The organism is Acinetobacter sp. SwsAc5 (genome assembly GCF_013391485.1).
GTDB classification, from domain to species: domain Bacteria; phylum Pseudomonadota; class Gammaproteobacteria; order Pseudomonadales; family Moraxellaceae; genus Acinetobacter; species Acinetobacter towneri.
Genome location: NZ_JACAXD010000017.1, coordinates 1,205 through 58,319, shown reverse-complemented (window position 1 = coordinate 58,319; position 57,115 = coordinate 1,205). Strand labels below are relative to the sequence as shown.

The following is a 57,115-nucleotide window of genomic DNA, read 5'->3' as shown; positions in this document are numbered from 1 at the left end:
ACAACAGGCTGGATTCATCGTACAGGTTTAAAAAACCGTGACGTTAAAATGATTGCAGGGGCAAGTTATGACCTGATTGATGATCAAGGCTTGCACATCACCGTCAATGGTCAAAGTACAGTGCTCGAAGTTGATCATGTGGTGATTTGTGCAGGGCAAGAGTCTTACACCGCCATGTATGAGCAATTACAGGCAGCAGGCAAAAATGTGCATTTAATTGGTGGGGCGAAAGAAGCAGGCGAGTTAGATGCCAAACGTGCAATTCGTCAGGGTGCTGAATTGGCAGCGAAAATTTAATGTAATTCCTTCTCCCTCTCCTTTGGGAGGGGGCTGGGGAGAGAGTTAATAATCGCTTCTGCCCAGTGCAGCAGTGCTTCAGTCTCACTCAGGGACTCTGCATAGAAATGAAATATCAAAACAAAAAAAAGGAACTTAACATGACTTTGGAAACAACAAAATTAGCGGTACAGCGTTGGCATACAATGCTGCAAAACCATGATATGTCTATTTTGAGTGAATTGCTGGCAGATGATGTGGTGTTTCGTTCACCTGTAGCGTACCAACCTTATGCGAGTAAACAAGTGGTATTTTTTATTTTGACCAATGTAATTCAGGTCTTTGAAAACTTTACTTATCACCGTGAGTTTTATACTGAAGATGGTTGCAATGTTGTACTTGAATTTTCCGCCAATGTGGGAGATAAAAAACTTAAAGGAATTGATATGATTCAATTCAATACACAAGGACAAATTGTGGACTTTGAAGTGATGATTCGCCCGAAAAGTGGTTTAGAGGCATTGGCTGTGCAAATGGGACAACGTATGGCTGCCTTTATGCCAACCGAAAAATAAAATACCGCGTGTGTATGGCAATGAAGTTGTTTTATAGAAATCGGTTTCGGGTTGGCATGCTTGAAAGTGCATGTATTGCTTGGGAGTAAAATGATGTCTACATTACAAAAAATAGCGAAAATTACACAAGCGGTTTTAGATCAGGTCACAGGCGCAGATTTACCGACGTTGTATTATCATCCACATGGAGAAATCCGTCGGGTATTGGATTATTTACCACAGCTCAAAGAAAAATACCGTCCAACGCCGTGGCTGTCCAATACACATGCGCATCTTTTATATTTTGATTTAATTAAAAAGAAAACCATTCGTCAGCAGTATGATCGGGTTGATCAACTCACTATGCAAGATGGCGGTATCACCGCAGTTGCTTGGGTGGGTTATGACTTACCTGCAGATACTCCCACAATTGTTTTAATGCATACCATTACAGGTTCTTTGGAAAGTATGCGTGAGTTGGTGCGCGATTTACATCAACAGACACAGTGGCGTATTGCCTTATGTTTACGTCGTGGGCATGGCAATTTACCTATGCCTGTACCACAAATGAATCTGTTTGGTTCGACGCATGATTTGCGTGAACAAATAGTGTTTATTCAGCAACAATTTCCACAATCTGAATTATATGCTGTTGGTTCTTCCGCAGGGACAGGATTATTGGTGCGCTATTTGGGCGAAGAAGGCGAGCAAACCCCAATTAAAGCCGCGTTTGCACTGTGCCCAGGATATAACACTGAACTAGGCTTTCAGCATGTGCATCCTTTTTACAGTAAAGTGATGACCAAAAAATTATTCCAGTTTTTTATTCAGCCCCATCAGGACATTTGGCAAAACGTAAAATCTTTATCGCAAGTGTTAAGTGCGACTACATTGGCAGAGTTTGAAAAGGCGTATTTTGAATTGGCGGGTTTTGAAGATTATGACAGCTACACACAAGCCATTAACCCAATTTATGTGTTTGAGAATGTCAAAATTCCGCTTATGGTTTTAAATGCAGAAGATGACCCAGTGTGCCACATCAAAAACTTTGATCCTTATAAAGAAACCATACGGAAAATGCCAAATATTATGGTAGTGACGACCCGTAAAGGCAGTCATTGTGGTTTTTATGAAGGTGTCGGTTTTACTAAATCTTGGGCATCGCGTTTAATTTCTAATTATTTTAAAGTGCAATCGCAGTTGCTGCAGGCAAGTTAAAGTGAAGCGCACAAACCTATATAGAAATAGGTAGCTGTATTGCAAATGTATTCACGAGTTATCTCAGCGAAGACTCATCCAAATGAATAAAAAACCCAGTACACAATGACTGGGTTTTTTAACGTCAATTCAAATCTAAGATAAGAACTTACACCTTAAAACTGACTTTAACTTAAAGCTTAGTTTTAAGTGAGCACTTAGTTCTCAAGTGCTGGGGTTGCAGCAGCAATCGCAGCGGCAACAGCATCATCTTCAGATTGAGCACCTGTGTTATTGCTTGGACGTGCTTGAGTTGGTTTATCTTCTGCTACAGGAGCTGCCGCTTTCGGCGCAGGCGCAGGTGCAGCAGCAGGTTGTGCAGGTGTTTCACGACGGATTTCAGTTGTGGTGTTCGCTGTTTCAGTGCGCTCCACTTCTACCTGTGCAGGCGCTTCTGGTTCAGTATCTTGAATGTTTTCAACAGGTTCTAGTGGTTCAAATTGAGCAGTTTCAGTAGTTTGTTCAGTTTGAACCTCTACTTGTTCTTGCTCATCTTGCTTTGGCTGTTCTTTTTTTACACATGCAGTTAATAACAACGCCGTTGCAATTGCACCACAAATTAAAAGTTTCTTATTCATAATTGCACAAAATAAAAGATCGGATAGACGGACGTATTATAGCAATAAAATGACAGATGAAAATCCTCTCAAGAAGTTCTAATTTTTTATAGGAAATGCTGATAGAATAACCAATTGTTTATTGTTCTATGAATTGATGCGGAATGACTTTGCTTTATTGGTGCAGAGTAAAGTAAAATTGCGCAACATTGCAGGCCGATTTAGGCTCGATTGTACGAGAAACCCAATGACCCATTTTATTTTCGTGACTGGTGGTGTAGTTTCATCACTAGGTAAAGGTATTTCAGCTGCTTCAGTTGCTGCACTTTTAGAAGCCCGTGGTTTAAAAGTAACCATGGTCAAAATGGATCCATACATTAATGTCGATCCAGGGACAATGAGTCCTTTCCAACATGGTGAAGTTTTTGTCACAGAGGATGGTGCCGAAACTGACTTAGATTTGGGTTATTACGAACGTTTCTTGCGTCGTGCGAAAATGACCAAGTTAAATAACTTTACATCTGGTCGCGTGTATCAAGACGTTCTAAACAAAGAGCGCCGTGGTGATTACTTGGGCGGTACTGTTCAGGTGATTCCACACATTACCGATAATATTAAAGAACGTGTACTTCGCGCTGGCGAAGGCTACGATGTCGCAATCGTAGAAATTGGCGGTACAGTAGGCGACATTGAATCTCTCCCATTCATGGAATCTGTACGTCAATTGATGGTGGAATTAGGGCATAAGCGTACTATGCTCATGCACTTAACTTTATTGCCATATATCAAATCTGCGGCAGAGTTAAAAACCAAGCCAACTCAACACTCAGTTAAAGAATTGTTATCTATCGGTATTCAGCCAGATATTCTCATCTGCCGTACTGAACATGATGTTGATGCTGACACTACCCGTAAAATTGCGTTATTTACCAACGTAGAAGCACGTGCGGTTGTGGTATGTAAAGATGCCAAAACCATCTACCAAATTCCGCGTACATTCTATGAACAAGACGTTGATGATTTAATTTGTGAGCGTTTTGGCTTCAATGATCTTCCAGAAGCAGATTTATCTGATTGGGATAACGTAGTTGATGCATTATTGAACCCTGAATACAGCGTTCGTGTGGCGATGGTGGGTAAATATGTTGAACTGCCAGATGCCTATAAATCTGTAAACGAAGCATTATTGCATGCGGGTATTCAAAACCGCGTCAAAGTTGAAATTGACTATGTCAATGCAGAAGACCTTGAAAGCCAAGACGTTAATACTGTACTTAAAGATGCCGATGCAATTTTAGTTCCGGGCGGCTTTGGTGAGCGCGGTACCGAAGGTAAAATGCAAGCCATCAAATATGCACGTGAAAACGGTGTCCCATTCTTGGGAATCTGTTTGGGTATGCAATTGGCTGTGATTGAATATGCACGTAATGTGGCAGGTATTGCCGATGCAAGTTCAACAGAGTTTAACCGTTCGACTAAGTCGCCACTTATTGGTTTGATTACTGAATGGTTAGATGAGCGCGGCGAAGTTCAACAGCGTTCTGTCGATTCTGACTTGGGCGGCACTATGCGTTTAGGTGCACAAAAATCTGAATTGGTTGAAGGTACCAAAACTCGTGAAGTGTATGGTTCTGCAGAAATTGTAGAGCGCCATCGCCATCGCTATGAAATGAATAACCGTTATATTCCTGTGCTTGAAGAAGCAGGTCTTAAAATTTCGGGTTATTCACCAATTCAGCACTTGGTTGAAACTGTTGAAATTCCGCAACATCCTTGGTTTATTGCGGTACAATTCCACCCAGAATTTACCAGCTCGCCACGTGATGGACATCCATTGTTTGCTGGCTTTATCGGTGCGGCAAAACAACAGCATCAAAAAACCAAATAAGATGGCTTTAGGGATAAACTAGGAAGTTGAAATGTCACAATTAAAACCACAAGAAATTGTACGTTTGGGTGATATACAAATGGCGAATCATTTGTCATTTGTATTGTTTGGCGGCATGAATGTACTTGAGTCTAAAGACCTTGCATTTGAAATTGCTGAAACTTATGTGGATATTTGCACACGCTTAAATATCCCGTATGTATTCAAAGCCAGTTTTGACAAAGCCAACCGTTCTAGCCTGAACTCATTTCGTGGTCCCGGTTTAGAAAAAGGCATTGAATGGCTGGCTGACATTAAAAAGCATTTTAATGTGCCAATTATTACCGATGTGCATGAGCCGTATCAGGCTGCGCCTGTGGCAGAAGTGGCAGATATTATTCAGCTTCCTGCGTTTTTAAGTCGCCAAACCGATTTGGTTGAAGCGATGGCAAAAACTCAAGCCATTATCAACATCAAAAAAGCACAATTCCTTGCGCCGCACGAAATGCGTCATATTTTGCATAAGTGTTTAGAAGCAGGGAATGACAAATTGATTCTTTGTGAGCGTGGTTCAGCATTTGGTTACAACAACTTGGTTGTCGATATGCTGGGCTTTGACATCATGAAAGAAATGAATGTACCTGTGTTCTTTGATGTAACCCATGCTTTGCAAACTCCGGGTGGTCGTGCAGATTCGGCAGGTGGTCGTCGTGCACAAATTACCACCTTGGCACGTGCAGGTATGGCAACTGGCTTGGCAGGTTTATTCCTAGAAGCACATCCTGAACCAGAGCAGGCAAAGTGTGATGGCCCATGTGCATTGCGTCTATCACAACTTGAGCCGTTCTTGGCACAGCTTAAAAAATTGGATACCTTGGTAAAAGGTTTCCAAAAGCTAGATACACACTAAATTAGATCCATATTAAATTATAGACTCATTGATGCCTAAAGCATCACGTTATTAATCAACTGAGGAATTGTTCATGAGCCAAATCGTTGACATTCGTGCACGTGAAATTTTGGACTCTCGTGGTAACCCAACCATCGAAGCAGACGTAATCTTAGCATCTGGCGTAGTTGGCCGTGCATGTGCACCATCAGGTGCTTCAACTGGTTCTCGTGAAGCTCTAGAACTTCGTGATGGCGATAAAGCACGTTACTTGGGTAAAGGCGTTAAAACTGCGGTAAATAACGTCAATACTTTAATTCGTGATGCTTTACTTGGTAAGTCTGTGTTTGAACAAAAAGACATCGACAACACCATGATTGCGCTTGATGGTACTGAAAACAAAGAAAAATTAGGTGCTAACGCAACTTTAGCCGTGTCTTTGGCTGCTGCGCGCGCTGCTGCTGATGAAAAGAAAATTCCTCTTTTCCAATACATCGCAGACCTTCGTAACAACAGCATTTTAACCATGCCTGTACCAATGATGAACATCTTAAATGGTGGTTCACATGCAGACAACAACGTTGATATTCAAGAATTTATGATTGAGCCAGTAGGCTTTACTTCATTCTCTGAAGCATTACGTGCTGGTGCAGAAATTTTCCACTCATTAAAATCTGTATTGAATCAAAAAGGTTTAAACACAGCAGTGGGTGATGAAGGTGGTTTTGCGCCAAACTTACGTTCTAACGAAGAAGCAATCACAGTTATTCTTGAAGCTATTGAGAAGACTGGCTACAAAGCGGGTTCTGACATCATGTTGGCGCTTGACTGTGCATCTTCAGAATTCTACAAAAATGGTCAGTACATTCTTGCAGGTGAAGGCAACAAAGCATTCACAAGCAACCAATTCTCTGACTATTTAGCTGGTCTTGTAAATCAATATCCAATTATCTCAATTGAAGATGGTTTAGATGAGTCTGATTGGGAAGGTTGGTCTTACCTCACTTCGATCTTAGGTGACAAGATTCAATTGGTCGGTGATGACTTGTTCGTTACTAACCCGAAAATCTTACAACGCGGTATCGATGAAAAAGTAGGTAACTCAATCCTGATCAAGTACAACCAAATTGGTACTTTGACTGAAACGCTTGATGCAATTTACCTTGCGAAAGCCAATGGTTACACAACTGTTATTTCACACCGTTCAGGTGAAACTGAAGATTCTACAATTGCGGATCTTGCAGTAGGTACAGCAGCAGGTCAAATCAAGACTGGTTCACTGTGCCGTTCTGACCGTGTAGCAAAATATAACCAATTACTTCGTATTGAAGAATTGACGAATGCTGCATATCGCGGTAAAGCTGAGTTCAAAGGTTTGAACTAAGCGAAATCAGTAGATGTCATTATTAAATGTATTTGACTCCAAAGCGAGTAAAGCATTGTTGGGCCTTGCGATCTTTTTGATCGCAGGGTTTCAATATTTACACTGGTTTGGTGAAGGTGGTTATCGTGACCATGCTGCACTGACAGAAAAAATCCAACAACAAATAGAATTAAATACAGAGCTGAAGGAGCGCAATCGTGTACTTGCAGCAGAAGTTTATGATTTAAAAAATGGGGTAGAAGCCATTGAAGAGCATGCCCGTTTAGATTTAGGCTTAATTAAGCCACATGAAACCTTTGTGCAAATGAGCACCATCAGCACACAATATAAACCAATTTATATTCAACCAAATTCCACAGTAGATTTACGCACCAATGAATCACAACAACCTGCAGCAGCAACCGCCCCGACACCCTAAACTTTGGGCGGTTATTCCCGCAGCGGGTTCTGGTAGTCGTTTTTCTAGAACTGAACTTAAACAATATCAGTATATTCAAGATCAAACAGTCTTAGCGCACAGCATCGCACGTTTAAATCACTTGCCTTTAGCGGGTTATGTTTTGGCGATTGGTCAAGCAGATGATGTGGCGCAAAACCTAAACTTGGCAGAAAAAGAAAAAGCACATTTTTGCGTAGGTGGTGCAGAGCGAGTGGATTCAGTCTTGAATGCACTGCATTATTTATCTGAAATCGCCCATGTAGATGACTGGGTTTTGGTGCATGATGCAGCGCGTCCTTGTGTGACAGCTGCTTGCCTTGAACAGTTGTATCAGACTGCACTGGCAACAGATCAAAGTGCAATTTTGGCTATTCCAGTGCGTGATACTTTAAAAAAGGTAAGCCAAGGCACAAAAATTGAAACCACGGTAAGCCGTGACCAACTTTGGCAAGCGCAAACTCCGCAAATTGCTAAACTTGATGTGCTTAAAACAGCCATTGAATCTGCATTAAAACAGCAATTGACGATTACCGATGAGGCCAGTGCTTTAGAAGCAGCAGGGCAAATTGTAAATGTTGTGCACGGTCGTTCGGATAATATTAAAATCACCTATCCCGATGATTTAGAGCTGGCACGTTTAATTTTAGCCTCACAACAACATGGATGATAAAAATCTAGTGTAATTAACACCGCGTTAAACTTGAATCTTCAACGATTAAGCTTTAATGATTCACTCTGTGCCGCTTTGCTTCTATAATTGTCCATCCTGTCTATTTTAAATACCTTTGAGTCGCATGAATCCATCGCAGCAGTATCGTTTTTTACGTCACTCATTACGTGATGGTAGAAGCATTAAAAATGATTCCTCACGCTGGACTAAATTACATTTAGATCCATGGTTGCTGTGTTTTCTGATTTTAAATGCGATTCTGGGTTTAATGGTGGTATATAGTGCCACCGCGCAAGATATGGGGATGGTGCTGCGTCAAGCAACCAGTTTTGGCATTGGTTTTATCGCCATGATTATTTTGGCGCAAATTCCGCCTAAGGTATATCAAGCTGCCAGTCCATATTTTTATATCTTTGCAGTCATCATGCTGGCTTTGGTTTTGGTCATTGGTGAAACCCGTATGGGGGCAAAACGCTGGATCAGCTTGCCGGGTATTGGCAGTATGCAACCCAGTGAATTTATGAAATTTGCCATGCCATTGATGATGGCGTGGTATTTTTCGCGTCGTGCTTTCCCGCCTAAATTGATCCATATCATTGTCGCTTTAGTGATTATGATGATTCCTTTTGTCTTGGTGGCATTGCAACCCGATTTAAACATTGGTTTGATTATTCCCGGTGTCTTTGCGCTATTTTTAAGTGGCATGTCATGGCGATTAATCTTAGGAGCAATCACTGCATTGGCGCTCGCAGCACCATTGCTTTGGATGTTCTTTTTGCAGGAGTACCAAAAGAAAAGGGTACTCACCTTATTTGACCCAGAGTCGGACGCCTTGGGGGCAGGCTGGAATATTATTCAATCCAAAATTGCCATTGGGTCAGGCGGTTTTACAGGTAAAGGTTATTTAGAGGGAACACAATCGCATTTGGGTTATCTGCCTGAACATCATACTGACTTTATTATGTCGACCTATGCCGAAGAGTTTGGTTTTATTGGCGTGTTTTTACTGTTCAGTTTGTTTGCTGCCATTATTTTACGTTGTTTGATGATTGGGATGAATTGTTTCCATAATTTCGGGCGTTTGTATGCAGGCACGGTTGGTCTTACTTTCTTTTTCTTTGTATTTCTAAACTCAGGGATGGTGAGTGGTATTTTACCTGTAACGGGTGATCCATTGCCACTTATGAGTTATGGTGGAACGGCAGTCATTTCCATGTTGGCGAGCATGGGGATTGTGATGTCTATTCATACCCATCGTTAATTCAGAATCCATGTGAAAGGTGATGTGGGTGCAAGTTGCTATCATCATCTTTATCATGTCTGCGATTTTAAAATAGCCTAAGCAAATAGGATAAACACAAAACAATCCTTATAATATCCAGTAAATTTACTTTATTTATTAAGCAATAATTTAAAAAGAACAGCATAACAGTAACACAGAGCACCCCATGACCCATTTAATTTTTATTGCACTTTTCCCTTTGATTGCCTTAATTGCAATGGGTTATCTGCTTAAGCAATCACGTATGTTGGATGAGCCATTTTGGAAGGGTGCAGAAAAGTTAAATTACTATATTTTGTTTCCTAGCATGTTGTTTTTAAACCTCGCTACAGCAAACATTGAAGCGAAATCAATCGCACAGATTTTGTCGGTCGTAGGGATTATTGTGGCTTTAGTAAGTTGTCTGTTATATGCCTTGCGCGGCTATTTCAAAACACCCGCAGTCCGTTTTGGGGTGTATATGCAAAGCATGGTACGTTTCAATACGTATATCGGTTTGGCTTTGGTCGCAGCATTGTTTCAGGTGCAAGGCATGGCGCTGTTTGCGATTATTTTGGTGTTCTGCATTCCATTGGTGAATGTTTTATCTGTGCTGGCTTTAAGCGATACTAAGACTTTACAGGCAAAGCAAATCTTATGGTCATTAATGAAAAATCCATTAATTTTAGGGTGTATTGTTGGCGGTCTATTTAATTTATCAGGTTTGAGCTTGTGGGAAGGTGCAGCGCATTTTATTCGTCAAATAGCGTTATGCAGTTTGCCTTTGGGATTAATGTGTGTGGGCGCAGCATTACAATTTAATGGCTTGCAACGAGATGTATTCGCATTGGCATTGAATGTGTTCGGGCGTTTGTTATTTATGCCTGCTTTGGCTTGGCTAATTTGTCAGAGCTTAAATGTTCCAGTGTTGGAGTCGCAAATTTTAGTCTTGTTTTTTGCTTTACCTACTGCATCGGCAGCTTATGTACTTACACAAGTTTTAGGGGGAGATAGTCGTTTAATGGCTTCAATTATTAGCTTGCAAACCGTATTCGCCGCATTAACTTTGCCAATTGTGTTGTGGTTGCTCATTTAATCTGTCTAATACAATCTATTGTTCAGCATTAATCGTATAAACGATAGATGCCCGCAAAGCGTTCACAACCTTTTTGTTTGGTTTGAATTTTTAAGATTGCTTTAGAATAATTAAACTCATAACTGCAATCGTGCTCATTGTCGATGATTTTGTTTTTTTGATCAGGTGTTGTATAAGCTAAAAAGGCAATACTTTGGCTTTCAAGGCGGTTATTTGGATTGCGATAAGCAATACCTTCAATTTTAATGCTGTTTTTATTGAGTTGATGAATTTGTAAATGTACGGGTTGTGCAGCAAATTGACCATTTTCATATTTTAAATAATGTTGAGTCATGCTTTGATTCATTGAAGTGAAAAAATTCAGTTGATCAATTCTAAAATCAAATTGCTGAGTATAACAATTTAAGCTTTTGCATTGCTGTAAGCGTTGGATCCACAATTGCTGAGTATCTTCTAACAAGCGAATAGGCGCATCACTCATCAAATAAGCTGTTAAATGTTGATCACTTAATTTTTCACGCAATTCTGAGAAATTTTCTGTGCACACCTGCGCCAACTTTTTATTGGGTGTAGATCTACAATCAATCCCTTGTGCATAAGAGAAAGATGAATATAAACAGCCAAATAACAGCAGTGTACTTAAGTTTTTGATAAGATGAATCTCAGATTTCAACAGCATGATCGCTTATACTTTCACTATGTTGCGCTAGGTCTAATATAGCGAAATCGAAAGTATGAATACAAGATTTCAATGATTTATTTCTACAGGAGTTGAACATGGTTGCACAGATTCGTATTGGACAAGGATTAGATATTCATGCCTTTGAAGCGGGAGATTTTGTGACGCTTGCAGGTGTTCAAATTCCTCATACACAAGGTTTAAAAGCACACTCAGATGGTGATGTAGTGCTGCATGCATTATGCGATGCATTATTAGGTGCTTTGGCGCTGGGGGATATTGGGCAGCATTTTCCAGATACCGATCCAAATTATAAAGGTGCAGATAGTCGGGTATTGCTTAAACAGGTTTATCAACTCATTTTAGACCGTGGCTATAAACTGAATAACGCCGATATTACTGTGGCGTGCGAACGTCCTAAACTTGCACCGCATACGCTAGAAATGCGCCAAAGTGTCGCTGATGTATTGGATGTAGAGGTCACACAAATCAGTATCAAAGCGACAACCACTGAAAAATTAGGTTTTATTGGGCGTCAGGAAGGTATTTTAGCAACAGCGACTGTATTGATTTCTCATACAAAATAATCGCGTTAGAATTTTATCTATACAATCTGCTGAATTAAGAAAGTTCAGCAGATTCTAAAGCTTGTTGTAAATCTTGCGTGGCTTTACGACCTTGTAATTGCAAAGAAACGGCGTGAATTAAGCCTGTCCAAGTTTCATTGGGTTTCCAGATATCATGTAAAAAGTCTTGAGCCGTTGCAATATCCACATCCATAAAATATTGACGATACAAATACATCAAGCTACTGGCGTGATTATTGTTACTACAGTGAACCCAAACCATTTGGCTTTCCAGTAAATGATCCAGTAAATCTAAAAACAATAAGCACTGATCTGAAGATGGTGTTTCCAGTGAAATTGGCAACTGAATATAGTTGAGTCCAATATCCAGACAAACTTTATCTTCATGGGGAAGGGCGTGTTCGGCATCACTTTCAGCCAAATTAATTACTGTGCCAATGCCGTATTCTTTAATCAGTTTTAATTCGTCTGCGGTAGGTTGACCTGAAGTAAACAGGCGTTCATGAACAAACTGGAATTTTTTAATTTGGCTAAGTTGAGTTTCAAGTTCATTCATGGCAGGTCATTTCCTATGCAACAAATAGAAACGCCATCATGAAGATGGCGTTTTTAAATCTTAACGATTTGCTAAAACGTCTTTTAATGCTTCATGCATTTCAAGTAATGCTTTTTCTGTGGTTTCCCAGTCGATACAACCATCAGTCACAGACTTACCATACTCTAAATCGCATAAGTTTTCAGGAATATCTTGACGACCACCTTTCAGGTGACTTTCGACCATAATCCCAACAATAGACTTATTGCCATCTAAAATTTGCTCAGTGATATTTTTTAATACCAATGGCTGTAAGAATGGGTCTTTGTTTGAGTTAGCATGGCTGGTGTCAATCATGATTTTGGTGCTGACTTTGGCTTTGTTTAATGCATTTTCAGCATCTGCAACAGAGCCTGCATCGTAGTTAGGCTTGCCATTACCACCACGTAAAACCACGTGTGCATACGGGTTGCCGCTAGTACGAATTACTGAAACCTGACCTTGATCATTAAGACCCAAGAAGCTGTGACCGTGTTTTACCGACTGCATGGCATTGGTAGCAACTGTTAAGCCGCCATCTGTACCATTTTTAAAGCCGACTGGAGAAGAAAGACCAGATGACATTTCACGGTGCGTTTGGCTTTCTGTAGTGCGTGCACCAATTGCAGACCAAGAAATTAAATCTTGATAATACTGCGGAGAGTTTGGATCAAGTGCTTCAGTCGCACATGGCAAACCTTTTTCATTTAACTCAAGTAAAAGTTTACGACCAAGACGCAAGCCTTTTTCAATGTTAAAAGAGTCATTCATGTCTGGATCGTTAATTAAGCCTTTCCAGCCCACTGTAGTACGTGGTTTTTCAAAATAAACACGCATCACAATATAAAGAGAATCTTTTACTTTTTCGCTTAATACTTTTAAACGATCTGCATATTCATGTGCAGCAGCAGGGTCATGAATAGAACATGGACCAATCACCACAAATAGACGCTTGTCTTTACCATCTAAAATATTGCGGATTGTTTCACGACCACGAAGAACGGTTTGATAAGCATTTTCAGTCAAAGGTAACTCAGTTTTTAATTCTGCAGGAGTCACGAGTGGCTGAATACTTTCAATATTCACGTCATCGATGTCTGATTGTGTAAGAGGATTAGACTGTAAAGTATTCATTGCCGTCACTGGTTTGATCATACAAAAGATTGTTTAATAGTCTGAATATAACATGAATTTCACTGTATTTTGTTATAAAAAGATGAATACTTCTTTAAAAAATAAGTGATGAATCGGGTAGATAAATTAAACGGTCTGTTTTAGCAAAATCCTGTCAGATAAAGCATTCATTATTGGCTGGCTTGTGCCTCAGAAACTGCTGTTGCAGTTTCTGGTGTGCTGATAGGTTTTGATTTCACAGGATTGACCATAAAGTTAATCCCGATAATAAATAAGGTAATACCTAAAACTTTACGAATCACTTTTTCAGGTAAACGTGAACTGACTAAAGTTCCCACCACAATTGCAGGAATCGAGCCAACCAACAACCAAACCAATAGGTGAAAGTCGACATTGCCTGAACTCATGTGACCTAAGCCTGCAACTAGGGTAAGTAAGACGGCATGCACGACATCTGAACCGATAATACGAATCATCGGTAGATTCGGGAACATCAGCACCAATGCCATGATGCCAAAAGCACCTGCACCCACTGAAGAAAGTGTGACAAATACACCCAGTACAACTCCCATAATTACAATGAGGGCACGCTTATCTGCAGCCTGTAGTTTGACCTTTTCAAGGTCTTGGGTCATATCGGGCAATTCTTGTTTATGGTATTTATTAAAAAACGTTTCAATTTGACTGCGAAACACAATTGAGATGCCAGTTAAGGTCAACATAAAGCCCAGTACCACGGTCAGTACCATTTTGTAATGGGTAGATTGGCTTAAATAATTCTCTAAAACCCAGTGGGTCGCAAATGAAGCAGGGATACTGCCCACCGCAAGCCAAATGACAATGGGCCATACAATATTCATTTTTTTGGCATGAACCAATGAGCCGCAGAATTTTGAAATGGCGGCATAAAGTAGGTCTGTTCCAATTGCGATATGCGGTTCAATTTTAAACAAGCTGATCAGAATGGGAGTCATCAGTGAACCGCCACCTACGCCAGTCACACCCACGCAGAAGCCGACCAATACACCTGCCAAAATAAACTCTAAAGGACCAACCATGAAGATATGCCGAAGTCAAAAATCGTGAATATATTATGACTTTTGGCAATAAGCTGTTGTCTTGATTAATGATTTACTTATTCTTAAAACAGATATAGTCAATGTGGAAAATCAGTGCAAAAGATCGCAGATTCAAGCCACGGCTTACTTTCTGTTTCTTACAAAATACAGTGGCTATGCTAAAATGCGAAAATTCATATCCATTAAAATTTAGAGGACAAAACGCTTGCAAAATCGGAAACTTAAAATAGGTATCGTTGTGGGAGAAGTATCGGGTGATACTTTAGGGGCACAACTCATGCGACGTTTTCGTGAGCAAGGCATTGATGCAGAGTTTGAAGGCATTGGTGGCCCACAAATGATTGCGGAAGGTTTTAAAAGTTATTATCCGATGGATATTTTATCGGTAATGGGCATTGTTGAAGTGCTGAAAGATTTGAAAAAACTCTTTGCAGTACGGGATGGTTTGGTCGAAAAGTGGACTCAACATCCCGTCGATGTCTTTGTCGGAGTTGATGCGCCTGATTTTAATTTACGTCTTGCCAAAAGTTTAAAACAGAAAAACTTGCCGATTAAAACCGTGCAATATGTCAGTCCTTCGGTATGGGCATGGCGACAAGGTCGGGTACATGGCATTAAAGCCAGTATAGATTTGGTACTGTGTTTATTTCCGTATGAAAAAGCCTTTTTTAAAAAATGGGATGTGCCTGCAGCCTTTGTCGGACATCCTTTGGCGAGTCAGTTGCCGTTGGAAAATCCAATTGCTGCAGCAAAACAAGAATTGGGTTTAGACCAACAGCAACAACATATTGCGTTATTGCCTGGTAGCCGACGTGGTGAAATTGAGCGTTTAGGGCCGTTAGTTTTAGATGCGGCTTATATTTTGACGCAAAAATATCCGCAGTTTAAGTTTTTAATTCCTGCAATTAATGATGCACGTAAACAACAAATTGAAGCGTTACTGCAGTCTTATCCGAGTGCATTACAAGACAAAGTGCAATTGATGGAAAATCGTGGCACAGAATCCAAAATTGGTCGTCAGGTAATGAATGCGTCCGATATGATTGCACTGGCTTCAGGCACGGCGACGTTAGAAGCGATGCTATTACATCGTCCAATGGTTACGTTTTATAAGCTCAATCGCATTACGTACTGGATTGCGAAACTGTTGGTGAAAATTCCTTATTATTCATTGCCAAATATTATTGCAGGTAAAAAGGTTATTCAGGAATTAATTCAGGATGATGCAACACCAGAGCGTTTGGCAGCAGAAATTGAAAAGTTAATTTATATCGAAACTGCACAAATTCAAGTGATGCAACATATCACTATGCATAAGCAATTATTGTCCGATAACAGTGAAGACCCTGCACAAGCAATTTTGGCGATTTTAGATCGTTAAACTGTTCATTTCGTGATTGCATTGTTGTTTTGAAACTGCTGCCGATACTGGCTAGGTGTTAGCTCGAATTGCTTTTTAAAAGTTTGGCTAAAGGCGGTTTCGGAAGAATAACCGACACGATGGGCAATTTGTTGAATCGACAATTGTCCTTGCTGTAAATAATGCGATGCCAAGCGTAGCCGATGTTGTTGTAAGTATGCCAAAGGCGGCTCACCAATCACCTGATTAAACAAATTGGCAAATTTAGAACGTGACATGCAACATTGTTCTGCCAAACTTTCTACCGTCCATGCTTTTTCGGGTTGACCATGAATAGCTGCGAGCGCATTGGAAAGTTCAGGATGTGCCAAAGCGCCGAGCCAGTTATTTGAGTCATCAAGCTGAAAAATATAATCACGCACACATTCAATCAGTAAAATACTGACCAAGTGATCTAATATTTTATCCCGTCCCAGTCGGATTTGATGACTTTCCACCGCTAAAAATTGCAAGCCAATTTGTAACCACTCGGGCGCTGTGCTGCACATGATATGCGGAATATGCAGATATTCGGGTAGGGCACTTAAAAGCGGTTTTGCCATGGTGGTGTCCATGTGGCATTGAATCACCAAAATAAATGCGTCTTCAGCTTGTGTGTGATTTATCGTGCCAAAATTTATTGACTGCTGTGACTGAATTTGAAATAAATCCGAAATATCAAAGTGTTCTGTCCAGTGAGTGTCTGCAGTTGCACTTGCGTAATGACTGCAACCCGATGGAATCAGGACAATATCACCTGCATCAATGTGAAGGTGTGTCTGTGCAGATAAATGGATATGCAGCGAGCCTTGTAGTACTACATAAGCCAGCATTGCCCCTTGGTCACGATATTGAAATGACCAATCTCCTTGAGGATTTAAATAGATATATTCTGATTGGTGCAGATGTATATCATCAAAAATTTTACTTAAAGCATCCATATTTTAAGCATAAATCATTATAAAAAATAAACCTGTGATTTCAGGACAATATAGCGCATTTTTGCGCCAAAGACTTTTGCATAGCTTTTTTGGACGTCTGCAACTGTTCATTCTCGTGTCTTTCCTCAAATATATAGGTAGAACAGCGTAGAAGGAATAAAATAAGATGAACGCACCACTTCATTTGCTTAAAGAGATGGAACAGGATGTTCCTTATAAAAGCGCGGCTCAACTCGATAAAAAGCGTTATTTATGGTTGATCAGCCCATTTTTACCTGTATTGGGGATGGGGATTTTAGCGGGTTATCAATTCGCTCCGAAGCCTGCGAAAAAAGTTTTTGCTCTAGGTGGCCCTTTATTATTGCATGTGATTATTCCAACAATTGATACTTTAATTGGTCAAGATGCCAATAACCCAAGCAATGAAGATGTGAAACGACTTGAGGAAGATCGGTATTATTCGCGTTTGGTGAAAAGTTTTATTCCTTTGCAATATGCCGCCAATATTTATGCAGCTTATTTGGTTGGGCGGCCACAAACCTCGTTAGTCGATAAAATTTTTCTGGGTATTTCCATGGGGATGGTGAATGGTATTGCTGTCAATACTGCGCATGAACTCAGCCATAAATCTTCAAAAATAGATCACTTACTGTCACATTTGGCTTTAGCACCAACAGGATATAACCATTTTCGGGTTGAGCATCCGTATGGGCATCATAAACGTGCTGCGACACCTGAAGACCCTGCATCTTCACGTATGGGAGAAACATTTTATGAGTTTTGGCCCCGCACGGTAAAAGGTTCGTTTAAGTCTGCACTGCAAATTGAAACTCAGCGTTTAAAACGTAAAGGCAAAAGTTTTTGGTCGAAAGACAATGAATTATTACAAGGCTGGGGCATGAGTGCTGCATTTCATGCTGCATTGTTGGCGCGTTTTGGTACTGGGATCATTCCGTATTTGGCGACACAGGCTTTTTATGGCATTAGCCTGTTTGAAATAATTAATTATATAGAACATTATGGCTTGCTTAGACAAAAAGATGCGCATGGCAAATATGAGCGCACTATGCCTGAACACAGCTGGAATAATAACAATATTGTGACCAATTTGTTTTTGTATCAATTACAACGTCATTCCGATCATCATGCTTATCCAACCCGACCATTTCAGGCTTTGCGAAATTTTGATGAAGCGCCTGAATTACCAAGCGGTTATGCCAGCATGTTGCTGCCTGCCATGATTCCACCTTTGTGGTTTAAAATTATGGATAAACGTGTATTTGAACATTATCAAGGCAATTTAAACAAAGCCAATATTCAGCCTAAACGCCGTGCACGAATTTTTAAGAAATTTGGTGTGGTGGATAATTGATTGAATTATTAAGATTATTTTTTAATATTCATTTTGATATTTCTTTTGTATATATCTTTCAAAGGAAAGATTGAGATGTATACCAGATGTCTATTTTCACTCATCTTACTATGAATTGACTTCATCTCATTTTGGCGCATAATAAAGTTATATATTTATATAATATTGAGGTGGGTATGATTCATACAAACTTGAGAAAAGTAGGTGGTTCGGTCATGCTTGCCGTACCGCCTACATTATTAAAAAGTTTAGGTTTAGATGCGGGAAAGGAAGTTTCTCTGAGCATTGTGAATGGTAAGTTAGTGGTCGAACCTAAAGCGAAGCCATCTTATAAATTGGCTGACTTGCTGCAAGAGCATCAAGCTTTAGCATTAGAGCCAGATGCGTGGCATGATGTAAAAGCAGTTGGGCGAGAAGAAATCTAATGAATCAAGGCGATATTTATTTGATTTCATTAGATCCAACACTTGGACATGAACAACAAGGTAAGCGACCTGTATTTGTTATTTCACCTAAGTCATTTAATCTTATTACTAAAATGCCGATTGTTTTGCCTATTACTTCTGGTGGAAACTTTGCACGAAATATGGGTTTCGCTGTAGAGCTTATTGGTGGGAAAACTACAGGTATTGTGCGTTGTGATCAATCTAGAGCTTTAGATTTTGAAGCTAGACACGCGCGGTTTTTAGAATCCTCGCACGCAGATGTTTTGGATGAGGTTTTAGCAAGATATATCGCAATTTTTTCACCTGAAGATTAATTTATATCGAAAAAGACAGAAATTTATAGCAATATTTCTATGAAAATCTGTCTTTTATCTTACTTTACTATATGCCTTAAATCATAAAATCACTTGAGCTCACTCGAACTTTTACCTAATTCACGACGGGCAATAATCAATAGCTGAATCTGTTGCGTACCTTCAAAAATATCTAAAATTTTCGAATCACGTGCCCATTTTTCCAATAACTCATCTTCGTTATAACCCACCGATGCAGCTAACTCGACACACCTGAGCGTGATTTCATTACACACGCGACCAGCTTTGGCTTTGGAAATAGAAGCTTCGCGTGAGTTAGGCTGTTTATTGTCTGCCATCCATGCTGCTTTGAGCATCAATAAACGTGCGGCTTCCCATTCTGCTTCCATCCGATAAGTCTGTGCTGCGATATGTGAACACTGTAAATAGGGCGTGGCATAATTTGCATCTAATTGGTCTTTAAAAATTTCCTTAATCCGCTCTAAAGCGGCTTTGGCACAACCAACGGCCATAGCTGCCACCAAAGGGCGAGTGTTATCAAAGGTTTCCATCACACCTGCAAACCCTTTGGCAACATCAATTTCTGTATTGCCTAAAAGGTTGCTCGCAGGAACACGGCAATTTTCAAATCGAATTGTTGCTGTGTCCGAGGCTTTAATCCCTAATTTATGTTCTAAGCGTTCCACGGTCATGCGAGGTGTGCCCTTAGTCACAACAAAGGATTTGATCGCAGCACGTCCCAGTTTTTTGTCTAAGGTTGCCCACACAACAACGGCATCGGCGCGGTCACCAGAGGTCACAAAAATCTTTTCACCATTTAAAATATATTCATTGTCTACTTTGGTGGCAGTGGTACGAATAGCCGCAGAGTCAGAACCACAGTTGGGTTCGGTAATTGCCATGGCTGCCCAAACACCATTAAAGCGTTGTAATTGTTCTTCATTGGCCACCGCAGCAATCGCAGAATTACCTAAACCTTGGCGTGGCATACTGAGTAATAAACCTGTATCGCCATAACACATTTCGACAATACTCAGTGCGGTAGACATATTTACGCCATTTTTGTTACCTGTAGATGTGTCACCACGTTTGTTGACTGCTGCACCTGCATTCATGCCATCGCCCGCTTGGTTCATACCATCAACTAAGGCGGCAAGCATGTCTAATTCTTTCGGGTAGGCGTGTTCGGCTTTATCATATTTCCTTGAAATGGGACGTAATACATTTAAAGCAACTTCATGTGCCTGATCGACCAACATTTTGAATTTTTTTGGATTTTGTAAATTCATGGATGTATTCCTTATTTTTCTAGCTGGCTATCGTTTATTGATGGTGTGAGATTAAGCATGCAAGCCTGAATGCATAATTGCAGTCGCACGTAAATCACGATACCAACGCTCTACAGGATGTTCTTTGGTAAAGCCATGACCACCTAAAATTTGCACGCCATTGGTGGCAATTTGCATAGATTTTTCTGCACAGAGCAGACGTGCTAAATATGCTTCTCGATGAAAGTTTTTACCCGATTCGGCAAGACTCGCTGCATTCAGCAACAGCATGCGCATGGCTTCAATTTCAATGGCCATATCTGCAATCATAAAAGCCACACTTTGACGATGTGAAATTGGTTCGCCAAATGCAGTGCGCTCATTGGCATAGCGAATACAATAACTTTTCACTGCTTCACAGCAACCAACTGCCATGGCGCACCACATGAGATTGCCTAAATCTAAAAATGCGCTGTAATCGAAATCATCTGTGCCTAAACGCTCCGCAGGGGTTTGATTAAACTTTAAAGTCGCCGTTTCGCAGGCTTTTAAGCCCATTGCAGGCGCTGCTTTAAATTGAATAGAAGCATCACGTTGCACAATGAACACATCGGCTTGACCATTTAGCTCTGCACTAACCAAAAATAAATCTGCTGTTTCGGCCAAAATCACCAGCGTTTTTTCACCTGTAATTAGGTACTGTCCATTTTGCAAAGTCGCTTTGGTTTTTAGCTGATACGGATTAAACGCAGCAGTATTTTCCTGAATCGCAAAAGTGGCTTGAAGTGGCGTTGGATGGTTCGCGTCTGTTTCGGAAAGCGCAGATAAATACTGATTTTGAACCTGTTCTGAACCCCAGCGAGTTATGGCATTCATTACGCCAAATGTGGAAAGTAATCCTGCGGTTAAGCCAAAGTCGCCACGTGCCAATTGTTCGGCAATTAAAATATGGCTGACAATATTTTGTTCAGTGGCAACACCGCCTAAAGCTTCGGGCAGAGCATAGGTGTTCAAACCTAAATCTGTGCTGTATTGCCATAATACTTGTGGGAATTTCGTATCATGATCTGCCTGATGTGCCAATGGATAGATCACTTCTGTAGCAAATTGCTGCATGGCATCGACCAGCATTTGCTGTTCTTCACTCAATGACAAATCAAATAAATCTTTGGATTGACGTGTCAGTCGTTGTTGCGGTAATTTTTGTGTGCTTTTAAAATTTTTTTGAGTGGTTTCAAAGGTTTTAAAACCTGCTTTGGCTGAGTGATATAGAGATTGTTCAACCCATTTGCGTAATTTGAATTGATCGAGCAGATCACTCGATGCCATTTTAGTGAGTAGCGCTAAGCCGAATCCTTGGGCTTTGTTTATCATTTGACTCATGATTGTGTTGTCCTACACAGAGAATGCTTGTTTTTTATGCTGACATGCAGACTATAAAAAAACTATGTCATTGCTGACATGCAGAATTGTCAAAGATAAACGGTAAAAATTTTCTTATAACTGGACTAATATGTGGATTTTTATAGATTATTAATTTTATAGAAATCTACGCTTTTAAAATAAATTGACCTAAATGACAATTGCATCGAGTGGGCAACAATCATTTAGGTCTATATAACAGCTTTGATCAAAGAAATAAAAGTTGGGACTTAAATAAACTTTTGAATCATTTTGCGGACATTGGTTTTCGCATCAATCACGGTCATAAAGGTGTAGGCACCAATAAATTTACGGCTAATAAACATAAATTCTTTAGGCGGCACACTAAAGTAACGCGAAGCCATCGATTTAGATGCTTGTTGCATGACACGGCTATGCAGCTGACTTTTTTTCCAGTCATAGCGCGATTGTTCATCCATCACGCCTGCAGGTAAATCGCGGTTATTGTCTAAGTGACTAAAGGCTTCGGTTGCCAATAGAAACACTTTTGCCATGTCAGGTTTAATGCTTTCAGGGATGCTGTCAAAAAACTCATAACCCGTCATGGCATTCACCATCATTTGTGGGTCGTGGTAATAACCCGCCTTGATCAAATTACGCGCCACAGTCAGCAAGTGTTGATCAAATTGACGAATAGCACCAAAGTCGAGCAGTACAATTTTATCGTGAATATCTTCACCATTACCTAAGCGAACTAAGTAGTTGCCAAAGTTCGGGTCAGTCTGCATTTCGCCCCATTCAAATACTTCACGCACAGCAATTTCTAAAGAGGCTTCGCCTAATTGGTTACGGCGTTCTTGAGGTAATGAGAGCATGACAGGGCTGTTAATCGGTACGCCACGTTCAAAGGTCATACACAGCACTTGGTCGCTACAGTATTCATCCACAATTTGCGGCACAATGTAGCGCGGATCATCTTTTAAACGGGCAGCAAAACGACGTGTCGTTTCCGCTTCAATTTGATAGTTGACTTCACGATGCATCATTTCACGCACTTCATCAAACCACTGATCAAATTCACGGGTTTGCGGCACCATGCGTGTCAATTTGAGCATATTTCTAAATAGGCTCATGTCTGAGTCAATCGCATCTGCTACGCCTGGATATTGGATTTTTAATACCAACTCCAAACCATCCGACTTGCGGGTCGCGCGGTGAACTTGAGCCAAAGAGGCTGTACCTAATGGCTCATGATCAATGGTGAGATCATCAAGTTTGGCACCTAACTGTGCCTGTAATTGCTGTTTAATCGCAGGCCATGCCAATGCGACAGTCTGGTTATTCAGCGTGTTGAGTGCTTGCGTAATTTCTTCAGGTAAAAAATGTTCGCCGTACAGCGCCATCATTTGCCCAATCTTCACGATAGAGCCTTTGAGTTTGCCAATTTCAGCCACCAAGTAATCGGCTTGTTCTTTCATGGCTTTTTTTCGTTTACGTTCTTTTTCTTCTTCGCTTGAAAACATAGAGGTGGCATTCGAGGCTGCCCATCGTGTTCCTGCAAGTAAAGATGCCTTTGCGATGGATAAGCGTCGATCCATAGAGGAAGTCTTGAGTTGTTTAAGCTTATCGTTCTGATCTGACATTAAAATCAATCCTTAAATCAGCAATACGCAGGAAAATTAGATTGTAACGGATATTAGCGCGTCTTAACGTATTAAAAAAGTTCAACTTGCTGAACGACGAGTTTCCTCGTGAAAAAAGTATGAAAAACGGCTTAAAAGTACTTTTACATCCGATATTGCACTTTGGTTTCGGCTTTTTTCATCAATTGCGCTTTGTTGTCTTGGATAAATTTGAGAATCATCAATTTTACAGAATCGTGTAAAAAACCATGCGCATATCCCTTAACAATAATCACGCTGGGCAAACTAAAAAATAGATATTTGGCATCATCTAATGACGAATTTTCAAAAATGCCGTTTTCAATCAAAATTTGCTGAAAAAATTGTTTTTCAATCAAGACTGCTTCGGAGTGGTTGTCGTTCCAATAGCTTTGGCGCATGGCCATCAAATTATTGTGTTTGTAGCTCATAAGGCTGAAAGTTTCATCTATAAAATGAGTAATTCAATTATTGGGATATTGTCACATTTTTCAATGATTGTTGTGAATTTATCATAGACTGAATCATAAAAAGCAGGGGATTGACTATATGCTTTTTAACCTGAATCTTGTAGCATCAATGCAGCAATTTGGGTTTTGTAAAATTATAAAATATTGAAAATTTACCGCGCTTTAAAAACAGACTGCGCTCAGGGGAAAATATGAAAGTTTGGATATTTACACTATTGGGGATGCTGACTTTGGGTACAGCTCAAGTTTGGGCGAATGGCGTTTCACAAGGCTATACGCAATGTATGAACAATAGTTATGGCAAAATTTCCCAATCGCAAAAATGTATTAAAACTGAGCAAAAAGCACAAACCAAACGACTCAAAAAACACTATAAAGCCTATGTAAAACGCAGCGCAGGCAATGCCAGTAATATTCAACAACAGCATCAACTTTGGGAAAACCGTGTAAAACAACGCTGTTATTTATCGACTCAAAGCGATTTTGCCGCATTACAACGTGCACAATGTGTTTTGCTGCAAACAGCAGAGCGCGCTGATTATTATCAAGGTCAGTTTGTGGGAATCAAATAAGTAAAACCATAGTAAATAAATTACTTGGAAACTGCTTAAACATTATAAAACCGAGCAAAACAAGGTATCATAAGGCGTTTTAAAATTTGACCTTGGAGCGCCTTAAGTGGATCGACCGACAATTAGCCCTGAACATTTGCAGGAAGCTGCTGAAAACCTATCAACCATTCGTGATTTTATTCGCTTTGGGGTTACAGCACTACGTCAATACGATGCACATTTAGGTCAAGGTACAGAAGATTATTTTGCAGAAAGTTCTGCATTGGTGTTGCAAACTTTGTCTTTAGACTGGAATGCAGACGCTGAAATTTTAGATGCTAAATTATTGCCGAGCGAAGCAGCTGAATTTTTAAGCTTGCTCGAACGTCGTATCAATGAAAAAGTACCAACTTCTTACTTATTAAACTTGGCGTATTTCTTCGGAAAACCATTTTATGTCGATGAGCGTGTTCTAATTCCACGTTCACCTATTGCCGAGCTAATTGAAAATCGTTTTGCGCCATATTGCCTAGATGAAGAAGGTCAAATGCGCGAAGCAGATAACAATTTACCAGCCAATGCTGCGCCTAAAACCCCACAACGTATTTTGGATATGTGCACGGGTTCAGGTTGTATTGCGATTGCTTTGGCTTATGCTTTTCCAGATGCTGAAGTCGATGCAACTGACATTTCAAAAGATGCTTTGGAAGTCGCACAAATTAACTGTGAACATCACAACAAACAATACCAAGTGGCGTTGCTTGAGTCTGATTTATTCGCCAAAATCCCAGCCGAAAATCAGTATGATTTAATCGTATCTAACCCGCCGTATGTTGATGCGGAAGATATGGCAGATTTACCTGAAGAATTCCATCATGAGCCAGAATTGGCATTGGCAGCAGGGCAAGACGGCTTAGATTTAGTCCGTAAAATGTTGGCGCAGGCGGCAGATTACTTAACTGAAGATGGTCTGATTGTGATTGAAGTAGGTAATTCTGAATGGGCGATGAAACAGAATTTCAACACGGTTGATTTGCACTGGTTAAAATTCCAAAAAGGTGGTTCAGGTATTTTTGCATTGACTGCAGCACAATGCCGTCAATATCGCGATTTATTTATTCAATCTGTTCAAGCATAAGGAGTCGTTGGACGTGGCAGGTAATAGTATAGGGCAACTTTTCCGTGTAACGACTTGTGGTGAATCTCATGGCGTAGGTCTGATGGCGATTGTCGATGGCGTGCCACCGGGGATTGAACTGTCTGCAGAAGATTTACAAAAAGATTTAGATCGCCGTAAACCGGGTACGTCTAAGTTTGCGACACAGCGTAAAGAACCCGATGAAGTTGAAATTATTTCAGGTGTCTTTGAAGGTAAAACCACTGGAACTTCAATTGGTTTACTGATTCGTAATACTGACCAAAAATCGAAAGACTACGGTAATATTGCACAGACTTTCCGCCCTGGGCATGCAGATTATACCTATACGCAAAAGTATGGTTTCCGCGATTATCGTGGTGGTGGACGTTCAAGCGCACGTGAAACAGCAATGCGCGTTGCAGCAGGTGCAATTGCAAAAAAATACCTGTTCGAAAAATTTGGAATTGTGATTCGTGGTCACGTCACTCAAATTGGTACAGAAAAAGCTGAAAAGCTAGATTGGAACGAAGTACCAAACAATCCATTTTTCTGTGGCGATGCCGATGCTGTACCACGTTTTGAAGCATTGGTAACGTCATTGCGTGAACAGGGTACAAGCTGTGGTGCAAAACTGGAAATTGTGGCTGAAAAAGTGCCTGTGGGTTGGGGCGAACCTGTTTTTGATCGTTTAGATGCCGATATTGCCCATGCCATGATGTCTATCAATGCTGTGAAAGGCGTTGAAATTGGAGATGGTTTTGCAGTGGCAGCGCAGTTTGGGCATGAAACCCGTGATGAACTGACCACTGACGGCTTTTTGGCGAACCATGCAGGCGGTATTTTAGGCGGTATTTCTAGTGGTCAAGATATTCGTGTTGCGATTGCTTTAAAACCAACAGCCAGTATTACCACGCCAGGCAAAACCATTAATTTAAACCGTGAAGATACAGACGTACTGACCAAAGGACGCCATGATCCTTGCGTAGGTGTGCGTGCAACGCCAATTGCAGAAGCTATGCTTGCGATTGTGTTGATGGATCATTTCATGCGTCATCGTGCGCAAAATGCCGATGTGGTTGCACCGTTTGCACCCATTGAGCCAAAATAACAATATGCTTTAAGCAAGACGTATTGTCATCGATAGTTATAAAAATATTGTTGAGAAAGAAGCCAAACCACAGCGTTTGGCTTTTTAATACCTGAATTTTGAGATTAGTTCATCTTTTAGATTGTAAGTTTCAAAATTTTATACGCTGTTTTATATGGTGAAGATGCAGAGGAATGATCTGCGGCTCCTAAATATTAAGCCAATAAAAAAGAGCGCATATTGCGCTCTTTTCAAGGAATTTATTTACACCTCATTAAAGAAACCAAGTGTAATAACCCCAAATCATCAATGGCCAAGCCACAAATGGGCTAAATAACCATTTCCAAAACCAAAAGCGTGGAATAAAACCAACACCGTGTACAAAGCCACCTGAAATACCAATCATAATAAACATCATGGCACGGTGGCTATATTCACCGTTGGCATCCAACATTGCTGCTGGATGAAGAAGCAGTACAGCTGCGAGTGGGAATGCCAATAAACATGAAATAACCATCGCAATCTTGTTCGGTTTTTGAACTGTTGTTTCAGCGTTCACTGCAGTGTCTGTCATCTAATTATTCCTCGTCAAGGTCTTGATGAGATTCAATATACAGGGCACTCAAGACACCTGCAAAGCATGCCATCAGAATACCGAGAATCCATGCAAAGTACCACATAATTTATTCTCCTTAGACACAGCCTTAGTAAAGGCTGTGTGAATTCTCTTTAATGTGCTTGTTGGTGATAACGCCCCACATTTTGTAGTAACACCAAGTGGTGTATAGCAAAATAATTGGTACGAAGATACATGCTGCAACAGTCATTACAGTTAATGTGTTTTTACTTGATACCGCATCCCACATGGTCAAGCTTGCAACTGGGTTGAGGCTTGATGGCATTAAGAATGGGAACAATGCAAAACCTGCAGTTAAAATCGCACCGATCACCGCTAAAGATGAACCTGTGAAACTTAAACCAGCTTTGTTTTTACCTGCTGCAAGAATAATCAAAATACCGCCCAAGATGCCCATAATTGGTGCAATCATGGTAATAGGGTACGCTGAGTAGTTATTCATCCAGCCTGGGTTTGCATTGGTTAAAACTTCTTTAGCCAATGGGTTTGCTACGCCATTCGTGTCGTATGGAGTGACTAGGGTATAACCTTCGATACCACCGAAGTATAACCATGCGCCTGCACCTAAGAAACACACAAGGAACACAATACCCATGATTTGCGTTGCTTTTGCAGAGCGTGCACGTAAGTCACCATCGGTACGCAGCATTAACCATGCACCACCATGCGCACAAAGCATAGACAAGCTGACTAAACCACAAACTAAAGCAAATGGGTTTAATAATGCAAAGAAGCTGCCTGTATATGTTGAACGTACAGTTTCGTCTAGGGTAAATGGTACGCCAAGGAACATATTACCAAACGCAACACCGAATACTAATGCAGGAACTGCACCACCTACAGCCAAACCCCAGTCCCAAGATGTACGCCATTTGGTGTTTTCAAGTTTTGAGCGGTAGTCAAAACCAACTGGGCGCAGGAATAGGGCAAACAGAACTAAGAGTAGTGCCCAATACATGCCTGAGAATGCTGTTGCATATACCATTGGCCAAGCAGCAAATAACGCGCCACCCGCTGTAATGAACCAAACCTGGTTACCATCCCAGTGCGGTGCAATCGTGTTGATTGCAGCACGGCGTTCTTCGTCATTTTTACCTACAAATGGCATGATCGCCATTGAGCCCATGTCGAAGCCATCGGTGAGGGCAAAGCCAATGAGTAATACACCCACTAACACCCACCAAATGATTTTGAGTAATTCATATTCGATCATGCTTAAGCCTCCTCATTGGCTTTTTTCGCAGCTTCAATTTTCTCGAAGTGGTATTTACCAGTATGAAGCGAGCTTGGGCCTAGACGTGAGAATTTGATCATCAAGTACATTTCAATAATCAGCAAAACGGTATAGAACGCTGCCAATGCAATGATTGAGCCCCATACGTCGCCAGTGCTGAGTGAAGATGCAGACAAGTGTGTTGGAAGTACTTCACCAATTGTCCATGGTTGACGACCAACTTCTGCTACATACCAACCTGTTTGCGCTGCAATCCAAGGTAATGGTAATGAGAATAACGCAAATTTTAATAACCAAGGTTTACTTTCTGCGTTGCGTTTAGCCACTGCAAAAGTTGCAAGTGCGAATAACAACAGCATTAAGAAACCAGAAGCTACCATGGCACGGAATGCCCAGAACAAACTTGGTACGTGTGGAATAGTATCCGCAGCAGCCATTTTAATTTGTTCGTCAGTCGCATCTACTACGTTTGGCGTGTATTTTTTCAACAATAAACCATAACCCAAATCGGTTTGAGTTTGCTCAAATGCAGCTTTAAGTTCAGGAGATTGGTCGCCCGCACGTAATTGCTCAAGTTGTTGATAAGCAACCATACCGTTACGAATACGAACTTCGTGGTTTGCGATCAGGTCTTTAATACCAGTCACTTCTTCGGTGATAGAACGCGTTGCAATAATCCCCATTACATAAGGAATTTTAACTGCGTAATCTGTCGTTTGCGTTTCTTTGTTTGGAATACCAAATAAAGTGAACGCTGCAGGAGCAGGGTGAGTATCCCATTCTGCTTCAATTGCTGCGAGTTTGGTTTTTTGAACATCACCTAATTCATAACCTGATTCATCACCAAGTAGAATTACAGATAAAGTAGAAGCTAAACCGAAAATTGCTGCAATAGCGAATGAACGACGCGCAAATGGCAAGTCTTGCTTTTTCAATAAGTAATAACTTGAAATCGCTAAAACGAAAATAGCACCCGTTACATAACCTGCAGAAACAGTGTGTACGAATTTAACTTGCGCAACAGGGTTAAAAATTAACGCCCCGAAGTCAACCAATTCCATACGCATGGTTTCGTAGTTAAAGGTAGAACCAACTGGGTTCTGCATCCAGCCGTTGGCAACTAAAATCCAGAGAGCGGACATATTAGAACCAAGCGCAACCAGCCACGTTACACATAAGTGCTGCACTTTGGAGAGGCGATCCCATCCAAAGAAGAATAAACCAATGAAGGTCGATTCTAAGAAGAAGGCCATTAAACCTTCAATTGCGAGTGGTGCACCAAAGATATCACCCACGTAGTGTGAGTAATACGCCCAGTTTGTACCAAACTGGAACTCCATGGTTAAACCAGTGGTTACCCCTAAGGCAAAGTTAATACCGAAGAGTTTTCCCCAGAATTTGGTCATGTCTTTATAAATTTCTTTACCAGAAATCACATACGTGGTTTCCATAATGGCAAGAATAAAAGCCAGACCTAAAGTCAGTGGAACAAAAATAAAGTGATACATCGCGGTCATTGCGAATTGGAACCGCGAGAGATCGACCACGCTTTCAGAAATCATCAACGTGTCTCCTTGATTGAGGAAGGACTGCCAGCAATACGCTCAGCAACTTGTGAATCAAAATTTTGAGGAATAGTTGGGGCATCAAACCAAATATTTTTGATGACCATTAACAGCACGACCTTAATTATTAAAATGACCGTGAGTTCACGAACTACTTTTCTATTTAAATCTTTAGGAACTAAGCTCACTTTTATAAGCCTATTTTTTAAACTGTGTTTTATATTATTAAACAAAAACATACAAAAAAAAATAGCTGGCACAGTTAAAATGAAAATATATTGTTAACTTATTATAAATCAGTGGTTTGTTTTTGTGTTTTGCTGATAATAAACGGGAGAAATTAGTATTTTTTAAACTTGACAGGAACACTTGTAATTAATAATTCCAAATCTGACTAAAATACTTATATTTTAAAAAAGCAAATCTGACTAAATTGCTATGAATAAAAATCAATCTAAAAACCACAATAAATTAGAGATATTATCAGCTAATAATTATTCTCATTCATTTGTTAAAGTTTAATAACGATTCCGCACATTTTTTTTATTTCCCTACAATGTAGTGGTACTTTGTCTTTGGCTTAGTCTAACGTAAATAGCATTTTTTCATAATAAGTTTGTTTAAATATTGTTCAGATCACATGAAGTGTATCATTTATAAATAAACAGATTGCGTTGAGATAGAGTGAAAAATTTTAACGTTCTTAGGTCAGTGTGATTGGTTTTAAATCTTAAAAAATGACTTATTGATTGCTAAACAAGTTATTTGATGCTGAAATTTTTTTAGCTAGATAGTGTGATCTTTTTTTGCGCACAATAATAATTTGAGCTTGAAATTCAAGTTCACCAAATTCAGGTTCAACCTGCACATAATGCAGTTGCCCAAACTCATCACGTACACGTGCTTGTGCAGAAAAACCAGGACGGGCATTACCACTGGAAATTGTGGCTAAACGTCCGAGTAAATCGACTTGGCGCACGCTATATTTGGGCTTAATCACTTGGTCTAAACAGTGAATCATGAAGACTGTAAAAAAGATGGCAATAATAAACGCTGGAATAATAATGTAATAAGCAGGAACGAAATGTTGTTGTTGTGAGTAAATCAAAAACTGTAAAAAATATCCTGCAACACTGAAATTCATCAGTAAAAAAACAAAAATCAGTACTTTAGAAAATTTAACATCTAAAAGTGGCGATTCTGTAATTCGTTGTGAAAATGCACGTTTGAGCAACTGACTTGGGCGAAAATTAAAGTAATAACCAATCGTTTCGACAGTGCTGAGTAGCAATAAAACAACTAGGCTGAGATGAAAGGGCATTAAGTTCAAATCAGATAAAAACTCATGCATGCGCTAAACTCACGTGTTGAAATATTTATAGGTGATGTTATTAGATGCAGATCATTGATCTAACTCTGCTTAGAGAGCATAGATAAATGATCTGGTTTTGTATAGAGCTAAGATTTGGAACTTTTCGCTTCTTTCTGAAAGTTGCAAAAAAGTTAGTCGTTGATCAAGTAAATCCCACCATCTGAATGAACGCTGATCTCAACTTTCTCAAGTGATTGACCTAAACATGGGCCAGAAATACATTCACCTGTTTCAACTAAAAATAAAGCACCATGCGTTGAGCATTCGATATATTCTTGGTCGCGGTCTAAGAATTGGTTTTCTAAAAATTCTAATTCCACTTGTAGGTGTGGGCAGACGTTTTGGTAAGCGTAATACATGCCATCACGTTGGGTGATAAAAATTGTGTCACCATTTGGCGTTTCGTAGGCACGTGCTTCACGCTCAGGAATGTCTTCCATCATACAAATTTTATTCATTATGCAGATTCCTTTTGAATGCTATGCAAAAGTTTAGCGTAATCTTCTACCGCAAGACGAGGGCCGAATTGAGAAACCACTTCACTTGAAATCAGAATGGCAAGTTGAGCTGCAGTTTGGAAACCTAAGCCTGCATTGAGTGCATACAGGAATGAACCTGCAAAGGCATCACCCGCACCGTTGGCATCAACAGCAGTGACTTGACGACCTGGTACAGAAAAAGCGTTGTTGCCATCATAAATTAGGGCACCTTGTGCGCTCAATGTAATGACAATGTATTTGCTTTTTTGTTTTAGTTGTTCTAATGCCGCTTCAGCCGTTTCCGTTCCTGTGTACATCATGGCTTCTTGCTGGTTACAGAAGATCAAATCCACACCATCATCTAGTAACTCATCCAAACCTTCACGCGCATATTGCACCATGGCAGGATCAGATAAAGTCAGTGCAATTTTAACCTGATTGGCTTTGGCAATTTCACGCGCTTGTTTTACCGCAGCACGTGCAGTATCACTAGTAGATAAATAACCTTCGATATAAAGCCATTTTGCTGTTTTAAGTGGCTCAAAATCAATTTGTGTAGCAGAAAGTTCTGCGGTAATGCCCAAGTAAGTGTGCATGGTACGTTCAGAGTCATCACTCACAAGTACCATACAAGTCCCTGTAACGCCTTCACTGACCGATTTGGTTGTGGTGTGAATACCTGCTTCATTTAAGCCTTTGAGGTATATATCACCCAATTCATCGTTACCAACACGGCAGGCATAGAAGGCTTGACCACCTAAAGCACTAAATGCAACGGTGGTATTTGCGGCAGAACCACCCGAAGCTTGGCCTTTATGTCTTTGTGTTTTAATTAAGTTGTTGTATAAATTTGCTTGTGTTTCACCATCGGTTAATTGCATAGTACCTTTTTGCAAGCTATGTTGAATGAGAAAGTCATCCGAGACTTGAAATTCTTGGTCAATTAATGCATTACCAATTGCAAAAAGGTCAACAGTTGCCATGTCTTTAAATCACAGTCAAAATTAAAAACGCTAAGTTTACACCAATGCTCAGGATTGCTGTAGTTTCATGAATAAAATTCAGTTGAATGAATGATATTGATGGAAAATAGGGGTTTAGCAGAGTTATCAGGAAGGTTAGATGAACATCGAAATTAAAGAAGCACAAGAGTTACCAACGCAAATTCAGACTTTGGCCAAACATGCTGCTCAAGAAGGCTTTGATTTTGTCCATCGTTTAATTGAAGAATGGGAAAGTGGTAAAAACCGCTTTAATCAGCCTGGTGAGTTTTTATTGTTTGTTTACGATGGTGATCAATTGGTTGCATGTGGTGGCTTAAACCAGCAATGGAATGAGCAAGATATTGAAAGTCGTATTGGACGTGTACGTCGTTTTTATGTTTTGCCAAATTATCGTAAACATGGCGTAGGCAAACAGCTCTTGCAACATTTAGAGAAAAAAGCACGTGCTAATTTTTCGGCGTTGTGTTTAAACACTGATACCAAATCGGCAGCGCATTTTTATCAAAAACAGAATTATGTGTATGTCGAAAATCATCCAAACTATAGTTATTTTAAATACCTGATCTAGTTTTGCTTCTGCTACAAGCAGTGTAGGCAGCATTTTGTTGATACTTTGCAAATTTCAATCAATTTAGTCGGGTTTTCAACGTGAATTATCTAAAGAACTAAAGCTATAATGGCTTTAGTTTTTTATTTGCTTATTTTTAGGAGATCACATGACTGTAGATGTCACTGAAACCATTTCCCAGACTGTACATCCTGCGTTTCAGTTGGTACGTCAACACCATGTTGAAGCCTTAGACATTTTAGTGTCTGAATATAAACATAAAGTTACAGGTGCGGTGCATTATCACTTGGCGACAGATCATGATGAAAATGTATTTTTAGTTGCATTTCGCACCCAACCAATGGATTCCAAAGGCGAGGCACATATTTTAGAACATACTGCGTTGTGTGGTTCTGAAAAATTCCCTGTCCGTGACCCGTTCTTTTTAATGATTCGTCGTTCATTGAATACTTTTATGAACGCATTTACCGCGGCAGATTGGACGGCTTATCCATTTGCGACACAAAACAAAAAAGATTTCCAAAACCTGCTTGCGGTATATATGGATGCGGCTTTTGCAGCCAATTTAAATCCTCTCGATTTTGCTCAGGAAGGTATTCGTATTGAGTTGGAAAATGGTGAGCCTGTTTATAAAGGCGTGGTATTTAATGAAATGAAAGGTGCGATGAGTTCGCCATCCGATCAGCTTTATCACCAATTGGCTTATCATTTATTCCCTGAAACAACTTACCACTACAATTCAGGTGGCGACCCGAAAGATATTCCAGATTTAACCTATCAAGAATTGGTAGATTTTTATAAGTCACATTATCACCCAAGTAATGCGGTATTTATGACTTTTGGCAATACGCCTGCATACGATTTACAAGAACAGTTTGAACAGTTGGCTTTGGCGAAATTTGAACAGGGCGAAACGTTGTATTCGAAGCCTGAGCGTCGTTTAGCTGCGCCAGTGGCAGTGACTGAAAGTTATGCAGTCGATGCAGAAGAACTGAAAGATAAAACTTATCATGTTTTGGCGTGGTTATTGCCTGAAGCAAGCGATATTAAATTACGCTTAGGTATGCGTTTGGTTGAAGGTGTTTTACTTGAAAATTCTGCATCACCACTGCGTCATTATTTGGAAACTTGGGCGCATGCACAATCTACAGGGCCATTGATGGGTGTAGATGATTCCAACTTTGAAATGACCTTCTTCTGTGGTGTGCAAGGTTCTAACCCTGAACATGCAGCAGAATTTCAGGCGGGCGTTTTAAAAGTTTTACAAGACGTGGCTGCACAGCCTGTAGATACGGCTTTGGTTGATGCAATTTTGCATCAAATTGAATTGCATCAGCGTGAAATTAATGGCGATGGTATGCCATACGGGTTGAGCTTGATTTTAAATGGTTTAAGCAGTGCAATTCACCACAATGACCCAATTCAGGTGTGGGATGTAGATACCGCAATTGAACAAGTCAAAGAAGAACTTAAAGACCCAATGTGGTTATCGCAATTAATTCAGACACATTTAATTGATAACCCACACCGTGTGCAAATGACTTTGGTACCGGATGCAGAAAAATCGGCCAAAGATACTGCACTTGAAAAAGCACGTTTGGCTGAAATTGGCGCACAACTCACAGATGAGCAAAAAGCAGAAATCGTCGCGCAAACGGAAGCTTTAAAAGTCCGTCAAGATACGCCAGATGATTTGAATTTATTGCCAAAAGTTGGTTTGGAAGATGTGCCTGCAGCTTTGCATATTGTGCAGGGTGAGTTGCGTGAAATTATCAGTAACCGCATTGATTATCCTTTAAATTTATATCATGCAGGAACCAATGGAATTTACTATCAGCAAGTATTGATTCAAATTCCTGATGAAATTATTCAATCGCCATATTTTAATTTGCTGTCTATTTTGATGGGCGAAGTGGGTGCAGGTGAATACGACTATTTAGAATTACAACAGCTACAAACCGCAGTCAGCGGTGGTTTGGGCATGGGCGCATCTTTACGCTCTAAAGTCGATGACAAAAATCAGATCAGTGCATGGCTCACTTTAACCACTAAGTCTTTGGTGAATAATCTTGAAGCCATCCGCTTGCTGAAACTGGCATTTGAGCAATTACGTTTTGATGAAAAAGACCGCATTATCGAGCTGTTACAACAACGTAAAACCCGTTGGCAGTCGCGTTTGTCGGGTTCGGGGCACAGTTATGCCATGCAAATTGCAGGACGTCATCACAGTGCTTTGGCACAGCGCGATTACAACAACACAGGTTTGGGCGCATTAAATTGGTTGGCAGACTTGGTTGCTAAAATTGAAAAAGATGCAGCGGAATACGAGAAATTGATTGCTGAGTTGCAATTGATTCACCATAAATTACTGCAAGCACCTAAACAATTTTTGTTGGTATGTGAAGAACATCAAACCGATCGTTTGGTCGAAGAAGTTCAAGAAGTTTGGGATAAACTTATTGTTGCAGAAAATCCTGCTGCTTTAACTCAAGTTCCTGTAGATCATTCAACGCAAGATCAGGCATGGTTGATTCAAGCCAATGTGCAATTCTGTGCGGCTGCGTATCCTGCGGTGGAAGTGTCGCATCCTGATGCTGCACCTTTGATGGTATTGGCTGCATATTTGCGCAATGGTTTCTTACACAGCGCAATCCGTGAAAAAGGCGGTGCTTACGGTGGCGGTGCAAGCTACGATGGCAATGCATGTTCATTCCGTTTTTACAGTTATCGTGATCCACGCTTGGCAGAAACTTTCGCAGACTTTGAAGCGAGTATTGATTGGTTATTTAATGCAGAGCAATTGCCGCATCAACTAGAAGAAGCGATTTTAGGTTTAATTGCTAGTATGGATAAACCAGGTTCGCCTGCAGGTGAAGCGATTACTGCATGTTATGCATTATTGCACGCGCGTACACCCTCATTCCGCACAGTATTACGTGAGCGTTTATTGGCGGTGACTTTAGACGATTTAAAACGTGTTGCGGAGCAATATTTGCGTCAGCAGCAAGCATCTAAAGCCGTAGTCGCACCTGTGTCAAAACGTGAAGCATTGCTCGAACTTGGTTTTGAAATTAAACAAGTGAACTGATACGTGAAATAACAACGAAAACTTAGGGGGATTTATGAGCGCGTTCAAACTGTTTGAACGCACAGGACTGTCGCTGAGTGTTGCCGCACTCAGCACTGTGTTTGTGGCGAAAACCTATGCACAAGACCCAGCTAGCTTAGTTGCACCTGCAACACCTGAAGCCTGTGTGGCTTTAGAGTCAAATGCTGATCGTTTGGTGTGTTACGATGCTCTGTTTAAAATTCCTGAAGCAGAAAAAACAGCGCTGATTAGCGAACGTCAAGCCGCTCAGGCACTTGCTCTTGCACCTGAAACTGTGAAAGAAAAAATTGCAGTGGGTGTGAGTAATTTATTTTCATTTGATGTACCAAAGCTTGATCCGAATGTATCTTTACTGGATAAGCGCTGGGAGCTTTCACCCGATAGCAAATTAGGCACATGGAATTTACGTGCTTATCAACCTGTGTATTTGATGCCTACTTTTTGGACGTCCGATAAAAATGAACGTCCACAAAGCTTGAATGAGCAAAATACCGTTCCCGTGGGTAAGGAGCAAAACATGACCTCAATGGAAACCAAATTTCAGCTGTCTTTAAAAACCAAAGCGGTAGAAAATCTGTTGGGTGATAACGGTGATGTGTGGCTAGGTTATACCCAGTCATCACGTTGGCAGGTTTATAATGGTGATGAGTCACGTCCATTTCGTGAAACCAATTATGAGCCTGAAGCCAGTTTGATGTTCCGCACCAACTATACACTTATGGGGCTGCATGGTCGTTTATTGGGTGTGACGTTGAACCATCAATCCAATGGTCGTTCTGATCCATTATCACGCAGTTGGAATCGGGTGATTTTTAATTTAGGTTTTGAAAAAGACAATTTTGCCTTGATGTTACGTCCGTGGTATCGCATTGAAGAAGACCGCAGCGATGACAATAACCCTGAAATTAAAAATTATATCGGGCGTGGCGATATGTTGGCATTTTATCGCTGGAAAGAGCATGACTTTTCTTTGATGCTTCGTCATAGCTTAAAAGGCGGTGATGACGCGCACGGTGCAGCACAGTTTGACTGGGTTTTTCCAATCAGTGGAAAATTACGCGGTCATTTCCAATTGTTTGATGGTTATGGTGAAAGCCTGATTGATTATAACCACCGCGCCACCTATGTTGGTTTGGGTGTGTCTTTAATGAATTGGTTTTAAGTAGATTAAGATTGATTTCTCATTATTGCTCGCTGAATATAAAACGCCAATCTTGAAGATTGGCGTTTGTTTTTGAAGTCGGATCGTATCCAGCTTTTATCCAACTTGAATATCTGCGGTTGGATGTTTAAGTCGGCTTTTTTGTGGTGTGGCGATTAAATAAGCCAAAGTCAGCGGCCCTAAACGACCTGCAAACATCAACAACATTAAAATAATTAAGCTGGCAGGTTGTAATTCACCTGTAACACCACGGGATAAACCCACCGTGCACGCTGCAGATACAGCCTCAAACAACAGGTCTAAAAAATTCAGTTTCGGTTCAAGGGCAAGTAAGCTAAACAAACCGAGGCAAATTAACATACCTGTGATGCTGATCACCGCCAAAGCTTTAAAGGTGGTACGTTCAGGTACAGCATGATTAAACACACGCACCTCATCTGAACGTCTTAAAAAACTGATCACACTTAAAATGACAATAATAAATGTGCCAACTTTAATACCGCCTGCGGTACTGAGCGAACCACCACCAATAAACATCAGAAGCATGGTGAGCAAGGTCGAGCTATTTTGCATACTTGCGACATCTAGACTATTAAAGCCTGATGAGCGAGGAACGGTAGCGTGAAACCATGCATTGAGGGCTTGATCGCCAATACTCATGGCTGCAAGGGTATGTGGATTATTGGCTTCAATCGCCCAAATCAGCAGAAAGGCCACAAAGTTTAAACCAGCAATGGTCGATAAAATCAGCTTGCTATTGGGTGAGAGTTTTTTCCAGCGTTTGGCACGTTTAATATCCATGAGTACCACAAAACCAATACCGCCAATGATATACAGCATACTAATAGTTAAGGTAATCAGGTATTGATCTGCAAAACTCATTAAGCTATTGGGAAATAATGAAAATCCACCATTGTTAAAGGCTGAAACACTATAGAAAGCCGCATAGAAAAATGCATCGCTAAATGGATAATCCTGCATCCATGCCAAGGTTAAAATAACCGTGCCAATCCCTTCAAAAAACAATGAGTAGAGCAACACGCTTTTAATGGTCATCGACACTTTAGACAGGTTGGTTTGCCCAATGGTGTCTTGCGCCATGATTTGTTGTTTTAAACCAATTTTGGATGACAAACTTAAAACCGCTAAAATCGCAAAAGTCATAAAACCTAAGCCACCACATTGTAACAACAACATAATGACCATTTGCCCAAATACGGTATAAGCATCGCCAATATTCACTACAGACAATCCAGTGATCGTCACTGCAGATGTAGCAGTAAATAAGGCATTAATCCAACTCATCTCGCCATGATGGGAAATGGGCAGTTTCAGCAAGATTGTGCCAATGCTAATAAAGCTTAAAAAGCCCAGTGCCAAAAGACTGGGTGGGCTTAAATTGACAGTTTTGATTGGTTGTTTCGCTGTTTTTTTCATTCTGACTTAAATTGTTTAGATAAGCGTTTTAATGGTTCAAGTTGTCCTTCAACCACCAAAATATCATCTGTTTGTAGCATTAAATTGGATTCAAGCGTATAGAAAATCGTTTCGGCACGTTTAAACAGTAAAAGTTTAACTTCGGGTGCATGTGACATCAGACTATGAATGCGCGTGCCATGCAAGTTGTCTTTAATTTTTACTTTTACAATATAGTGGTTGTCGTTTAGGCTCATATAACGACTCACCATCGGATAACTCAGCGATTGCGCGATGCGAACGCCCATATCTTCTTCAGGGTGAATAATTTTACTTACGCCCAAATGGGTCAAAATCATGGTGTGCGCTTTACTTTTGGCTTTAACGTAAATTTTAGAAATACCCAAATTCTTTAAATTTAAGACACACAAAATACTGGCTTCAATATCTTCACCAATGGCGACCACCACTGCATCACAATTTTGAATATTCAGTTCTTCCAAAACGTGTTCATCGGTTGCATCGGCAATCACCGCATGGGTAATTTGATCGGCAATGTTTTCTACAAACTTTTTATTGCTATCAATCCCAATGACATCATGGTTGAGTTTGACCAATTGTGTCGCCACAGTTGCACCAAAGCTACCTAAACCAATGACAGCAAATTGTGCCATAGCATCATCCTGAAAAATTATATTATTCTTCCAATATTCTAAAATATTTTAGGGCTCTATACTGTAGCAATATGACTAAAAAACCGCTGAAATCAGCGGTTTTTTGCACTTATTGAGATGTGTGATCGGTTATTTTAAGAAACGCTGATAACCCAAGTTATTAGTAATCTCTTGGTATGGATAAGTGATCTTTTCCAAAGTTTCAATTAAACCATCTGGGTTCTGTTTGGCATCCGAAGCTTCTAAACCGACCAATACACGACCTTCCGCTGCACCGTGGTTACGGTAATGGAACAGGGTGATGTTATGGGTTGGGCCTAAGCGCTCCAAGAAAGTCAGTAATGCACCCGGACGCTCTGGAAATTCCACACGGAATAGACGTTCATTTTCAATATCGGCATGACCACCGACCAAATAACGAATGTGTAGTTTTGCTACTTCATCATCCGACAAATCATCAACATCGTACTGGGTTTTGAGTAACTCATAAATATCGTGGCGTTCTTTTTCACCAGATTTTAAGCTGATGCCGACAAAGACTTGTGCAGCAGTAGCATCGCTGGCGCGGTAGTTAAACTCGGTGATATTACGACCTTGCAGCGCACGGCAGAAGTTAAGGAACGCACCTTTTTCTTCTGGAATGGTCACGGCAAAAATTGCTTCTTTATGTTCACCGAGTTCAGTACGTTCCGCAATATAGCGTAAACGGTCAAAGTTCATGTTTGCGCCACAGACAATTGACACAATATTTTTATTTTGCAATTGGTGTTGCTCGACATATTTTTTGATGCCTGCCAAAGCCATTGCACCTGAAGGTTCTACAATGCTGCGGTTTTCATCAAAGGTGTCTTTAATTGCCGCACAGATTTCATCGGTATTCACCAAAACTACATCGCGCTCAACAATTGGGCCTGATTGATCTGATTTTTGTAGTTGTAAAACTTCAAACGGTTTCTCACCAATTTGTGCGACAGCAGTACCATCGGCAAATAAACCCACTTGCGGCAAAATAACCCGTTCATTGGCTTCAAAAGCCGCTTTTAAGCAAGCCGATTCATCATATTCTACAGGAATGACTTTGACATGCGGTGCGACATCGCCCAAGTAGGCTGCAACACCTGCAATTAAACCGCCACCACCAACAGCAACGAAAACATATTCGACATCGCGCCATTGACGCAAAATTTCATTGGCAATCGTACCTTGACCTGCCATGACCAATTCATCGTCATACGGTGGAATAAAAGTCATGCCTTCATCTTGGGCACGTTGAATTGCATATTTGTTGGCAACATCAAATGAGTCACCATGTAATACCACTTCGCCACCCAAGCGTTTTACCGCTTGTACTTTAATATCTGGCGTGGTTTTAGGCATAACGATAATGGCGCGAATGCCCAGTTTTTGCCCAGACAATGCTACACCTTGCGCATGGTTGCCTGCAGAGGCAGTAATTACACCACGTTCAAGTTGGTCTTTGGGTAATTGGCTAATACGGTTATACGCACCACGCAATTTAAAAGAGAATACAGGTTGTAAGTCTTCACGTTTAAAGCGAATGTTATTGTTCAGTTTTTCACTAATTCGTGGCGCTGCGTCGAGTGGGGTTTCGATTGCAACATCGTAGACCGTTGCTTGTAAAATTTGTCGAACCAAACGAGACAGCATGTTAATCTTCCATCTAACAGTTTAAAATAGGGGGTTATTGTAACAAACCCCTGCACATTTGCGCTGTAAAATCGGCAACAAATGTCAAAAATAGTTGAGTGAAGTCATGAGTCTGTATGCTACCCAAGATGAAAAGAAGCAAGCGGCTGCCAAAGCAGCATTAAAACATTTGCCTAAAGGCGGGATTTTGGGGGTAGGTACAGGCAGTACAGTGAATTTCCTGATTGATTTATTGCCTGAATTACAATTAGAAGCAGCTGTGGCAAGTTCTGAAGCGACTGCGGAGCGCTTAAAGAAACTTGGTATTGAAGTGGTCGATATGAACTCTGTGGGCAGTTTAGATGCTTATGTTGATGGTGCAGATGAAATTGACCGTCACATGCACATGATTAAAGGCGGCGGCGCAGCGTTGACCCGTGAAAAAATTGTGGCTTCTATTGCACGTAAGTTTATCTGTATTGTCGATGATTCAAAATGGGTAGAGCAGTTAGGACGTGAGTTTCCATTGCCAATCGAGGTCATTCCAATGGCTCGTTCTGCGGTAGCACGTAAAATTGTGGCTTTAGGTGGCGATCCTGCTTACCGTGAAGGTGTGGTAACTGATAACGGTAACGTGATTTTAGATATTTATAATTTAAATATTTTAAATGCGTTGGAATTAGAAAAAACCTTGAATGATATTCCGGGTGTTGTGACCAATGGTATTTTTGCCATCAATAAAGCAGATATTGCAATTGTAGCGACCAATAACGGCATTGAAGAACGTACTGCGGTTTAATTCGTCTCCCAAGTCCCTTGTTTTTAATGGGGGGCTTTTCTTCCTCCTTTATTAAAGGAGGGGTCGGGGAGGATTTAATAAAAGAACAACAATGACATTATCCGACTTACCTGAAATTCAAATCACACCACATGCAAAAGCAACACGTTTACGTTTGCGTGTCGAGCCGCATCAAATTCGCTTAACTGTACCGAAATATTGTACTCAGCGACAAATTCAGGATTTTTTGCAGCAATCTGAACAGTGGATGATTGAAACTTGGCATAAACAGCAGGCGCAGCAAGGACTTGTTCGGCGTGAATTGCCAAATCAGTTATCACTTTTTAATTTGGCTAAGCCTTTAAATATTCATTATCAAACACAAAAACACAGTTTTATTTTAGATTTAAAACAGCATTGCCTATGGGTTAGTGACCGCCAACCTGCGGCATATTTAAAAGCCTTTGTTATTGCTTATGCCAAACAAATGTTGCCGATATATTTGCAAACAGTCAGTCATGAAATTGCTTTGCCATTTAAACAGTGCGCAATTCGTCAACCGAAAACCCGTTGGGGCAGTTGCAGTACGCAACAGCATATTATGCTCAATAGCGCCTTGGTGTTGTTTCCTGAACAAATTGTGCGATATGTTGCTGTGCATGAGTTGGCGCATACACGACATTTTGATCATAGTCCTGCATTTTGGGTTGAAGTACAACGGCATGATGCGCACTATTTGCAGCATCGCAAGCAGTTAAAAACAACGTCTTTGCCTTGGTGGTGGTATCAATAAAAAAGCCAACACCCACATGATAAGACTACAATGCAAAGGTGTTGCACGTATTGACTACAATCCAAATCATCTTTTATAAAATCAACAGAATAAAGAAAAGCCCCAAAACCCTAGTAAAACAGTTCAGAAAACCAAAACTTCCTGTCATACTATAGCGTTAGCTTAAACATGCTTTTGAATTGAGGTAATGCACGTGATTTCAGTTGGTATTGTCGGTGGTACAGGTTATACAGGCGTTGAATTATTGCGTCTTTTGCTACGACACCCAAATGTGAAAGTAAATGTACTGACTTCACGTACAGAAGCGGGTCGCCGTGTAGATGATATGTTCCCAAGCCTGCGTGGACACACAGACCTGTGCTACTCAGATTTAAACATCGAAGAATTAAAACAGTGTGATGTGGTGTTCTTTGCTACACCGCACGGCGTTGCAATGCAACATGCTGCGGAGCTTGTTGCAGCCAACACCAAAGTGGTCGATTTAGCAGCAGACTTCCGTTTGCAAGATTTAGCACAGTTTGAAAAATGGTATGGCATGCAACATGCTTGCCCAGACATTTTAAAAGATTCAGTTTATGGCTTGTCTGAACTCAACCGGGAACAAATTAAACACGCACAGGTGATTGGTAACCCAGGGTGTTATCCAACCACAGTGCAACTTGGTTTAGCGCCATTATTTAAACAAGCTGAAGCTTTAGTGAAACCTGAAAGTATTATTATTGATGCAAAATCGGGTGTATCTGGTGCAGGGCGTAAAGCCAGTTTGGGCATGATTTACTCTGAAAATGCCGACAACTTTAAGGCTTATGGCGTTGCGGGGCATCGTCATCATCCAGAAATTGTAGAAGCATTGGAAAATATTTCGGGTCAAAAAGATGTGTTTAATCACATTGTGTTTGTACCGCATTTAGTACCTATGATTCGCGGTATGCTCAGCACCATTTATGTAGATTTAACTGATGCAGGTGATGCAGCAGATTTACAAAGCCTGTATGAGCAGTTTTATGCCAATGAACAGTTTGTAGATGTCATGCCAGCCAACAGTTCACCAGAAACACGCTCAGTACGTGGCGCTAACCAGTTGCGTATCGCATTGTATAAGCCACAACCGAAAAAATTAGTACTTTTGGTGGCACAAGATAACTTGGTGAAAGGTGCAGCAGGGCAAGCAGTACAAAATATGAACCTCATGTTTGGTTTTGCAGAACATGCAGGACTTGAGGTGATTGGTTTATTACCATAAGAACACGTTTTTCAACTTCACACACATTTAGATTTCGATTTAAATGTGTGTTTTGAATGAATCAAAACAAGAGATGACGATGCATAACACCGATACAGAAACCACGTCACAGTCGAATTCAAGCATGACACCCTCATCTACACCGCCAGAAAAAAAGCCATTTCTTGAAAGCAATGCGCCTTTGGCAATTGGTGCTGCCATTTTAATTTTAGGTAGTGGCTTTTTGGGCTATTCAGTCGGGCATCGTCAGGGCTTAACTGTGGTTGGTTACGATGCCGATGCAGAACAACTGGTTGAAGTGGTGCAAGAACAAAAAACGCGTTTGGAAAGTCTGAATAAGAGCTTAAATGCTGCGGTTCAAGAACGCGATGTTGCGGTCAGTAACTCCAATGATTTGTATCAAGCTTTCACTCAAGCAACTGAAGATAAGCAACGTACTGAAGGCATGAGTGCGATTTATCGTGAAGTTTTGCGTCAACGTGGTGGTTTAAGCCTGACCGTGCAAAATCTTGGGGTGAAACCATTACCAGACAATGCTTATGAATATCAGGTCGATTTGGTACAAGTGAGTCCAAACAAGCGACGTGCAAGTGGTACGGTAGAACTGCGTTTAATTCAAGGCACAGAAGTGCTGGTTGTTCCGATGGAAGACAGCAATTTTAATTTTGATAATTATGAGCGTTTAACAGGGCGCTGGAGCATGCCTAAAGGCTTTAATCCAGACTTTATTGAAGTCCGTTTAAATGGCGCAACTCCTGTGATTAAACGCTTCAGTTGGAGCAAAGGCAAAGCCGTGGAGGCAGATTCTGCCTTTATTTCTGAAATTCCACAAGCAGAAGCTAGCGCTCAATAATGTGTGATATGTAAAACTTATGCGAACCCAAAAAAGAGCCATCTGTTTAAATGAAATTAAAACCACTTTTCATCAATCTGGCTATGTCGATTGGCATTTAACCCCGCGTTTAAGTGTGGATGATGCAGGACATGAAGATGATGGTGATATTGCGGTACAAACTGCGCCGCCACAATTAAAACGCCCACCTTTATATGTTGTCGTTTTAATGAACGATGATTACACCCCAATGGACTTTGTAATTGAAATTTTACAACAATACTTTGCAATGAATCTTGACCAAGCGACTCAAGTAATGCTAACTGTACACTATGAAGGAAAAGGTGTCGCAGGGGTCTATCCGCGGGATATTGCGGAAACGAAAGCGAACCAAGTCAATAATTACGCTCGATCACAAGGTCATCCATTACTTTGTCAGATTGAGCCTAAAGATTAAGGGGGTTACATGCTCAGTCGTCAATTAGAAGTATCACTACGTTTGGCTGTTAGCATGGCTCGTCAAAAGAGACACGAGTTTCTAACGGTTGAACATTTATTATTGGCTTTATTAGACAATGATTCGGCAGTCAATGCACTCAAGGCGTGTGGTGCAGATGTTATTGTGCTGCGTAAAGAACTCGAAGAATATGTAGAACAACATACCCCTAAACTTGCTGAAAATAACGATCAGGCGCCGCACCCGACCGAAAGTTTTGACCGCATTTTGCAGCGTGGTATTTTCCATGTGCAATCTAGCGGTGGTGACCGTACGGTTGAAGGCGCAGATATTTTAGTGGCAATGTACTCTGAACGTGATTCATTTGCCGTGTATCTACTCAAGCGTCATCAAATTAACCGTTTGACCTTAACGCAATACTTATCGCACGGTACACGTAAAGACGAAACGCAAGCGGAAGAAGAGGTTGAAGAATTAGATAGCGAAAGTTCAAGCTCTGCCAATGCTGGCCCGTTAGAGCTTTACACGCTAAATTTGAATACTGAAGCGCAAAAGGGTAAAACCGATCCGTTAATTGGGCGTGAAAAAGAAATTGAGCGTGCTGCACAAATTCTATGCCGTCGTCGTAAGAACAACCCATTGTTGGTGGGTGATCCAGGCGTGGGTAAAACCTCTATTGCCGAAGGTCTGGCGTGGCTGATTGTGAATGGTAAAGCGCCAAAACCACTCGAAAATGCCGAAGTATATAGTTTGGATATCGGTGCGTTGGTAGCGGGTACAAAATACCGTGGTGACTTTGAAAAGCGTTTAAAACAACTGTTAAATGCCTTGAAAAAGAAACCTGATGCCATTTTATTTATTGACGAAATCCACATGATTATTGGTGCAGGCTCAAGCATGGGTAGCACGATGGATGCATCAAATTTAATTAAACCTGCGTTGGCAAATGGTACTTTGCGTTGCATTGGCTCGACGACATTCCAAGAATATCGTCAGGTATTTGAAAAAGACCATGCACTTTCACGCCGTTTCCAAAAAATTGATGTGAATGAGCCTTCAATTTCAGAAACGATTGATATTTTACGTGGTTTAAAATCGAAATTTGAAGAATTTCACCATGTTAAATATGATGATAAAGCATTGGTGTCTGCGGTAGAGTTATCGGCCAAATTTATCAATGACCGTTTCTTGCCAGACAAAGCCATTGATGTGATTGATGAAGCAGGCGCGCAGCGCCGTTTAAGAGCTGAGCAAGATGATACTTTAATCACAGTAGAAAACATTGAAGATATCGTCTCTAAAATTGCACGTATTCCACCTAAAACCGTATCGAAAGATGACAAGACTGTACTTGAACATCTTGAGCGTGATTTAAAACGTGTGGTCTTTGGTCAAGATGAAGCTATTGAAGCGTTAGCATCAGCAATTAAACTGTCACGTGCTGGTTTAAAAACACCAGACAAACCAGTGGGTAGTTTTGTATTTGCTGGCCCGACAGGCGTTGGTAAAACCGAAGTTACCAAGCAGTTGGCAAAACTGTTGGGTGTGGAATTGGTTCGCTTTGATATGTCTGAGTACATGGAGCGCCATGCCGTTTCACGTTTAATTGGTGCACCTCCAGGCTATGTCGGTTTTGATCAGGGTGGCTTACTCACCGATGCGATTCATAAAAATCCGCATTGTGTGTTGTTGTTGGATGAAATTGAAAAAGCGCATCCTGATGTATTTAACCTATTGCTGCAAATTATGGATCATGGTTCATTGACCGATAATAATGGTCGTAAATCAGACTTCCGTAATGTGATTTTGGTTCTGACCACTAATATTGGTGCGGAAAGTATTTCCCGCGTGAGCATTGGTTTCATGGATCAAGACAACAGTAATGACAACCAAGAAGCGATGAAAAAAGCCTTCTCACCTGAGTTCCGTAACCGTTTGGATGGGGTCATTCAATTTAAAGCTTTACCTACTACAGTAATTGAAAATGTAGTGGATAAATTCTTGACTGAATTACAAGCGCAGTTGGATGATAAAAAAGTCATTCTTGAGGTTGATCAAGATGCGCGTGAATGGATGGCTGAGCATGGATATGATCGCTTAATGGGCGCACGTCCAATGCAACGTCTGATTCAGGAACACTTGAAAAAGCCATTGGCAGAAATGATTCTGTTTGGTGAACTTGCAGAACATGGCGGTAATGTGGCTGTTTCTGTGAAGAAAGAGAACGGTAAGGCAGTCGGTTTGAAACTTGAAGTCTTTGAAGATCAAACGGCTGAACTAGCCTAATCAATCCTTATTTGAATTTTGAAAATAACCCATGTTGAACATGGGTTATTTTTTATGAATTCGCAGATGCGTGAACTTGAATCGTTACTGCTAAAAGAGAGACCACACAGGATTTATGGATTTTCAGATCACTAAAATTGCCAGCACAACGTTCTTGTTTTTTGTTACGGCAGTTATGGAAATATTAGGCTGTTATTTTCCTTATTTGATTTTAAATCAGGGGAAATCACAGTGGTTATGGCTGCCAACAATTTTAGCCTTAGCGGCTTTTGTGTGGTTATTGACTCTACATCCTGCGGCATCGGGGCGAATTTATGCGGCTTATGGTGGTATTTATATTTGTACAGCCTTGATTTGGTTAAAGTACGTAGATCAAGTCAATTTAACACGTTGGGATATGTTCGGTGGAATGATAGTAGTTTTAGGCGCATTGATCATTATTTTACAACCGCAAGGTTTAATACGTTAGGTTATATTTGGGTTTACGCATTAAACCTTAGGCATTAAATCTTAAAGCTGAGGTTGTTTTAGTTTTAAATACAGTTCAGTCTGCTTTAAATTGGCACTCGCTATTTGCCAATTGCACATTAAATTGTGTTTTCTCCGCACTGAGTTGTAAATTCAACACATACGGATTTACACGCTGAAATTGATGCTCAAACATTGAATCACAGTTGTGAATCAAATTTTGCTTAATCATATTTTTAACATTGTTGTAGCCCGTGCTTTCTACAAACTGAGTAAAATCGGGTGAAATAATCATGCCGCGAATGTTAATTTGCTTGTCTGTAGTTGTACTTTGTTCAATCACGGTATTTTGATCGACTTGATACGGCATAGTGCGGGAATCTTCATCGCTGATTACATCTAAAATTTCATTTAAAGCTGCTACATTTTTAATTTTGTAGTCAGCCGTTAAAATATCGTGCTGAACCAAATATTGGTCTAATTCGCTAGGTTTAGCATAGGCTGTGCTATGAGTAAGCATTGCAGCTGCACAAAGAGTTATTGTCGCAAGTGTTTTATACATCATATTATTCATCTAGGCTCTTTTTGAAATTTTAGAAAATCAACCGTCGTTTCAGATTATAGCGAGCCAAATAAAAAAACAGCACTATTTAGTGCTGTTTGTAACAAAACTCATCAAAGCGTACTCAATGCTTTGAAGTCGTTTAGTCTTTTTTGAGGTTTTCGTTCAATAAAAACTCAACCAATGCTTTTTGAGCATGCAAGCGGTTTTCGGCTTCATCCCAAACCACAGCGTTTTTATGATCTAGCATATTTTCAGAAATTTCTTCACCACGGTGCGCAGGTAAACAATGCATAAACAAGCAATCTGGATGTGCCAAGTCCATCAAGCGCTCATTGACTTGATAGTCTGCAAAGGCTTTTTCACGGATTTTTTGTTCTTCTTCCTGCCCCATACTTGCCCAAACATCGGTCACAATCAGGTCAGCATTGACTGCGGCATCTTCAGCAGAATCTACTAATTCTACGCAGTGTGCAAATTCAGACAGGAAACGTTGTTCAGGTTCATAGCCTTTAGGCGTTGCAATTTTTAAATTAAAGCCCCACATGTGCGCAGCTTCAATATAAGAGTTACACATGTTGTTGCCATCACCAATCCAAGCCACGGTTTTACCTTCAATTGAACCGCGATGCTCTAAGTAAGTTTGCATGTCTGCAAGTAACTGGCAAGGGTGGTGATCGTCAGTTAAAGCATTGATCACTGGAACTTTTGAATAAGATGCAAAACGTTCTACAATGTCATGTCCGAAAGTACGAATCATCACGATATCAAGCATGCTTGAAATGACTCGTGCTGAATCTTCAATCGGTTCACCACGACCTAACTGTGTGTCACGTGATGATAGGAAAATTGCGCTGCCACCAAACTGACTCATACCTGCTTCAAACGATACACGAGTTCGGGTACTAGATTTTTCAAAAATCATTCCCAAGACTTTGCCCACAAAGGGTTGGAAAACTTCATTGTTATGCTGTTTACGCTTGAGCTCAATGGCGCGTTGCAAAATTTGATTCAGTTCTAAAGTCGATAAATCGCGTAATGTTAGAAAGTGACGTAGAGCCATTCGTTACTCCACAATAATTGCTGAATGAGAAAAACAACAATTAGTTGTTGGTTGGTTAAATGAAAAAGGGAATCGGCTAATATACTATAGGATGAAGAAATTGCAAAAAAACTAGACTTTTTGATGGGCGTCTAGAAAGAGATCTACACAATAACTTACATAATTGATTGTTTCTTGTTCAGTTTCTTGTTTTGGAATGCCCATAATAATGCGCCATTCTAAATTTCTTAAAATTCCAAAATACAATTGTGCCGAATAAACAGGGTGTTCGCAGCGAATGAGCCCTTGTTGGCTGGCATGCTCTAGCACTTTGGCAATGCACAATTGCACGTGCAGAGGGCCACGCTCATGAATATGCAAGGCAATGTCGGGGTTGCGCTGACTTTGCTCTAAAACTAAACGCATAAAAGCTGCATTTTCAGGAGCTAGAATATGATGATAAAAATTCAGCAAGGTTTGAACCAAATAACCACGTAAATTAGAATCTATTTGTTCAAAAGGGATGTGAATATCCTGAAAAAACTTGTCACGGCGATAATCACAAATCGCCTTAAACAAGCCTTCTTTATTACCAAAGTATTTATAAATAGAAGCTTTAGAACCGCCAGCATGCTGCACAATATCATCTAAAGATACTGCATCGTAGCCACGTTCTAAAAACAGATCAGTTGCACTGACGAGCAGCGCCACACATCGCTCATGTCCACGCTTTGTAGGAGGGACATCTTTACCGAAAGGGGTTAAATGAGCGATATCTTGCATATTGGATAAAATTTCAGCAAATGATCAAAGGGAGAGATTGTTATTATAGCAAATTTATGCACAGCGTGCTGTGTTGAAGTGTACGGGCAGCGTGCTTGAATTTAGAAAAAATAGAAATACACTCAAAATAAGCTAAATTTTGCTTATTTAGTATGCAAAAAATCTATGTTTATTAAATTTAAATAATAAGCAATATCACGAAAATTTATTGTGCAATAAAATTTCGAATTATTTGACTAAAGTTTTAGAGCATAGATTCTAAAAAGTCATGGCGCAGCGTTGCATTCCCGATATACTCAAACCTCGAAAAATATAGTAAGAAAAGCGGAAAGGAAGATGATAGAACAAACATCTGCGGGCTTAAGATTCAGACAAGCCTTGGAAGTCGAAAAGCCATTACAAATTATCGGCACGGTAAATGCTTATGCTGCAATGATGGCAAAGCAGGTTGGCTATAAAGCCATTTATTTATCTGGCGCAGGTGTCGCCAATTACTCTTACGGTTTACCTGACTTGGGCATGACCAGTTTAGACAACGTCTTGGAAGATGTGCGTCGTATTACTGAGCGTGTAGATACTCCATTATTGGTGGATATTGATACAGGTTGGGGTGGTGCATTTAATATTGCCCGCAGTATTAAGCAAATGATTGCTGCAGGTGCTGCTGCAGTACACATTGAAGATCAGGTTGCACAAAAGCGTTGCGGACACCGTCCAAACAAAGAAATTGTAACTCAGCAAGAAATGGTCGATCGAATTAAAGCTGCGGTTGATGCAAAAACTGATTCAAACTTTGTAGTCATGGCACGTACAGATGCCTTGCAAAAAGAAGGTTTGCAAGCGGTGATTGACCGTGCTTGTGCATGTGTGGAAGCGGGTGCAGATGCAATTTTTGCAGAAGCTATGACTGATATTACCATGTATAAAACTGTATGTGATGCCGTAGGTGTACCTGTATTGGCAAACATTACCGAGTTTGGTGATACCCCTTATTACACCACTGAAGAATTGGCTGAGCAGGGCATTCGCATGGTGTTGTATCCACTTTCACCAACTCGTGCTATGCAAAAAGCAGCACTTGAAGTGATGCAATCCATTCGTAAAGATGGCACGCAAGTGAATGTCTTAGACAAAATGCAACAACGTAAAGAATTATACGAATTCCTTGATTATCATACTTTTGAAAATACATTAGACAAGCTGTTCAAACAGGAGAATTAAAAAAATGGCTGAAGGAAAAGTACTCACAGGCGCAGGATTGCGTGGACAAGTGGCAGGTAAAACCTCACTCTCAACTGTTGGTAAAAGTGGCGCAGGCTTAACTTACCGTGGTTATGATGTGCAAGACTTGGCAGAAAACTGTCAGTTTGAAGAAGTTGCATACTTGATTTTCTTTGGTGAATTGCCGACTTCAGAGCAATTGGCTGCCTATAAAGCAAAATTGAAATCTTTACGTGCATTGCCACAAGCATTGAAAGAAGTGCTTGAGCGTATTCCTGCAGATTCACACCCAATGGATGTGATGCGTACAGGTGTTTCAATGCTAGGTAACTTAGAAACCGAACAGTCATTTGAACAGCAACAAGATGTAGCAGACCGCATCTTGGCGACTTTGCCAGCTATTATTTGCTACTGGTATCGTTATAGCCACGATGGCGTGCGTATTGAAGAAAATACGGATGATGATTCAATTGGCGCACAATTCCTGCATTTATTACGTGGTGAAAAACCAAATGAATTGCATGAACAAGTCATGAATGTGTCATTAATTTTGTATGCAGAGCATGAGTTCAACGCATCAACATTTACAGCACGTGTTTGCGCATCAACTTTGTCTGACATGCATTCATGTATTACAGGCGCGATTGGTTCATTACGTGGCCCATTACACGGTGGCGCGAATGAAGCAGCGATGGAAATGATTGAAAATTGGACATCGCCAGAAGAAGCTGAACGTGAAATGCTAGGCAAGTTGGAACGTAAAGAAAAGATCATGGGCTTTGGTCATGCGATTTATAAAGACAATGATCCACGTAACGGCATCATCAAAATCTGGTCTGAGCGTTTAGCGCAAGATGTAGGTGATACAGTACTTTATCCTGTATCGGTGCGTTGTGAAGAAGTGATGTGGCGTGAGAAGAAATTATTCTGTAATGCTGACTTCTTCCATGCGTCTGCGTATCACTTTATGGGTATTGCGACCAAACTATTTACACCAATCTTTGTGATGAGCCGTGTAACAGGTTGGGCAGCACACGTGATGGAACAGCGTGCAGATAACCGTATTATCCGCCCAAGTGCAGATTATACAGGCCCAGAATTGCGTAAAGTTGTACCAATTGCAGAGCGTTCGGCTGCTTAATTGGTTGTCTAAAAAGCTGTACCGTGCATGAACATCATGTGATGCAGCAGTTTAGGCTGAAGATAAGGTTTCATTGTTAAGCAATGGAACCTTATTTTTTTTTGAGGTTTGGATGAGGGTAGTCAAAAATACAATGAGTAATTATTGAAGCGTTAGAGAATTAAAAAAGATCGGGCGTACGATAGCGCATTTTTAAATATTTGATCATAAAAGAAGGTTGTTGTATTTTGTTTCTTAAGGTTGTAAATGGTTGCATGATTGGCTAAAATTTATTCCATAATTAATATGAGGAAAAAGCAATGTCACATGTAGCAGTTAAAATAGACAGCGATATTGTTGAATCAGCAAAGATTTACGGGATGGCTGAAAGTAGAAGTGCAACTAAACAAATTGAGTACTGGGCTAAAATTGGAAAAATCGCACAAGACAATCCCGATTTAACTTTTCAAGATATAGCAGATTTGTTGCTTAGTATGGCGCATGTCAAAGCAGGGAATACAACACCATATAGCTTTGGTTGAGTTCAATGAATATACAACAAACTCCCCTATTTGAACGGACAGTGAAAAAACTAACCAAGCAGCAGAAAAAAGATGTTGATAATGCCGTAATAACCGTTTGGAATAATCCTTATATCGGAGAAGCTAAAGTGGGGGATTTAGCAGGAGTATTTGTTTATAAATTTAAAATGGACAAACAGCTTGTGCTACTGGCTTACTCTGTGAGTGATGACGAAATCATGACACTCTATCTTTTAAAATTGGGCAGTCATGAGAATTTTTATAGAGACTTAAAAAGATAGGTTTACTTCAGGGTGCAGTACAAGTGTTTGTATCTTGCATTAGATCAATCAGGTCTTGAGCGACTAACAGAGTGAGCTGTTCTAGTCGTTGTAATGGATTGCCATCTAAAAAATATTTGTACTGAAAAGTTTGCTGCTGATAATGAATGGCGATAAAAAATGTCCCTACAGGTTTTTCTGGTGTGGCACTGCCGCCTGGTTTCAGTAACCCTGTGCATGCCACAATAAAATCTGCATGTTGAAATAGTTTTTTGCCTTGAACTGCCATGGCTTGTGTGACTTCTGCGGATTCAGCGGTATAGGTGGCAATTAAGTCACTATTCACATGCAAAATCTCACGTTTAATGCTTGGGTCGTAACTGACTAATCCACCAAGTAAAATATTGGCACCGCTATTTTTATAAATAGAAAACTGACTACATAAGTAACCTGAGCTGGCACTTTCAATAAAAGCCACAGTCTGTTGGCGTTGTTCAAGTATGGCACAGCATTGTTTGAGCATGATAAATCTGCAAGTGAATAGAATAAGTTGCTCAAGTGTACTGAATTTTGTCGACTTGTGCGAAAAAACATCAAAAAGTGAAATGCTAAAATAAGAATGTTCACGATTTAACTGCCTATAAATACAGCAAAATTTACAATTATAGGTTTAATCGTGGCATGAACGGTGATACAAATAAAAGTAAAGCAAAAAGTAATAAAAAGGATGCTGTGATGAAAACAACGGTGAAATATATCGTTTTAAAAAGTTTGGACTATCAACTTGGTACATCATTATTTGAGGATGAAATTGATGCTGATGCACAATATTTTGACCAAATTCCAAGCATTATTGAATATCAAAACTTGCGCTTTAAAGTGGTGAGTAAAGAACAAAAGCGTTTACAGTTGATTGAGGAAAATGAAGAACATCAAACCATCATTGTCAGAGTTTTGGTGATTTAAAGTCATTTCAATCTAGATTAGTCAGAGCTTCAATATAACAGCAGAATGATTGAGCATCAGTGGAGCGTATCGAAGTTGGTGTTTTTTTAGTCACTGGATGCAAAAAATTGTATTTCACATTACAAGAAAAAATTGAAGAATTGATTAAAAATGCTAACTACGTCATATATTTGTGTTGGTATTTTTGTAGATTAGCATTTTTCAAACGGGCTGTAATGGCTTAAATAAGCTTATGTTTTTTAGATCAATTTTTATTTTAACAGACTGATAATTGAGATAGAGAGAAAATTAATTAGAATATCTTAAAAATATAATCATGACAGATAGAACAAAATATAATTGAATTTTAACGTATTTTTTGAATGCGTGTTACATTTTGGTTTTTATTATATTGTTAAATAATAAAGTGTTTTTCTTAGATAAAATTAAAAAAAACAGTGTATTTTCTTGATTGGAATTGAGCATTTTTGTTATTGCTGTGTATAGTCCTTGCATCTCACAATAGTGAGGAAGTTTAAAGGGGCTAAATATAATGAATCATAATGCAATTATCATGATGACGCTGATCATTTTAGCTGGGCTTTGTTGCACAAAGATTTCATAACTATATGATTTTAAAAGTTTTGATTATTTTTTGATCCAAAATTAAATTTATTTAAATCAGATGCTTACATATTTATGCAACAAAGCCTTTTAGCTGTGGGATTTTCTCTAGGCATTTATGTGTATTTTGAACAAAAGAGAAAGCAAAATGAAGAAATTCAGCTGATCATTACAGAAGCAAGACAGGGTCTAGTAGAGTTAGATCGGAAATAATAATCTAGGTGTAAATCGTATACTTCGATGCGGATCCAATGGGATATGTTAAAGGTGAAAAATAGACTTAAAAAAGTAATTTTATGCCACTGTTTGTCGGTCAGATGACGATAAAATAAATGAACGAAACATAGCTGTAGTTTCTTAGTTTTCCCACATTCCCATGTGGGATTTTTTTTGTCTAAAATTTAGACTAGCGCAGTATTTATTAAGATAAGTCATTATTTTTATGTACAAAAGTGACCTTTATTATAAAGATCAAAATAAGGTGCATATTCCTGCATAAACCTACCACCTATTCCTATTCGTTCCCTACCACTCATTCCTATTCCAAGTCGGCCACTTAGGGTTTATTCAGTAATAGAATTACAAGAAGAATGAACCTCATAAAAAGTATTCAAATGCCAATATTGCACAACAGCGCTACTTATATCATTTAGCGATGAACTGATTTACGATTACGTTCGATGATCGATTAAAAAATCGAACTTACACAAAATAATTTACAGGCTCTAAAATACGTTTAGTACTTTTAGCAGTATCAATAACAATACCACCACCTTTCTTCGCAACCGTTACCATCCCTGTACTAATCGCTGCTGAAAGACCATTGAGTGCTGTTGTCATCTCCTAATTTTGGTGGGTATTTAGCCTTATCGACTACAGCCCCTTAATTAATTACTTCAAGAAAATCATCTATTAAATTGAGTAAATCTAGACTTTTACATTTAGAAAAAATTACCTTATTTACAATGTTATCTTTGTATTCAAAAAAATGATCTTCATATAAAAACCAAGTAAAATAAATAGTATTATTATTCCTTGCTGCCCTTTTACTGAAATCATCAAAGGTTTCTTCTAAAGTGATTCTGTAATTCTCAGATAATAAACCTTTAGGATAGAAAAATTTTTTACAATTTTCATCATTTATCACATTGCTATAATAGTAATTATCATTTAGTAAGTTTTTTAGTGAATTTATAAAGCTAGTCACATAAGTAGGAGAGTCTAAAGTTCCTAGATACTCCCCCTCAATACATAAACGCAATGGGATGAAATTACTATTCTGATAATTTCCATCAAACTCTATAAAAACTTGATCGTTTCCAATTCTATTCATTTGCTATCTACCATTTTTATCAAGTCAGAAGGGACATCAGAAATCTTGATATTTCGTTCCTTTCCTGAGGACGTAATACCTTTTGTCGAACCATTCCAATGGAAATTGCCATTACCATCATCTTGAAACCTATGATAAATGACCTTCCCATCTTTATTTTCAATTGCCCATCTATTTTTTGGATCACTATCAATTTTTACACTGTTTTCCCATAATTTTACATGATTGTCAGGAATTATTGCTTTAGTAGAGTTATAAGGCATATTTCCATCTTTCAAGTCATGATGTCCTGGATTTTCATAATATTGTGTTTCAACATTAATAACTTTATCTTTAGTTGATGGCTTGGTGCCTTCGACTATGTAATTACCAATAGTATTATTACTTTCGTCCTTATGTACGCCTAAAATCAGCAAAAAATCTATTTTTTAAATTCAGTAATATTAATAGGCTGATCTTTGACTAACTCAAGTACTCCTTCACCACCTTTAAAATGAATAGATACACCATCATCATTGCTCAGTAAAATACCGCTACCAGATACAGCACGTTTTAAATGATAAACTGTGTCTGAATTATCTACCATTTCTGCAGTTTCAAAATTATCTGAAGATTTTAATTCAATG

Annotated in this window: 61 protein-coding genes and 1 pseudogene (1 of these 62 only partly in view); 33 read left to right on the top strand and 29 right to left on the bottom strand. The window is 39.9% G+C overall.

Going from position 1 to position 57,115, the window contains the following annotated elements; translation table 11 throughout:
• The 3 genes from HYG89_RS10790 to HYG89_RS10780 all read left to right on the top strand — a co-directional run.
• On the top strand, positions 1-297 hold the final stretch of the coding sequence (locus tag HYG89_RS10790) for an NADPH-dependent 2,4-dienoyl-CoA reductase (protein ID WP_178867432.1). The gene continues 1,728 nt to the left of window position 1, outside the view; only the last 297 of its 2,025 coding nucleotides appear in the window; its start codon lies off the left edge, out of view; its stop codon occupies positions 295-297.
• Positions 298-437: 140 nt separating this feature from the next.
• The gene (locus HYG89_RS10785) at positions 438-851 is read left to right on the top strand and encodes a nuclear transport factor 2 family protein (protein ID WP_178867430.1); all 414 of its coding nucleotides are present in this window, start codon (positions 438-440) and stop codon (positions 849-851) included.
• 90 nt (positions 852-941) lie between these two features.
• Positions 942-2,048, top strand: coding sequence for a YheT family hydrolase (locus HYG89_RS10780; protein WP_026438425.1), 1,107 nt, complete (start codon positions 942-944; stop codon positions 2,046-2,048).
• 197 nt (positions 2,049-2,245) lie between these two features.
• Here the strand turns inward: HYG89_RS10780 and HYG89_RS10775 are convergent, their stop codons facing one another.
• Positions 2,246-2,665 (bottom strand): internalin, encoded by a 420-nt coding sequence (locus HYG89_RS10775; protein ID WP_178867428.1) that lies wholly within the window; start codon positions 2,663-2,665, stop codon positions 2,246-2,248.
• Positions 2,666-2,891: 226 nt separating this feature from the next.
• Between HYG89_RS10775 and HYG89_RS10770 the strand changes: the two genes are divergently transcribed.
• From HYG89_RS10770 to HYG89_RS10740, 7 genes are all read left to right on the top strand, one after another.
• Complete coding sequence (locus HYG89_RS10770; RefSeq protein WP_004973343.1) at positions 2,892-4,532, top strand: CTP synthase; 1,641 nt, start codon at positions 2,892-2,894, stop codon at positions 4,530-4,532.
• 31 nt (positions 4,533-4,563) lie between these two features.
• Positions 4,564-5,421: a 3-deoxy-8-phosphooctulonate synthase gene (gene kdsA / locus HYG89_RS10765; protein WP_178867426.1), complete on the top strand. Its 858-nt coding sequence runs from the start codon at positions 4,564-4,566 to the stop codon at positions 5,419-5,421.
• 73 nt (positions 5,422-5,494) lie between these two features.
• On the top strand, positions 5,495-6,784 hold the full coding sequence (gene eno, locus HYG89_RS10760) for a phosphopyruvate hydratase (protein WP_004973347.1): 1,290 nt from the start codon (positions 5,495-5,497) through the stop codon (positions 6,782-6,784).
• A gap of 13 nt (positions 6,785-6,797) precedes the next feature.
• Positions 6,798-7,202 carry a septum formation initiator family protein gene (locus HYG89_RS10755; protein ID WP_167846043.1) on the top strand — a complete coding sequence of 135 codons (405 nt, stop codon included), beginning with the start codon at positions 6,798-6,800 and terminating at the stop codon, positions 7,200-7,202.
• Positions 7,159-7,890, top strand: a complete 732-nt coding sequence (gene ispD, locus HYG89_RS10750) for a 2-C-methyl-D-erythritol 4-phosphate cytidylyltransferase (protein WP_167846042.1) — start codon at positions 7,159-7,161, stop codon at positions 7,888-7,890. Before HYG89_RS10755 ends, ispD begins: the two co-directional genes overlap by 44 nt.
• Before the next feature lie 127 nt (positions 7,891-8,017).
• Complete coding sequence (gene rodA / locus HYG89_RS10745; RefSeq protein ID WP_154320713.1) at positions 8,018-9,154, top strand: rod shape-determining protein RodA; 1,137 nt, start codon at positions 8,018-8,020, stop codon at positions 9,152-9,154.
• Between the two features lie 187 nt (positions 9,155-9,341).
• Positions 9,342-10,250: an AEC family transporter gene (locus HYG89_RS10740; RefSeq protein ID WP_154320714.1), complete on the top strand. Its 909-nt coding sequence runs from the start codon at positions 9,342-9,344 to the stop codon at positions 10,248-10,250.
• 28 nt (positions 10,251-10,278) lie between these two features.
• On the opposite strand, the gene HYG89_RS10735 is transcribed toward HYG89_RS10740, so the two are convergent.
• The gene (locus HYG89_RS10735; RefSeq protein ID WP_004973366.1) at positions 10,279-10,929 is read right to left on the bottom strand and encodes a hypothetical protein; all 651 of its coding nucleotides are present in this window, start codon (positions 10,927-10,929) and stop codon (positions 10,279-10,281) included.
• A gap of 98 nt (positions 10,930-11,027) precedes the next feature.
• On the opposite strand from HYG89_RS10735, the gene ispF reads away from it, so the two are divergent.
• Positions 11,028-11,516, top strand: a complete 489-nt coding sequence (gene ispF, locus HYG89_RS10730) for a 2-C-methyl-D-erythritol 2,4-cyclodiphosphate synthase (RefSeq protein ID WP_178867424.1) — start codon at positions 11,028-11,030, stop codon at positions 11,514-11,516.
• 34 nt (positions 11,517-11,550) lie between these two features.
• On the opposite strand, the gene HYG89_RS10725 is transcribed toward ispF, so the two are convergent.
• The 3 genes from HYG89_RS10725 to HYG89_RS10715 all read right to left on the bottom strand — a co-directional run bounded on the left by HYG89_RS10725 (position 11,551) and on the right by HYG89_RS10715 (position 14,282).
• A complete protein-coding gene (locus HYG89_RS10725; protein ID WP_178867422.1) occupies positions 11,551-12,072 on the bottom strand; it encodes a hypothetical protein in 522 nt (173 codons plus the stop codon).
• Positions 12,073-12,132: 60 nt separating this feature from the next.
• Entirely contained in the window at positions 12,133-13,224 is a 1,092-nt protein-coding gene (locus HYG89_RS10720) for a 3-deoxy-7-phosphoheptulonate synthase (protein WP_178867420.1), read from the bottom strand.
• A 170-nt stretch (positions 13,225-13,394) separates the two neighbouring features.
• Positions 13,395-14,282, bottom strand: a complete 888-nt coding sequence (locus HYG89_RS10715; protein ID WP_004973373.1) for a sulfite exporter TauE/SafE family protein — start codon at positions 14,280-14,282, stop codon at positions 13,395-13,397.
• 226 nt (positions 14,283-14,508) lie between these two features.
• Between HYG89_RS10715 and lpxB the strand changes: the two genes are divergently transcribed.
• Positions 14,509-15,684: a lipid-A-disaccharide synthase gene (gene lpxB / locus HYG89_RS10710; RefSeq protein WP_178867418.1), complete on the top strand. Its 1,176-nt coding sequence runs from the start codon at positions 14,509-14,511 to the stop codon at positions 15,682-15,684.
• A 5-nt stretch (positions 15,685-15,689) separates the two neighbouring features.
• Here the strand turns inward: lpxB and HYG89_RS10705 are convergent, their stop codons facing one another.
• Positions 15,690-16,643, bottom strand: coding sequence for an AraC family transcriptional regulator (locus tag HYG89_RS10705; protein WP_178867416.1), 954 nt, complete (start codon positions 16,641-16,643; stop codon positions 15,690-15,692).
• A gap of 166 nt (positions 16,644-16,809) precedes the next feature.
• On the opposite strand from HYG89_RS10705, the gene HYG89_RS10700 reads away from it, so the two are divergent.
• From HYG89_RS10700 to HYG89_RS10690, 3 genes are all read left to right on the top strand, one after another.
• On the top strand, positions 16,810-18,015 hold the full coding sequence (locus tag HYG89_RS10700; protein ID WP_178867414.1) for an alkane 1-monooxygenase: 1,206 nt from the start codon (positions 16,810-16,812) through the stop codon (positions 18,013-18,015).
• Between the two features lie 176 nt (positions 18,016-18,191).
• The gene (locus tag HYG89_RS10695; protein ID WP_178867413.1) at positions 18,192-18,440 is read left to right on the top strand and encodes an AbrB/MazE/SpoVT family DNA-binding domain-containing protein; all 249 of its coding nucleotides are present in this window, start codon (positions 18,192-18,194) and stop codon (positions 18,438-18,440) included.
• Complete coding sequence (locus HYG89_RS10690) at positions 18,440-18,775, top strand: type II toxin-antitoxin system PemK/MazF family toxin (protein WP_096900853.1); 336 nt, start codon at positions 18,440-18,442, stop codon at positions 18,773-18,775. The genes HYG89_RS10695 and HYG89_RS10690 overlap by 1 nt, the downstream gene beginning before the upstream one ends.
• A gap of 89 nt (positions 18,776-18,864) precedes the next feature.
• On the opposite strand, the gene HYG89_RS10685 is transcribed toward HYG89_RS10690, so the two are convergent.
• From HYG89_RS10685 to HYG89_RS10670, 4 genes are all read right to left on the bottom strand, one after another.
• Entirely contained in the window at positions 18,865-20,064 is a 1,200-nt protein-coding gene (locus HYG89_RS10685; protein ID WP_178867412.1) for an acyl-CoA dehydrogenase family protein, read from the bottom strand.
• Positions 20,065-20,115: 51 nt separating this feature from the next.
• The gene (locus HYG89_RS10680) at positions 20,116-21,426 is read right to left on the bottom strand and encodes an acyl-CoA dehydrogenase family protein (protein ID WP_178867411.1); all 1,311 of its coding nucleotides are present in this window, start codon (positions 21,424-21,426) and stop codon (positions 20,116-20,118) included.
• 269 nt (positions 21,427-21,695) lie between these two features.
• A complete protein-coding gene (locus tag HYG89_RS10675) occupies positions 21,696-23,069 on the bottom strand; it encodes an AarF/ABC1/UbiB kinase family protein (RefSeq protein WP_004973390.1) in 1,374 nt (457 codons plus the stop codon).
• A gap of 143 nt (positions 23,070-23,212) precedes the next feature.
• Positions 23,213-23,518, bottom strand: a complete 306-nt coding sequence (locus HYG89_RS10670) for a hypothetical protein (RefSeq protein ID WP_154320717.1) — start codon at positions 23,516-23,518, stop codon at positions 23,213-23,215.
• A 230-nt stretch (positions 23,519-23,748) separates the two neighbouring features.
• Between HYG89_RS10670 and HYG89_RS10665 the strand changes: the two genes are divergently transcribed.
• The 3 genes from HYG89_RS10665 (at position 23,749) to aroC (ending at position 26,354) form a co-directional block, all read left to right on the top strand.
• Complete coding sequence (locus HYG89_RS10665; protein ID WP_004973395.1) at positions 23,749-24,129, top strand: DUF1311 domain-containing protein; 381 nt, start codon at positions 23,749-23,751, stop codon at positions 24,127-24,129.
• Positions 24,130-24,235: 106 nt separating this feature from the next.
• The gene (gene prmB, locus HYG89_RS10660; RefSeq protein ID WP_004973398.1) at positions 24,236-25,246 is read left to right on the top strand and encodes a 50S ribosomal protein L3 N(5)-glutamine methyltransferase; all 1,011 of its coding nucleotides are present in this window, start codon (positions 24,236-24,238) and stop codon (positions 25,244-25,246) included.
• Positions 25,247-25,259: 13 nt separating this feature from the next.
• Positions 25,260-26,354, top strand: coding sequence for a chorismate synthase (aroC, locus tag HYG89_RS10655; RefSeq protein WP_004973401.1), 1,095 nt, complete (start codon positions 25,260-25,262; stop codon positions 26,352-26,354).
• A 253-nt stretch (positions 26,355-26,607) separates the two neighbouring features.
• Here aroC and HYG89_RS10650 read toward each other — a convergent pair whose 3' ends face one another.
• The 8 genes from HYG89_RS10650 to HYG89_RS10615 all read right to left on the bottom strand — a co-directional run bounded on the left by HYG89_RS10650 (position 26,608) and on the right by HYG89_RS10615 (position 32,603).
• Complete coding sequence (locus tag HYG89_RS10650) at positions 26,608-26,907, bottom strand: cyd operon YbgE family protein (RefSeq protein WP_004973403.1); 300 nt, start codon at positions 26,905-26,907, stop codon at positions 26,608-26,610.
• 4 nt (positions 26,908-26,911) lie between these two features.
• Positions 26,912-27,013, bottom strand: coding sequence for a cytochrome bd-I oxidase subunit CydX (gene cydX / locus HYG89_RS10645; protein ID WP_004860610.1), 102 nt, complete (start codon positions 27,011-27,013; stop codon positions 26,912-26,914).
• A gap of 24 nt (positions 27,014-27,037) precedes the next feature.
• Positions 27,038-28,183, bottom strand: a complete 1,146-nt coding sequence (gene cydB / locus HYG89_RS10640; protein ID WP_004973405.1) for a cytochrome d ubiquinol oxidase subunit II — start codon at positions 28,181-28,183, stop codon at positions 27,038-27,040.
• A gap of 2 nt (positions 28,184-28,185) precedes the next feature.
• Positions 28,186-29,766, bottom strand: coding sequence for a cytochrome ubiquinol oxidase subunit I (locus HYG89_RS10635; RefSeq protein WP_178867410.1), 1,581 nt, complete (start codon positions 29,764-29,766; stop codon positions 28,186-28,188).
• Positions 29,766-29,957, bottom strand: a complete 192-nt coding sequence (cydP, locus tag HYG89_RS10630; protein ID WP_004973408.1) for a cytochrome oxidase putative small subunit CydP — start codon at positions 29,955-29,957, stop codon at positions 29,766-29,768. The genes HYG89_RS10635 and cydP overlap by 1 nt, the downstream gene beginning before the upstream one ends.
• A gap of 554 nt (positions 29,958-30,511) precedes the next feature.
• A complete protein-coding gene (locus HYG89_RS10625) occupies positions 30,512-31,120 on the bottom strand; it encodes an OB-fold-containig protein (protein ID WP_096900848.1) in 609 nt (202 codons plus the stop codon).
• A gap of 152 nt (positions 31,121-31,272) precedes the next feature.
• Positions 31,273-31,584, bottom strand: a complete 312-nt coding sequence (locus HYG89_RS10620; RefSeq protein WP_171287411.1) for a Rieske (2Fe-2S) protein — start codon at positions 31,582-31,584, stop codon at positions 31,273-31,275.
• Positions 31,585-31,598: 14 nt separating this feature from the next.
• A complete protein-coding gene (locus HYG89_RS10615; RefSeq protein WP_004973415.1) occupies positions 31,599-32,603 on the bottom strand; it encodes an adenosine kinase in 1,005 nt (334 codons plus the stop codon).
• Positions 32,604-32,742: 139 nt separating this feature from the next.
• Between HYG89_RS10615 and HYG89_RS10610 the strand changes: the two genes are divergently transcribed.
• The 3 genes from HYG89_RS10610 to HYG89_RS10600 all read left to right on the top strand — a co-directional run bounded on the left by HYG89_RS10610 (position 32,743) and on the right by HYG89_RS10600 (position 37,463).
• Positions 32,743-33,192 (top strand): GNAT family N-acetyltransferase, encoded by a 450-nt coding sequence (locus tag HYG89_RS10610; protein WP_004973417.1) that lies wholly within the window; start codon positions 32,743-32,745, stop codon positions 33,190-33,192.
• 148 nt (positions 33,193-33,340) lie between these two features.
• Positions 33,341-36,280 carry an insulinase family protein gene (locus tag HYG89_RS10605; protein ID WP_178867409.1) on the top strand — a complete coding sequence of 980 codons (2,940 nt, stop codon included), beginning with the start codon at positions 33,341-33,343 and terminating at the stop codon, positions 36,278-36,280.
• A gap of 34 nt (positions 36,281-36,314) precedes the next feature.
• On the top strand, positions 36,315-37,463 hold the full coding sequence (locus HYG89_RS10600; protein ID WP_178867408.1) for a phospholipase A: 1,149 nt from the start codon (positions 36,315-36,317) through the stop codon (positions 37,461-37,463).
• A gap of 96 nt (positions 37,464-37,559) precedes the next feature.
• Here the strand turns inward: HYG89_RS10600 and HYG89_RS10595 are convergent, their stop codons facing one another.
• From HYG89_RS10595 to ilvA, 3 genes are all read right to left on the bottom strand, one after another.
• Complete coding sequence (locus HYG89_RS10595; RefSeq protein WP_004973423.1) at positions 37,560-38,900, bottom strand: TrkH family potassium uptake protein; 1,341 nt, start codon at positions 38,898-38,900, stop codon at positions 37,560-37,562.
• Positions 38,897-39,553, bottom strand: coding sequence for a TrkA family potassium uptake protein (locus tag HYG89_RS10590; RefSeq protein ID WP_004973425.1), 657 nt, complete (start codon positions 39,551-39,553; stop codon positions 38,897-38,899). Before HYG89_RS10590 ends, HYG89_RS10595 begins: the two co-directional genes overlap by 4 nt.
• A gap of 129 nt (positions 39,554-39,682) precedes the next feature.
• Entirely contained in the window at positions 39,683-41,221 is a 1,539-nt protein-coding gene (gene ilvA / locus HYG89_RS10585) for a threonine ammonia-lyase, biosynthetic (RefSeq protein ID WP_019837302.1), read from the bottom strand.
• A gap of 106 nt (positions 41,222-41,327) precedes the next feature.
• Here ilvA and rpiA point away from each other — a divergent pair, with 106 nt between their 5' ends.
• The 7 genes from rpiA (at position 41,328) to HYG89_RS10550 (ending at position 48,058) form a co-directional block, all read left to right on the top strand.
• Positions 41,328-41,999, top strand: a complete 672-nt coding sequence (gene rpiA, locus HYG89_RS10580; protein WP_004973429.1) for a ribose-5-phosphate isomerase RpiA — start codon at positions 41,328-41,330, stop codon at positions 41,997-41,999.
• A gap of 91 nt (positions 42,000-42,090) precedes the next feature.
• Positions 42,091-42,771 (top strand): M48 family metallopeptidase, encoded by a 681-nt coding sequence (locus HYG89_RS10575; RefSeq protein ID WP_004973431.1) that lies wholly within the window; start codon positions 42,091-42,093, stop codon positions 42,769-42,771.
• 187 nt (positions 42,772-42,958) lie between these two features.
• Positions 42,959-44,014, top strand: a complete 1,056-nt coding sequence (argC, locus tag HYG89_RS10570; RefSeq protein WP_178867407.1) for an N-acetyl-gamma-glutamyl-phosphate reductase — start codon at positions 42,959-42,961, stop codon at positions 44,012-44,014.
• A 79-nt stretch (positions 44,015-44,093) separates the two neighbouring features.
• On the top strand, positions 44,094-44,867 hold the full coding sequence (locus tag HYG89_RS10565) for a DUF6776 family protein (protein WP_096901621.1): 774 nt from the start codon (positions 44,094-44,096) through the stop codon (positions 44,865-44,867).
• A gap of 19 nt (positions 44,868-44,886) precedes the next feature.
• Positions 44,887-45,303: an ATP-dependent Clp protease adapter ClpS gene (gene clpS, locus HYG89_RS10560; RefSeq protein WP_178867405.1), complete on the top strand. Its 417-nt coding sequence runs from the start codon at positions 44,887-44,889 to the stop codon at positions 45,301-45,303.
• Positions 45,304-45,312: 9 nt separating this feature from the next.
• Positions 45,313-47,589: an ATP-dependent Clp protease ATP-binding subunit ClpA gene (gene clpA / locus HYG89_RS10555; RefSeq protein ID WP_178867403.1), complete on the top strand. Its 2,277-nt coding sequence runs from the start codon at positions 45,313-45,315 to the stop codon at positions 47,587-47,589.
• A gap of 115 nt (positions 47,590-47,704) precedes the next feature.
• Positions 47,705-48,058, top strand: coding sequence for a YnfA family protein (locus HYG89_RS10550; protein WP_004973443.1), 354 nt, complete (start codon positions 47,705-47,707; stop codon positions 48,056-48,058).
• Positions 48,059-48,133: 75 nt separating this feature from the next.
• Here the strand turns inward: HYG89_RS10550 and HYG89_RS10545 are convergent, their stop codons facing one another.
• From HYG89_RS10545 to HYG89_RS10535, 3 genes are all read right to left on the bottom strand, one after another.
• The gene (locus HYG89_RS10545) at positions 48,134-48,577 is read right to left on the bottom strand and encodes a hypothetical protein (RefSeq protein WP_256734001.1); all 444 of its coding nucleotides are present in this window, start codon (positions 48,575-48,577) and stop codon (positions 48,134-48,136) included.
• Between the two features lie 184 nt (positions 48,578-48,761).
• Positions 48,762-49,682, bottom strand: coding sequence for an ornithine carbamoyltransferase (gene argF, locus HYG89_RS10540; protein WP_168525416.1), 921 nt, complete (start codon positions 49,680-49,682; stop codon positions 48,762-48,764).
• Between the two features lie 111 nt (positions 49,683-49,793).
• Positions 49,794-50,444 (bottom strand): TetR/AcrR family transcriptional regulator, encoded by a 651-nt coding sequence (locus HYG89_RS10535; protein ID WP_178867401.1) that lies wholly within the window; start codon positions 50,442-50,444, stop codon positions 49,794-49,796.
• Positions 50,445-50,780: 336 nt separating this feature from the next.
• On the opposite strand from HYG89_RS10535, the gene prpB reads away from it, so the two are divergent.
• From prpB to HYG89_RS10515, 4 genes are all read left to right on the top strand, one after another.
• Positions 50,781-51,665, top strand: a complete 885-nt coding sequence (gene prpB / locus HYG89_RS10530) for a methylisocitrate lyase (RefSeq protein ID WP_168417357.1) — start codon at positions 50,781-50,783, stop codon at positions 51,663-51,665.
• Positions 51,666-51,669: 4 nt separating this feature from the next.
• Positions 51,670-52,806, top strand: coding sequence for a 2-methylcitrate synthase (prpC, locus tag HYG89_RS10525; RefSeq protein WP_004973461.1), 1,137 nt, complete (start codon positions 51,670-51,672; stop codon positions 52,804-52,806).
• 299 nt (positions 52,807-53,105) lie between these two features.
• A complete protein-coding gene (locus tag HYG89_RS10520; protein WP_004973462.1) occupies positions 53,106-53,327 on the top strand; it encodes a hypothetical protein in 222 nt (73 codons plus the stop codon).
• Positions 53,328-53,332: 5 nt separating this feature from the next.
• A complete protein-coding gene (locus HYG89_RS10515) occupies positions 53,333-53,608 on the top strand; it encodes a type II toxin-antitoxin system RelE/ParE family toxin (protein WP_178867399.1) in 276 nt (91 codons plus the stop codon).
• Positions 53,609-53,615: 7 nt separating this feature from the next.
• On the opposite strand, the gene HYG89_RS10510 is transcribed toward HYG89_RS10515, so the two are convergent.
• Positions 53,616-54,110 carry a CinA family protein gene (locus HYG89_RS10510; protein WP_096901591.1) on the bottom strand — a complete coding sequence of 165 codons (495 nt, stop codon included), beginning with the start codon at positions 54,108-54,110 and terminating at the stop codon, positions 53,616-53,618.
• 212 nt (positions 54,111-54,322) lie between these two features.
• Here HYG89_RS10510 and HYG89_RS10505 point away from each other — a divergent pair, with 212 nt between their 5' ends.
• Positions 54,323-54,553, top strand: coding sequence for a hypothetical protein (locus HYG89_RS10505; RefSeq protein WP_026438431.1), 231 nt, complete (start codon positions 54,323-54,325; stop codon positions 54,551-54,553).
• 1,305 nt (positions 54,554-55,858) lie between these two features.
• Here HYG89_RS10505 and HYG89_RS10500 read toward each other — a convergent pair.
• The 4 genes and pseudogenes from HYG89_RS10500 to HYG89_RS10485 all read right to left on the bottom strand — a co-directional run.
• A complete protein-coding gene (locus HYG89_RS10500) occupies positions 55,859-55,996 on the bottom strand; it encodes a hypothetical protein (RefSeq protein WP_158660382.1) in 138 nt (45 codons plus the stop codon).
• Between the two features lie 43 nt (positions 55,997-56,039).
• Positions 56,040-56,489: a hypothetical protein gene (locus HYG89_RS10495; RefSeq protein WP_096901592.1), complete on the bottom strand. Its 450-nt coding sequence runs from the start codon at positions 56,487-56,489 to the stop codon at positions 56,040-56,042.
• The gene (locus tag HYG89_RS10490) at positions 56,486-56,905 is read right to left on the bottom strand and encodes a hypothetical protein (protein ID WP_178867397.1); all 420 of its coding nucleotides are present in this window, start codon (positions 56,903-56,905) and stop codon (positions 56,486-56,488) included. The genes HYG89_RS10495 and HYG89_RS10490 overlap by 4 nt, the downstream gene beginning before the upstream one ends.
• A gap of 5 nt (positions 56,906-56,910) precedes the next feature.
• Positions 56,911-57,115: pseudogene (locus tag HYG89_RS10485) on the bottom strand (MliC family protein); the annotation flags it as partial.

Excerpts from the sequence above, each read along its gene's own strand:
- HYG89_RS10785 (WP_178867430.1), top strand. The coding sequence starts at position 438 with ATGACTTTGGAAACAACAAAATTAGCGGTACAGCGTTGGCATACAATG.
- HYG89_RS10780 (WP_026438425.1), top strand. The coding sequence starts at position 942 with ATGATGTCTACATTACAAAAAATAGCGAAAATTACACAAGCGGTTTTA.
- HYG89_RS10775 (WP_178867428.1), bottom strand. The coding sequence starts at position 2,665 with ATGAATAAGAAACTTTTAATTTGTGGTGCAATTGCAACGGCGTTGTTA.
- HYG89_RS10770 (WP_004973343.1), top strand. The coding sequence starts at position 2,892 with ATGACCCATTTTATTTTCGTGACTGGTGGTGTAGTTTCATCACTAGGT.
- kdsA (WP_178867426.1), top strand. The coding sequence starts at position 4,564 with ATGTCACAATTAAAACCACAAGAAATTGTACGTTTGGGTGATATACAA.
- eno (WP_004973347.1), top strand. The coding sequence starts at position 5,495 with ATGAGCCAAATCGTTGACATTCGTGCACGTGAAATTTTGGACTCTCGT.
- HYG89_RS10755 (WP_167846043.1), top strand. The coding sequence starts at position 6,798 with ATGTCATTATTAAATGTATTTGACTCCAAAGCGAGTAAAGCATTGTTG.
- ispD (WP_167846042.1), top strand. The coding sequence starts at position 7,159 with ATGAATCACAACAACCTGCAGCAGCAACCGCCCCGACACCCTAAACTT.
- rodA (WP_154320713.1), top strand. The coding sequence starts at position 8,018 with ATGAATCCATCGCAGCAGTATCGTTTTTTACGTCACTCATTACGTGAT.
- HYG89_RS10740 (WP_154320714.1), top strand. The coding sequence starts at position 9,342 with ATGACCCATTTAATTTTTATTGCACTTTTCCCTTTGATTGCCTTAATT.
- HYG89_RS10735 (WP_004973366.1), bottom strand. The coding sequence starts at position 10,929 with ATGCTGTTGAAATCTGAGATTCATCTTATCAAAAACTTAAGTACACTG.
- ispF (WP_178867424.1), top strand. The coding sequence starts at position 11,028 with ATGGTTGCACAGATTCGTATTGGACAAGGATTAGATATTCATGCCTTT.
- HYG89_RS10725 (WP_178867422.1), bottom strand. The coding sequence starts at position 12,072 with ATGAATGAACTTGAAACTCAACTTAGCCAAATTAAAAAATTCCAGTTT.
- HYG89_RS10720 (WP_178867420.1), bottom strand. The coding sequence starts at position 13,224 with ATGAATACTTTACAGTCTAATCCTCTTACACAATCAGACATCGATGAC.
- HYG89_RS10715 (WP_004973373.1), bottom strand. The coding sequence starts at position 14,282 with ATGGTTGGTCCTTTAGAGTTTATTTTGGCAGGTGTATTGGTCGGCTTC.
- HYG89_RS10705 (WP_178867416.1), bottom strand. The coding sequence starts at position 16,643 with ATGGATGCTTTAAGTAAAATTTTTGATGATATACATCTGCACCAATCA.
- HYG89_RS10700 (WP_178867414.1), top strand. The coding sequence starts at position 16,810 with ATGAACGCACCACTTCATTTGCTTAAAGAGATGGAACAGGATGTTCCT.
- HYG89_RS10695 (WP_178867413.1), top strand. The coding sequence starts at position 18,192 with ATGATTCATACAAACTTGAGAAAAGTAGGTGGTTCGGTCATGCTTGCC.
- HYG89_RS10690 (WP_096900853.1), top strand. The coding sequence starts at position 18,440 with ATGAATCAAGGCGATATTTATTTGATTTCATTAGATCCAACACTTGGA.
- HYG89_RS10685 (WP_178867412.1), bottom strand. The coding sequence starts at position 20,064 with ATGAATTTACAAAATCCAAAAAAATTCAAAATGTTGGTCGATCAGGCA.
- HYG89_RS10680 (WP_178867411.1), bottom strand. The coding sequence starts at position 21,426 with ATGAGTCAAATGATAAACAAAGCCCAAGGATTCGGCTTAGCGCTACTC.
- HYG89_RS10675 (WP_004973390.1), bottom strand. The coding sequence starts at position 23,069 with ATGTCAGATCAGAACGATAAGCTTAAACAACTCAAGACTTCCTCTATG.
- HYG89_RS10670 (WP_154320717.1), bottom strand. The coding sequence starts at position 23,518 with ATGAGCTACAAACACAATAATTTGATGGCCATGCGCCAAAGCTATTGG.
- HYG89_RS10665 (WP_004973395.1), top strand. The coding sequence starts at position 23,749 with ATGAAAGTTTGGATATTTACACTATTGGGGATGCTGACTTTGGGTACA.
- HYG89_RS10650 (WP_004973403.1), bottom strand. The coding sequence starts at position 26,907 with ATGACAGACACTGCAGTGAACGCTGAAACAACAGTTCAAAAACCGAAC.
- cydX (WP_004860610.1), bottom strand. The coding sequence starts at position 27,013 with ATGTGGTACTTTGCATGGATTCTCGGTATTCTGATGGCATGCTTTGCA.
- cydB (WP_004973405.1), bottom strand. The coding sequence starts at position 28,183 with ATGATCGAATATGAATTACTCAAAATCATTTGGTGGGTGTTAGTGGGT.
- HYG89_RS10635 (WP_178867410.1), bottom strand. The coding sequence starts at position 29,766 with ATGATTTCTGAAAGCGTGGTCGATCTCTCGCGGTTCCAATTCGCAATG.
- HYG89_RS10625 (WP_096900848.1), bottom strand. The coding sequence starts at position 31,120 with ATGCATGAGTTTTTATCTGATTTGAACTTAATGCCCTTTCATCTCAGC.
- HYG89_RS10620 (WP_171287411.1), bottom strand. The coding sequence starts at position 31,584 with ATGATGGAAGACATTCCTGAGCGTGAAGCACGTGCCTACGAAACGCCA.
- HYG89_RS10615 (WP_004973415.1), bottom strand. The coding sequence starts at position 32,603 with ATGGCAACTGTTGACCTTTTTGCAATTGGTAATGCATTAATTGACCAA.
- HYG89_RS10610 (WP_004973417.1), top strand. The coding sequence starts at position 32,743 with ATGAACATCGAAATTAAAGAAGCACAAGAGTTACCAACGCAAATTCAG.
- HYG89_RS10605 (WP_178867409.1), top strand. The coding sequence starts at position 33,341 with ATGACTGTAGATGTCACTGAAACCATTTCCCAGACTGTACATCCTGCG.
- HYG89_RS10600 (WP_178867408.1), top strand. The coding sequence starts at position 36,315 with ATGAGCGCGTTCAAACTGTTTGAACGCACAGGACTGTCGCTGAGTGTT.
- HYG89_RS10595 (WP_004973423.1), bottom strand. The coding sequence starts at position 38,900 with ATGAAAAAAACAGCGAAACAACCAATCAAAACTGTCAATTTAAGCCCA.
- HYG89_RS10590 (WP_004973425.1), bottom strand. The coding sequence starts at position 39,553 with ATGGCACAATTTGCTGTCATTGGTTTAGGTAGCTTTGGTGCAACTGTG.
- ilvA (WP_019837302.1), bottom strand. The coding sequence starts at position 41,221 with ATGCTGTCTCGTTTGGTTCGACAAATTTTACAAGCAACGGTCTACGAT.
- rpiA (WP_004973429.1), top strand. The coding sequence starts at position 41,328 with ATGAGTCTGTATGCTACCCAAGATGAAAAGAAGCAAGCGGCTGCCAAA.
- HYG89_RS10575 (WP_004973431.1), top strand. The coding sequence starts at position 42,091 with ATGACATTATCCGACTTACCTGAAATTCAAATCACACCACATGCAAAA.
- argC (WP_178867407.1), top strand. The coding sequence starts at position 42,959 with ATGCACGTGATTTCAGTTGGTATTGTCGGTGGTACAGGTTATACAGGC.
- HYG89_RS10565 (WP_096901621.1), top strand. The coding sequence starts at position 44,094 with ATGCATAACACCGATACAGAAACCACGTCACAGTCGAATTCAAGCATG.
- clpS (WP_178867405.1), top strand. The coding sequence starts at position 44,887 with ATGCGAACCCAAAAAAGAGCCATCTGTTTAAATGAAATTAAAACCACT.
- clpA (WP_178867403.1), top strand. The coding sequence starts at position 45,313 with ATGCTCAGTCGTCAATTAGAAGTATCACTACGTTTGGCTGTTAGCATG.
- HYG89_RS10550 (WP_004973443.1), top strand. The coding sequence starts at position 47,705 with ATGGATTTTCAGATCACTAAAATTGCCAGCACAACGTTCTTGTTTTTT.
- HYG89_RS10545 (WP_256734001.1), bottom strand. The coding sequence starts at position 48,577 with ATGCTTACTCATAGCACAGCCTATGCTAAACCTAGCGAATTAGACCAA.
- argF (WP_168525416.1), bottom strand. The coding sequence starts at position 49,682 with ATGGCTCTACGTCACTTTCTAACATTACGCGATTTATCGACTTTAGAA.
- HYG89_RS10535 (WP_178867401.1), bottom strand. The coding sequence starts at position 50,444 with ATGCAAGATATCGCTCATTTAACCCCTTTCGGTAAAGATGTCCCTCCT.
- prpB (WP_168417357.1), top strand. The coding sequence starts at position 50,781 with ATGATAGAACAAACATCTGCGGGCTTAAGATTCAGACAAGCCTTGGAA.
- prpC (WP_004973461.1), top strand. The coding sequence starts at position 51,670 with ATGGCTGAAGGAAAAGTACTCACAGGCGCAGGATTGCGTGGACAAGTG.
- HYG89_RS10520 (WP_004973462.1), top strand. The coding sequence starts at position 53,106 with ATGTCACATGTAGCAGTTAAAATAGACAGCGATATTGTTGAATCAGCA.
- HYG89_RS10515 (WP_178867399.1), top strand. The coding sequence starts at position 53,333 with ATGAATATACAACAAACTCCCCTATTTGAACGGACAGTGAAAAAACTA.
- HYG89_RS10510 (WP_096901591.1), bottom strand. The coding sequence starts at position 54,110 with ATGCTCAAACAATGCTGTGCCATACTTGAACAACGCCAACAGACTGTG.
- HYG89_RS10505 (WP_026438431.1), top strand. The coding sequence starts at position 54,323 with ATGAAAACAACGGTGAAATATATCGTTTTAAAAAGTTTGGACTATCAA.
- HYG89_RS10500 (WP_158660382.1), bottom strand. The coding sequence starts at position 55,996 with ATGACAACAGCACTCAATGGTCTTTCAGCAGCGATTAGTACAGGGATG.
- HYG89_RS10495 (WP_096901592.1), bottom strand. The coding sequence starts at position 56,489 with ATGAATAGAATTGGAAACGATCAAGTTTTTATAGAGTTTGATGGAAAT.